The following is a 57506-nucleotide window of genomic DNA, read 5'->3' as shown; positions in this document are numbered from 1 at the left end:
TTCGAAAGCGTGCCGTCCTCGCCGTAGTCGAACACGTCGACGCGGCGGGTGGGCGTGTCGATGTAGTACATCAGCCGGCCGTCAGGGCTCCAGCCGGTGCCGTTGCTGATCGTCACGTCGTCCAGGAGGACGGTGACCTGGCCGTCCCCGGTCACCCGGGACAGCGTGCCGCCGCCGGGCGCCTCGTCGTAACGCATGGTGCCCGCGAGGAGGCTGCCGTCGGGGGCCACGGCGGCGTCGTTGCCGCGGCGGCCCGGGACCGGCTCGCGGTGCAGCCAGCGGAAGGTGTCGTCGGGGTCGAGCAGACCGACGCCGTCCCGCAGGTTCAGCACCAGGCCACCGCCCACGCGCGGCTTGGCCGCGCCCACGTGCTGCTCGGTACGGCGCACGGTGCGGCGGCCGGTGGCCGGGTCGTAGGTGTGCACCCGGGAGTTGAGGATGTCGATCCACAGCAGCCGCCCGGTGGCCGGGTCCCAGGTGGCCCCCTCGCCCAGTTCCGCCTCCGCGCGGACCGCGACGTCGAACGCGAGTGTCATGCCATGCTCCTGTGGCCCAGCCGCTCGGAGAGGTCCGCGGCGCCCTTGACGGCGAGCTGCTCCAGCTCGTCCAGGCGCTCGTCGCTCCAGCGGATCATCGGTACGGAAATGGACAGCGCGGCGACGACCTGCCCGGTGCGGTCGCGCACCGGGGCGGCGACGCAGGACACGTCCGGGTTGGACTCGCGGCTCTCCACGGCCACACCCCGCGTACGGATCTCGGCGAGGGTCTCGCGCAGGACGGCCGGGTCGGTGATGCTGTTCGGGGTCATCGCGGTCAGCTCCGCGCCGTCGGGGAAACGCGCGGCCAGTTCCTGCTCGGGAAGGGAGGCCAGCAGCATCTTGCCGACGGAGGTGCAGTGCGCGGGGAGCCGGCGGCCGGCCGCCGACACCATCCGCACCGCGTGGGTGGAGTCCACCTTGGCGATGTAGATGACGTCGGTGTCCTCCAGGATCGCCACGTGCACGGTCTCGTCGCAGGTCTCGGCGACGGAACGGGCGACCTGCTGCCCCTCGGCGGCCAGGTCCAGGTGCTCGGCGTACCGGGCGCCGAGCTGGTACGGCCGTACGCCCAGCCGGTAGCGGCCGGGCTGGCCGGCGACCGGGACGACGTACTTGCGGGCGGCGAGCGTGGTGACCAGCTCGTGGACGGTGGTGCGCGGCAACTGGAGCTTGCGCACGATGTCGGGGGCGGACAGCGTGCCGTCCCCGTCCAGGAAGAGCTCGAGAATGTCGAGAGCCCGGGTCACGGCTGGCACAAGTCGTCCCACGACCGGCCCCTCCTAGCGTTCGATATACCAACAAACGATCGGCATGACGAACATAGGCTAGCCATCCCCCACCCCAGGGGCAACGCCCCAAAAGGGGCGCGGGGAACGGCGCGACCAGCCACGACGAACCCGCACGGGCCCAACGCCCCGCACCACCCACCCCCTCATGGGCGCGGGGAACCGCGCGACCAGCCCCCGCCCACCCGCACCCGGCGGCGAACCCCCTACTCACCCCCGCCCCCCAACACCCCCCTCAACCGCTGCGCCCGTAACACCAACTCCAACTCGAACCGCCGATCCGGATCGTCCACCGACCCCCCGAACAACTCCCGTATCTGCCGCAACCGGTACCGCACCGTCTGCGGATGCACCCCCAACCGCGCCGCCACCTCCGGCGCCCCGCCGCGCGTCTCCAGCCATGCCAGCAGCGTCTCCGCCAGCCGCCGCCCATGCGCGGGGGCGCAGTGCGCGAGCGGCGCCAGACACCGCAGCGCGAGATCGTCGATCAGCTCCTCCGGCTGCAGCAGCACCAGCGCCTCGGTGTGCTCGGTGCAGTACAGCACCTCCCCGCACGGCAGCAGCCCCCGCTCCATCAGCCGCACCGCCGCCTCCGCCCAGCGCAGCGACTTCGCCGCCTCGGTGACCGGCACGGGCGGCCCGATCGCCCCGGACCAGCCGGCGAGCGCCCGGTGCAGCAGCTCGGGGCGGCCGGCCGCGTCCGGCTCGGGCACGACCATGCGGGGCCGCTCGTGCTCCATGTCGAGCAGTACCCCCTGCCCCACCGCGGGCGCGACGGCCTCGCGCGCGGGCCGCAGCAGCACGCCCGCCACGACCCGGTCGGGCACGGGCCAGCCGATGCGTGCGGCGCGTTCGGCGAGCGCGTCGGCCGGGTCGCCCCGGTGGTGCTCGGCGAGCATCAGGTCCATCAGCCGCCGCTGCAGCCGCAGCCGCTCCCCCGCCTGACGCGCGGCCGCCTCGGCGTACCCGCGTACCGACTGGTCGACCAGCCCGTCCAGGTACTCGTAGCCGGCGTCGACGAGTTCGTACATGGCGGGCGGCGGGATGTCGAGGCGCTGGCCGATCTCGGCGAACCGGCGCCAGGCCATGCGGACGCCCATCCGGTAGGTCGCCTGGAGGGCGTCCAGGGAGCGCCCGTTGAGCCCTTCGCCGCGTCCGAAATCCTGGAAGACGCCGGGCGGCACGGTGGGCCGGCCCACCGAATGGTCGCCGTGGGCGAGGTGCCGGACGAACACCTCGATGGCGCGGCGGATGCCGATGAGGGCCATGGGCTCGCCGGAGTCGTCGAGGACGACCGGTAGATGCGGGTACTCGCGCCGGATCTCGCCCATGATCTCCTCGGCCAGCGCGGGCGCCTCGGCGAGGGCGATCTCGGCGAACCGGCGTACCTGGTGGCGGGGTACGGCGTGCCAGGCGGAGCGGGCGGGCAGGGTGCGGGAGGCCGTCACGGGTCAGCTCCCCTGGTCGGCCTGCTCGTAGGTGATCAGTGGCGTGTTCGGCTGGTCGGGGGCGGCCTCGAGCAGGGCCACGACGCCGTACGCCGTTCCCACGGCGAGGACGGCGGCGAGCGCGACCGTCAGGCAGGCGGCGAGCAGTCTGGACATCGCAGGGTCAGCCTCTCTGTCGGGGAGGGTTCCCCACCCCACGTGACCGACCACCCCTGTCCGTCGTGCCCCAGTCTCGGCACGACATTGACACTCCGTCAAGGGGCGCTTACGGTTCCCAGCTCCAGGGGGTGGGGACTCCCGCACGCGCACTGTCCCGTACGGCGGGGCCCGTCAGCGGCCCGCCGACCGAGCCTCTGGAGTGCCCGGATGCGCCGTTCAGTCTCCCCGTTCTCCCTGGTCCTGCTGGGTCTCGGCACCTTCCTCCTGGTGCTGGCGCCCCTCCTCGCCTGGTACGTGCAGCCACGGGCCGCCGTGAACCCCACCGACATCGACACCACCGCCGTCTACACCGGCCGGGGCAGCGTCTTCGACCTGGAGAAGGCCGAGACGGTGCCGGACCGGCGCATCACCGTCACCCAGCGGGTGCGGGGGAACGTGCGGGAGAGCGAGCGCAGCGGCAAGGCGGTGTGGGACGTCACCACGTCCGTCGACACCGACAGGACGCTGCCGGCCGCCGATCCGCACGACGCGCTGTCGTTCACCCCGCACCGCTGGGTGCTGGACCGGCGTACCACCGAGCCGGTGCAGTGCTGCGGCGCGAAGCCGCGCATCCAGGGCGAGGCGTATCTCAAGTTCCCCTTCGACGTGCGGAAACGCTCCTACCGGTGGTGGGACAACACGCTCGGCGACACGGTCGTGCTGCGTTACCGGGGCACCGAGAAGGTCCTGGGCCACACCGGCTACCGCTTCACCGGGTCGGTGCCGCCCACCCGCACCGGCACCCGGCTGGTGCCCGGCACCCTCGTCGGCCTGCCCGAGGCCGGACAGGTCGCGGCCGAGGAGTGGTACGCCAACCACGGCGTGGAGCTGGTCGTCGACCCGCGCACCGGCCGGGTGCTGTACGCACGGACCGGACCGCGGCAGACGCTGCGCGCCCCGGGCGGGACGAAGGACGCGGCGGTGCTGCTGGACGCCGAGAGGATCGCGTTCACCGAGGAGACCCAGCGGGCCGCCGTGGAGCAGGCGAAGGACGACGGTGCCCGGCTGCGGCTGCTGGGCGAGACCGCGCCGCTCGGCGCGGCGGCCGCGGGCGGCCTGTTCGCCGCGGCCGGTGCCGTTCTCCTGGCGCGGGGCCGGAAGGTGACGGAGCGTCCGGATCCGTTCGCCCCGTCCGCGTGACCCTCACCGAAAGAAGTGACTCCCGAGTAAGAAAAGCCGGAAATTGTCACGCCGGTGAGTAGCCGTGGGGAACGCCTGGGCGAAAACTGTGCCATCCCCACCCGCACACAGACCGTCCACACCCCCCACCCAGGACGTCCCGGGGTCCTCCTCAGGGCCCCGGCTCCGGGGCCGCCGGCCCCGCCCCACCCCCTGCGCACCACCCCGCGTTCCGCCCCACGCCGAGTCACACCGAGACGAGTTGGAGCACCGATGCCCCAGCACGTGCCGTCCTCGCTGCGCGCAGAACTCCCCGGCGCACGGCAGCGAACCCCGGCGCTCCCCCCACATCCGCGCCGGATCGTCTTCCTCGCCCACCGGGACCTGGGCAGCCCGTCCGCCGGCGGCTCCGAGCTGCTGGTCGACCGTCTCGCCGACGGCCTGACCAGACGCGGCCACCAGGTCACCCTGCTGTGCGGAGGGCCCGCGGCCTTCCGCGACTACCGGGTGGTGTCGGCGGGCGGACCGTACGACCACTACCTGCGCGCCCGTTCCGCGTTCGCCCGGCAGGTCGGCGACTGCGACCTGCTGGTCGAGGTCTGCAACGGCATGCCGTACTTCGCGCCGCTGTGGCACCGCGGACCCACCCTGTGCCTGGTCAACCATGTGCACACCGATCTGTGGCCGATGCGGTTCGGCGGCCCGCTGGCGCCCGCCGCGCGGCTCGGCCGGAAGCTGGAGCACTGGGCCCTCGCCGGGGCGCACCGGCACGGCCTGGTCGTCGCGGTGTCCCCGTCCACGGCGCACGCCCTGCGGCGCATCGGCGTACCCCGGGACCGCATCCGTGTGGTGCACAACGGGGTCGCCGAGCCGGGCCCGCGCACCGAACGCTCCCCGGATCCGCTGTTCGTGGCGGTGGGCCGGCTCGTCGAGTACAAGCGGATCGACCTGCTGCTGCGGCTGTGGGAACGGGTCCGGCCGGTCACCGGCGGCACCCTGGTGATCGTCGGCGACGGTCCCGAACGGGAGCGTCTGGAGCGGCTCGCCGGGCCCGGCGTCCGGTTCACCGGGCATGTCTCCGAGGCCGAGAAGCACCGGCTGCTGTGCGCGGCCTGGCTGCTGCTGCACCCCTCCGCCGTGGAGGGCTGGGGCCTCGTCGTCACCGAGGCGGCGGCCCGGGAGACCCCGGCGGTCGCCTTCGACGTGCCCGGACTGCGCGACTCCGTACGGGACGGCGAGACGGGCGTGCTCGCCCGGGGCGAGTCCTCCTTCGCCGCCGCCTGGATCTCCCTCACCCTGGCTCCTGAACGGCGCGCCCACATGGGCAAGGCGGCACGCGACGTCGCCGCCCGCTACCGGTGGGAGCACACCGTGCGCCAGTTCCGGGCGGTCGCCCGGGAGGCCGCACGGTGAGACGTTCCCTCCGACCGGGAGGCACCGGCGCGTTGCCGGGAACCGGCAAGGATCCGTCGCTGCGGCGCTCCCTCGCGCTGTTCCGCGCCTTCCTGCGCGAGCAGGACGACCCGGACGCCTGTTACTCCCTGCTCGCCCGCGACGCCGTCGACCAGGTCGAGGCGTACGACGGGCCGGTGGCCGGGCGGGTCGTCGTGGACATCGGCGGCGGCAGCGGGCACGTCACCCGCGAGTTCCGCGCCCGGGGCGCGCTCGCCTGCCTGTGCGAGCCCGACGCGCGGGAGCTGGGCGAGAAGCCGCCCGAGGGCGCGGTGCTCGCGGACGGCTATCTGCTGCCGCTCGCCGACGGGGCCGCGGACGTCACGTTCTCCTCCAACGTGCTGGAGCACGTGGCCGATCCGCAGACCTTCCTCAGCGAGCTGGTGCGGGTGACCCGTCCGGGCGGGCTGATCTACGTGTCGTTCACCAACTGGCTGTCCCCGTGGGGCGGTCACGAGTGGGCGCCCTGGCACTACCTGGGCGCCGGACGGGCCCGCGCCCGGTACGAGCGCCGCACCGGCCGGCCCGCGAAGCACACCCTCGGCGAGAACCTGTTCGCCGTGCACGTCGGCCCCACCCTGCGCCAGGTGCGCGCCCGCGACGACGTGCGGATCGTCTCCGCGCGCTCCCGCTACTGGCCGTTCCTGACGGAGACCGTGGTGAAGGCGCCCGGCCTCCGCGAGTTCGCCACCTGGAACCTCCTCCTCATCCTCCGGCGGTGTCCCGCATGACGACCACGGTCCAGGCTCCCCCTCCCACCGCCGTCCCGGCCGGACCCGCCGCGTCGGGACCGCCGCGCGGCCCCCGCCCCCGCCGCTGGCTGCTCGGCTTCTGGGCGGCGGTGTTCGTCATGCTCCTGGCCGTCCAGCCGGGGCGGCAGACCTTCGACACGAAGCTCGGCGTCACCGTCGACCCGGGACGGTTCCTCGCCGACCTGGGGCAGCTGTGGCAGAGCCGGGGCTCGTTCGGCGGGATCGCCGACCAGTACACGGGCTACCTGTGGCCGATGCTGCCGTACTACTGGCTGGCCGACCTGGTGCGGCTGCCGGTGTGGCTGGCGGAGCGGCTGTGGATGTCGCTGATCGTGACGGCCGCGTTCTGGGGCGCGCTGCGGCTGGCGGAGCGGCTGCGCGTCGGCAGCGGCGCGTCCCGCCTTCTCGCGGCGACGGCGTACGCGCTGTGGCCGGTGTTCACCGCGGTCGTCGGCTCCACCTCGGCCGCCGCGCTGCCCGGCGCCGTGATGCTGTGGGTGCTGCTGCCGCTGGCCGACCAGCGGTACGCGGCCCGGGTCGCGGCGCTGCGGTCGGCGCTGCTGGTGCCGTTCATGGGCGGCGTCAACGCGGCCTCCACGCTGGCGTCGTTGCTGCCGGTCGGGCTGTATCTGCTGTCCCGCCCGCCGGGTGCGCGGAAGTGGAAGCTGATCGCGTGGTGGGCGCCCGCGGTGGCGGTGGCGACCGCCTGGTGGTGGATCCCCCTGCTGCTCCTCGGCATCCACGGCGAGAACTTCCTCCCGTACATCGAGACCGCGCGCACCACCACCGACACCATGGCCGCGACGGAGGCGCTGCGCGGCGCCGGCAACTGGGTGGCGTACCTGCACTTCGGCGAGCCGTGGCTCCCGGCCGGCTGGGCGGTCGCGTCCTCGGCCGTGGTCATCGTCTGCTCGGCGTGCGCGGCGGGCCTCGGCCTCGCGGGTCTGGCCCGGCGGGACATGCCGGAGCGGCGCTGGCTGGTGCTGACCGTGGTGGCGGCGGTGCTGGTGCTGCTCGCCGGGTACGGCGGCGCGTCCGGCGGGCCTTTCGACTCCACGGTGCGGGACTGGCTGGACGGCCGGCTGTCGCCGTTCCGGAACGTCTACAAGTTCCAGACGGGTCCGGCGCTCGCGCTCGTCCTCGGTCTGGCGCACCTCGCCGGGCGGGGCGTGCCCGGCCGGGGCACGCGACGGCGGCCGGGGACGCGGACGTCGGCGCTGCTCGCGGCGGTGCTGGTGCTGCCGGGGCTGGCCTGGCCGTACGTCAGCGGCAAGGTGCTGGGTCCCGGCTCGTTCCAGGAGATTCCCGCGTACTGGCGGGCGACGGCCGACTGGCTGGAGAGGAACTCGCCGGACGCGCGCGCCCTGGTCGTGCCGGCGACCGCGCACGGCATCCACACCTGGGGATCGACCGTCGACCAGCCGCTGGACGTGGTCGCCGCATCCCCGTGGGCGCAGCGCGACTACGTGCCGTTCGGCACGCCCGGCAACCGGCGGGCCCTGGACGCGGTGGAGCAGGCGCTGCTCACCGGCGGTGAAGTGCCGGGACTCGCCGACTACTTGAGCCGGGCGGGCGTGCACTACGTCGTCGTCCGCAACGACCTCGACCCGGACCAGCTCGGCCAGGTGCCCACGGCGACGGTGGAGCGCGCCCTGGAGCAGTCCGGGTACGAGCGGGTCGAGGGCCTGGGTCCGGTGACGACCGGCGGGGTCATCGCCCCGGACACCCCGCTCCAGGTGGAGGGCCTGTATCCACGGCAGCGCGCGGTGGAGATCTACCGTCCGGCGGGCGCGGGCGTGCCCCGGCCGGGTCAGGCGGAGCTGCTGCCGGTGGCCGACACGGCCGTGGTGTCGGGCGGGCCCGAGTCGCTGCTGCCACCGGCTCGGGAATTACGCGGCCGTCCCGCCGTGCTGACCGGTGACGCGCATCCGGGCCTGGGCGTCCCCGCCGTGCAGGTGACCGGTGACGGGCTGCGCCGCGCGGACACCCGGTTCGGGCTGGTCAACTCCAACACCTCGTACACGTACACGCCCGAGGAGCGGAACGCTCCCGACGCCGCCCAGGATCCGGGCGAACCACCGAGGCAGATCCTCCCGTCGACGGGCGAGGAGCACCAGACGGTGGCCGAACTGCGCGGCGCACGCGAGGTGTCGGCGTCCTCCTACGGCAACTGGCTGTTCCATCTGCCGCAGTACGACCCGGTGCACGCCTTCGACGGCGACCCGGCGACCGGCTGGGCGGAGGGCTCCGAGGGCACCCCGGACGGGCAGTGGCTGCGGATCGCCTTCGACGGCCGCTACGACATGCCGGACTCGATCCGCGTCACCCCGCTCCCCCAGAACGGGGTGCGGGCGGCGCCGACCGAGGTGCGCGTGGAGACGGAGAACGGCTCCGCGACCTCGTTCCTGCGCGTCGACGGCGAACGGGAGCGGATCGACGTGCCGGCAGGGCCGACCCGTTGGACGAAGCTCACGATCACCGACTCGACCGCCCCGCGTCCGGGTGTCACCGGCGCCGGGTTCTCCGAGGTGGAGCTGCCGGGCGTGCGGGTGACACGGCTGCTGCGGCTGCCCGAGGACGGCGAGGACACGGCGGCCCCGGCGCGGGTCGTGTCGCTGCACCGGGCCGCCGACCCCACCGGACTGTCCCTCGCGAGCGGCGAGTCGGGGCTGCGCCGGGTCGTCGACGCCGGCCAGGCCGGGACGTACGCGGTGCGGGCGCGCGCGGTGGCGGTGCCGGGCGAGGCGCTGGACCGGCTGCTGTACGAGGTGGCGCCCGGGCAGCGGCGGCGGATCGTCGCGACGGCGGACTCCACGGCACGGCTCGGCGCGGGTCTGTCCGCGCGGAACCTCACCGACGGGGACCTCACCACCGCGTGGATCGCGGGCGGCGACCCGACCGTACGGCTGAGCTGGCCGGGGAAGCGGCGGATCGGCGAACTGGTGCTGGCGCCCGCGGGCGGGCTGTCGGCGCGGGCGGCCGAGGTGCGGATCACCTCCCCGGCGGGCGCGGTGGTCGCGGGCGTCGACGACAACGGCTGGGTGCGGTTCCCGCCGATGACGACGGACCGCCTGGACATCACGGTCACCCGCACCGCCCCGCTCACCGTGCACAACCCGGCGGTGGGCGAGGACCTGCAGCTCCCGGTGGGCCTGACGGAGGCGTACGTCCCGGCACTCGACGAGTACCGCACCCCCCAGCCGAAGGGCGACCCCGCCTTCTCGCTGGCGTGCGGCAAGGGCCCGGCGCTGACGGTGGACGGCGAGCGGTACGACACGGCCGTGCGCGGCAGCGTCCGGGACCTGGTGGAACGGCGGCCCGTCGAGGTGACGCCGTGCCGCGGCGGACGCACCGTCCCCGGGCTCGACCTCACGGCGGGCCCGCACGAGATCGAGGCGGACGACACGCCCCCGCTCACCACGACCGAGGTGACGCTCACCCTCGGGACCGTGCCGGACCGCGCGTCCGCCGAACGCGACCTGCGCGTACGGGACTGGACGGGCGACCACCGCGAGGTCCTGGTCGGCCCGGGCGCCGCCTCGTACCTGACGACGCACGAGAACCACAACGACGGCTGGAAGGCCACCCTCGACGGCAAGGAACTGACCCCGCTCCGGCTGGACGGGTGGCAGCAGGGGTGGCTGGTCCCGGCGGGCGGGGGCGGCACGCTGAAGCTCGTCTACGAGCCCGCCACGACGTACGACGCCGCACTGATCGCGAGCGGCGCGGGGATCGTGGCCCTGGCGGGCCTGCTGCTGTGGCGTCGCCGTGCGGAGAACCCGGACGCGCCGCAACCGACGGCCCCGGCGCCTGGGATGTGGCTGGGCGCGGTGGCGGTGACGCTGACGGGCGTGGTGATCGCGGGCTGGTGGGCCCTGCTGGTGCCTGCGCTGGCGCTGGTCGCGTGGCGCCGGCGGTCCCTGCTGGCCCCGGTGGCCTTCGCGGCCCTGGCGGGGGCCGGCATCGCGGCGGCGGTGGGCGCGGGCGGTGCGGTGCATGAGGGCGAGGGGGCGTTCGGGCATGTGGCCCAGGTGCTGGCGTTGACGGGGTTGTTCGCGGGGCTGGTGACGTGGGGAGCGGGCCGGGAGCGGGACGATGCGGCGGGCGGCGGGGATCCGGGGCCCGGAGAGGGAGACGCGGAGGCGCCGGCAGGCGGTGAGCGTGGCACCGGGCCGCGCGGCGCCGGTCACCAGCCCGGCGCCCCGGCAGCCACGGCACCGCTGCCCACCCTGGCGAACTCCGCCACCACGACCCGCCCCGCATCCTCACCGCCCCCGGCGGCCCGGGTACGCCCGTTCCTGCCGCCGCTGCCGTCGCGGGACGGCCGGAGAGGGCGGGGGCCGACAGGGCCCGCGCGCCCAGGGGGCGGAGGCCCCACACCCTCCGGCACGGGAGGTCCCGCGTGAGTGCGCACACCTGCCCGGGGGCCGACGGCCCGAGGGGCCTGGACCTCGCAGGTCCGGGCCTCGCAGGCCCCGCGGCTCCCTGGGCCGGCGGCCCCGCCACCCCCGGGGCCGAAGGCCCCACAGCCCCCCGCGCGGGAGGCCCCGCATGACCGCTCCCGCCCGTCAGGGCGTGAACCCCCGCCTCCCCTTCCCCGTCGTCGACGAGATCTCCCGCCACTGTCTCCAGCACCAGGAACCGGAAACCGTGCACATCGAGGTGCACCTCCCCGGCGGCCTGGACCCAGGGCGCCTGCGCAAGGCGTTCGCGGAAGCCCTGCGCCGGCACCCGAGGAGCCTCGTCCGCGAGGCGCCCACCCGCTGGTACCGGCGGCGGTACGAGTGGGAGGTGACCGACGGGCCGGACGGGGAGCCCGTGACCTTCCCGGTGCCGGGCGAGCACGCCCTTCGGGACGCCCGCATTCGCGCACTGCGCGTGGCACCCCCGCTCACCGTGTCACCGCCGGTCCGGCTGGAGGCCGTAGCCACCGCCGAGGGCACCGCCCTCCTCCTCACCGTCCACCACACCGCCATGGACGGCCCCGCCTGCCTGCGCGTCCTCGCCACCGCCGCCGAGCTGTACGGCGGGCGGGACAACGAGCCGGCCGCCCCGCCCGGCCGGCCCCCGGACGCGCCGCCCGTCCCGTCGGACACCCCGTCCCCGTGGGCGCGGCCCGCCCGGGTGGCACGCGGCACGCCCGGTCCGGCGCCCGGGAACGGGCTGATCGTCACGGAGCTGCCGTTGCCACGCCGTCCGCAAGGCGCCCCGTACACGGTGAACGACCAGCTGATGGCTGCCACCGCCCTGACCGTGGCGCAGTGGAACCGGGAGCGGGGCGCCGGCCACGGCCGCCCGCTGCGGATCACCATGCCGGTGGACGACCGCCCCCGGGACACCGGCATGCCGATCGGCAACGGCACCCGCCTGGTGGACGTGGCCTTCGCACCGGAGGAACCAAGCCCGGACGCGGTGCCGGAGCTGCTGCGCCGTACCGCTCTGCGCACCCGCGCCCTGAAGGCCCTCCCCCGCCCCCAGTTGGGGCACGGCGCGGCGCTGCTGACGGCGCCCTGGGCGCCGGTCGTCTGCCGTGCCGCGCTGACCCGGGCGGTGCGGAGGGCGGCGGCACCGTGGACGTCGACCACGCTGCTCAGCAACATCGGCCGCGTCCCGTACCCGCTGGACTTCGGGGAGGACGCGGGCCGGGCGCAAGCCGTGTGGTTCTCGGCGCCCGCCCGGATGCCGCGCGGGCTGACCTTCACCACCGCGTCCACGGCGGGCCGGCTGCATCTGGCCCTGCGCTGGTCGAGCGCCCTGCTCGGGGACGCGGACGGGGCCCATCTGCGCGACCTCTTCGCGCACCACCTGCGGACCACGGAGGCGACCTGAGTGACCACCACCGCATCCCCGCCGCCCGAGCTGCGCGACTTCTACGAGAACCCCGCCGTGCCCGTCGCCTCGGGGCCCTCCCGGAGTCTGCGCCAGGCCCGCGTGCTGGCCCGCGCCCTGGGCCCGGCGGGCGTCTCGGGTCCGCGCACGGTCCTGGACATCGGCTGCGGAGACGGCACCGCGGCCGCCACCTCCGCACCACTGCTGCGCGGCCATCGGCTGGTCGGCGTCGACTGGTCGCAGGACGCCCTCACCCGGGCGCGCACCCGGCTGCCGTACGCGGTGCGCGGTGAACTCGGCGACCACGGCCTGCCGTTCGCGTCGGAGTCGGCGGACGCCGTGCTGTTCAGCGAGGTGCTGGAGCATCTCGTCGACCCGGACGCGGCGCTCGACGAGATCCGCCGCGTGCTGCGGCCCGGCGGTCATCTCATGCTGTCCACACCGAACTTGGCGGCCTGGTACAACCGCGCCCTGCTGCTCGCCGGGGTGCAGCCCGTCTTCTCCGAGGTGAGTTTGCGCGGCATCCACGGCCGGCCGGGCACGGAGGTCGTCGGGCATCTGCGGCTCTACACCGCCCGCGCGCTGCGGGAGTTCGTCGCCGCGTCCGGCTTCACCGTCGTAGGGCTGGAGGGGGCGCCGTTCCACGGGGTGCCGCGGCTGCTGCGGCCGGTGGACCGGCTGGCCTGCGCGGCGCCGTCGCTCGCGTCGATCCTGCTGCTGCACGCGCGGCGGACGTGAGGGGGCGGGGGGACATGTGGTGGGGAGTGGCCGCGGCGCTGCTGGCGAACGTCCTGTACAGCGCGGGGTTCGTGCTGGAGAAGCGGGCGCTGGGCGCGCTGCCCGAGGTGACGGTGCGGCGGCCGGCCCGGCTGCTGCGGCTGGTGCTGGGCAGCCCGCTGTGGATCGGCGGCTCCCTCGCCCTCGCGGCCGGGTTCGCCGCCCAGCTCGCCGTGTACCGCACGCTGCCGATCGCCGCCGCGCAGGGCCTGTTCGTGTCCGGTCTGGTGCTGCTGGTGCTGCTGTCGGCGCGGCTGCTGGGCGAGGAGACCAGCGGCCGGGAGCGGTACGCGCTCGGCGCGATCCTGCTGGCGCTGCTGATGGTGGTGCTGTCACTGCGGGAGAGCGGCGCGGACGCCGACATGGTGGGCCGGGACGCGCCGTACCCGCTGATCCTGCTGGTGTGCGTGCCGGCGCTGGCGGCCGGGGTGTGGCTGTACTCGTCCGCCGAGCGCAACGCCCGCCACCGGCACCGTCTGCCCACCACCGGCGTGGAGTACGGCGTGGCCGTGGGCCTGCTCTACGGGGTCAGCTCGCTCGCCGTGAAGGGCGTGTCCGGTCACCTGACGGCCGGAGGCATCGGCGCGTCCGTCGTCGCCCTGCTCCGCTCCCCGTACCCGTATCTGCTGCTGTTCACCGGGGCGTTCGGGCTGGTGATGTCGCAGGCGGCGCTGCAGCGCTGCCGGGCCTCGCTGATCGTGCCGGTGTGCACGACCGTGACCTGCCTGTTCACAGCGGTGCTCGGCACGCTGTCGTTCGGCGAGGAACTCCCCGACGAGCCGCTGCGCCTCGCGCTGCGCGTGCTCGGCACCGTCCTCGCGGTGACCGTGCTGCTGGCCATGCCCAAGCACGACACCGCGCCCCGATCCCCCGCCACACCGAGGAGTTGACGTCACCGTGAAGCCCGACGACCCGCTGCTGAGGATTCTCGCCTGCCCGCTCGACAAGGGGCCGCTGCGTCTGCTCGCCGCGGACGACGAGGACGGGGAGGCGCTGTACAACCCGCGGCTGCGCCGCCGTTACCCGGTCGTCGACGGCATCCCGCAGCTGCTGCCGTCGTCCGGGGAGCAGGTGCCGGAGGAGGAGCACGAACGGCTGCTGGCGCGGGCGGCCGAGGCCCCGGGGACGGCGCCGTGACGGGGCGGCGCACGCTCGCGGCGCGGGCGGCGTCCGTGCTGCCCGCGCGCGTGGTGGCGGCGACGGCCCGCGCGGTCTACCCCCGCTTCGAGCCGGAACTGGCCCGCCTGGCCGACCTGTGTCCGCCGGGCTGCGACACGGCCGTGGACGTCGGCGCCTGGTACGGCCCGTGGACGCACCGGCTGGCCCGGCACGCCCGCCGCGTGGTCACCCTGGAGCCGGTGCCGCGCCTGGCCCGGCTCCTCGGCGCGACCGCCCCGCCGAACGTACGGGTGATCCGCGCGGCCGCCTCCGACCGGCCCGGCATCGCCCGGCTGTGGCTGCCGGACGACGACGCCGGCGCGCAGGGCGTCTCCTCGCTGGTCCGCCGGGACATCCACGGGCACGCCCTGGACGTCACCTGCGTCGCCCTGGACGACCTGGGCCTGCGCGACGTCGGCTTCCTGAAGATCGACGTGGACGGCAACGAGCCTGCGGTGCTGCGCGGGGCGACCGGCATCCTCGCCCGCGACCGCCCGGCCCTCTTCATCGAACTGGAGTCACGCATCCAGCCGATCGCCCCGGTGGTGACGTATCTGTCCCTGCTGGGCTACGACGGCTGGGTGCTGCCCGCCGGCACCTGGATCCCGCTGTCCCGCTTCCCGCTGGAGGCCCACCAACAGCGCACCGCGTACGTCGCCACGCACGGCCTGCTGCGCCGCATCCTCCCCCACGAGCGGCTGCGCGGCCCCCGTTACGTCAACTCGGTGCTGTTCCTCCCGGACGGCCGCCGCCCGGGAGAGCCTCCGGTAGGCGACGATGGGTCCCGTGCCCACCGGACGACGCCCACCTGAACCGTTCACCCCGTTCCACTTCCAGCTGGTGCTGCTGCGCCGCATGGCCGACCACAACCCCGGCCTGGTGGAGGACGCCCGGCGCGCGCTGGGCGCCTCCCTCGCCGACATGCGGGAGGCCAACCGCCGCTGGCAGGCGATGGTCCGCTCACCGCGCTCCCGCCCGGCGCTGTCCCGGTACCGCTCGGTGCTGGGCGAGCCGGAGTCCCGTACCCGGCGCCGGGTCGGCGACCTGGACTGCGAGGCGTGGCAGTGGCCGCTGCCGCTCTGGCCGGACCTGCGCTTCGAGGTGCTGACCCCGGCGGGCGGGGGCCCGGTGTGGAACGAGTGGCTGGTCCGCGCGCCCGGCGCGCCCGCGCCCGCCCTGCGCACGCTGGAGGACCTCACGCCCTGGTCGTGCACGGTGGACGAGGTGGCCCGCGCGTTCGCCCCGGCCCGCCCGCTGGAGGGCTCGGCGCCCACCCGGTGGGGGCTCGCCTTCACCGCCCCGGACGCGGAGGGCCGGCCTCACGAGGTGGTCGCGGAGTTCACCTGGGGCCTGCTCCAGCGCACGGCCGTCAGCGACGCGCCGCCTCGATGATCCGCTCCACGACCACGGGCAGCGACTCGGGGTGCAGCCACAGGAACAGGTTCGGCTCGACCAGCTCCAGCTCCATCACCCGGGGCCGCCCGTCGTCCCCGGTCACCAGGTCCACCCGCGCGTACAGCAGCTCGGGCGCGCCGGGCACGGCGGCCAACGCAGTTTCCGCGACCGTGAGTTCGTCCGCCGTGGGGTGCCAGTCGGTCAGCCCCGGGTGGGCGGTCTTCCGCTGGTCGTAGGGGGTGCCGGGCGCGAGCACCGGCCCCTTCCTGCTGGCGTGCAGCAGCTTCCCGCCGAAGAACTGCAGCGCCCGCTCCCCGCCGCTGTCGATGGCCCGCACGTACGGCTGCACCATCGCCGTGAACCCGTCGTCGTGCAGGCGCCGCACATGCCGTACGGCCGTGTCGTGCTCGTCCGGGGTGTAGCGGGCCGCGAACCGGGCGCCCGCGCCGGAGGCGGGCTTGACCACGAACTCGATGCCGTCAGGGAGGTCCACGGCGTCCCCGGGCGCCAGGTACCGCGTCTCCACCACGGGCACCCCGGCCGCGGCGAGGTCCGCGAGGTAGCGCTTGTCCGTGTTCCAACGCACCACGTCCGCCGGGTTGGCCAGCCGGGTCAGCGCCCCGCACCGCTCGGCCCACGCGGTGAACTCGGCCGCCCGCCAGCTGTAGTCCCAGGTGGAGCGGATCACGGCGAGGTCGAAGCGGGCCCAGTCGACGCGGTCGTCGTCCCACACCTCGGCGGACGCCTCCGCCCCGGCCTCGTTCAACGCCCGCACCAGCACCGGCAGATCCCGGTCCTCGGCCACGTCGGGCCCGTCCGCACAGGTCACCAGCGCGACACGCACCACGCCGCCTCACCCCTCCCACGACCACCACTTCGGCTCCGCGAGGAGGCTAACAACCACGAGCGGGGCCGCTAGCGGTCGTCCTCCGGGTCCCAGTCCAGCAGCCGCACCTTGGCGACCGTGCGGACGTGGCGGCGCATCGCTGCGGCGGCCTGGCGGGGGCGGCCGTCGGCGATCGCGTCGAGGATCGCCCGGTGCTGGGCGAGGGAACGGTTCGGGCGGCCGGGCTGGCGCAGCGACTCGGTGCGGCTCTCCGCGATCTGCTCCGCGATGGAGCGCATGAACTCCGCGAGCAGGGCGCTGTGCGCGGCCGCCGTCACCGCCGCGTGGAACCGGCGGTCGCCCTCCACGCCCGCGCCGCCCGCCTCGATCTCCTCGGCCATGTGCGCGAGCGCGGACCGCATCGCCGCCAGGTCGTCGTCCGTGCGCCGCTCGGCGGCCAGTTCGGCGAGCTTGGTCTCCAGGGCCTCCCGCGCCTCCAGGACGTCGGGCAGCCGCCGGCGCCGCTCCACCATCCGCTCGACCGGCTCGACGTCCAGGCTGTCCCGTACGAGATAGGTGCCGCCGCCGTGCCGGGCCTCGACCAGCCCCTGCACCTCCAGCACGACGATCGCCTGCTTCACGGAGGCGCGGCTCACGCCGAGCCGCTGGGCCAGGTCACGCTCGGGCGGCAGGCGGTCCCCTGCGCGCAGGCCGCCTTCGGCGACGTACTGGCGCAGCCGGTCCAGCACCTGTTCGTACAGGCGCTGTTTCGCCATCGGGCGCAGGGCGTCGGTCACGGCGGTCCCCCTCTCGCCGGGAGATTAGCACCGGGTCTTCACGAGTGGACGAGTGGCTGAGCCAATTCCTGCGCGACCCCTTGACGCGCCTCCGCGCGGGCCGCACGCTGTGCCACCGAACGGACCACGCCATTCCAGCGCCGAAAGTGGTTCAGCCACTCATCCACTCGGGAGCCCGCATGTCCCCCGAACTCCTGTCCATCCTCGTCCTCGCGGTGGTGTTCGTCATCGCCACCACCCGCTCCGTGAACATGGGGGCGCTCGCCTTCGCCGCCGCCTTCGGGGTCGGCACGCTCGTCGCCGACCTCGACGCGGACGGCGTCTTCGCCGGCTTCCCCGGCGACCTGTTCGTCGTCCTCGTCGGCGTCACCTATCTGTTCGCCCTGGCCCGCGCCAACGGCACCACCGACTGGCTGGTGCACGCGGCCGTGCGAATGGTGCGGGGGCGGGTGGCGCTGATCCCGTGGGTGATGTTCGCCCTGACCGGCGCGCTCACCGCGATCGGCGCGGTCAGCCCGGCCGCGGTCGCGATCGTCGCGCCGATCGCCCTGAGCTTCGCCGCCCGGTACGGCATCAGTCCGCTGCTGATGGGCGCGATGGTGGTGCACGGGGCGCAGGCCGGCGGCTTCTCGCCGATCAGCATCTACGGCTCGATCGTCAACGGCATCGTGGAGCGTGAGAAGCTCCCCGGCAGCGAGATCACGCTGTTCCTCGCCTCCCTGCTGGCGAACCTGGTCATCGCGGCGGTGGTGTTCGCCGTGTGCGGCGGGCCGAAGCTGTGGCGGCAGGGGGCGGTCGCGGAGACGGGCGTCTCGCCGGTGAAGAGGGAGGACGAGCCGGGCCGTACCGCGGTCAGTGGGGGTGGCGGCGGAGGCACCCGTACCGCGCCCGCGTCCACGCTCACCCGTACCGACGCCCCGGCCGCCGCCGTCCCGCTCACCGCCCCGGTGATCGCCACCGTCGTCTGCCTGGTCGCGCTCGTCGTCGCCGTCCTCGGCTTCGACCTGGACGCGGGCCTCACCGCCATCACCCTCGCGGTCGTGCTGAGCACCGTCTGGCCGGACGACAGCCGCCGCGCGGTCACCGAGATCGCCTGGCCGACGGTGCTGCTGATCACCGGTGTCCTCACCTACGTGGGCGTCCTGGACGAGATGGGCACCATCACCTGGGCCGGCGAGGGCGTCGGCGGCATCGGCGTCCCGCTGCTCGCGGCGGTGCTGCTCTGCTACATCGGCGCGATCGTGTCCGCGTTCGCCTCCTCCGTCGGCATCATGGGCGCGCTGATCCCGCTCGCCGTGCCGTTCCTGGCGCAGGGCGAGATCGGCGCCGTGGGCATGGTGGCCGCGCTCGCGGTGTCGGCGACGGTGGTGGACGTCAGCCCCTTCTCCACCAACGGCGCCCTGGTCCTCGCCGCCGCCCCGGACGTCGACCGCGAACGCTTCTTCCGGCAGCTCATGTCCTACGGCGGGATCGTCGTGGCGGCGGTCCCGGCGGTGGTGTGGCTGGTGATGGTGGTACCCGGCTGGGGGTAGGACACCCTGGACCCGGCGGACCTCGACGCACCCCGGCCGCCCATGCGGCGGTCAGCGACGACAGCGACGACAGCGACGACAGCGACGACAGCGACGACAGCGACCCAAGGAGTACGACGCGTGTCCTCTCTCTTCCCGGCCCTCACCGACGGCCCGGCCGGCGGCTCCGCCGACCGTCCCGCGCTGCGCTTCGGCGAGCGCTCACTGACGTACGGGGAACTCGCCGCCGCGGCCGGCGCGGTGGCCGGGGACCTCAAGGGGGTGCGCACGGCCGCCGTGTGGGCCACGCCGGCCCTGGAGACCGCCGTCGCCGTCACCGCCGCGCTGCTCGCCGGGGTGGTCGTGGTGCCGCTCAACCCGAAGTCGGGCGAGCGGGAGCTGGACCACATCCTCGGCGACAGCGCGCCGGACGTGCTCCTCACCGCGCCCGGCGTCCCGCTGCCCGACGCTCCGGCCGCCCTGCCCCGCGTCGACGTGGACCCGGCCCGCGGCGCCGACCCGGGCTCGGCGCCCGACGACCGGGAGCGCGACCCGGAGGACCCGGCCCTGATCGTCTACACGTCCGGCACCACGGGCCCGCCGAAGGGCGCGGTGATCCCCCGCCGTTCGATCGCCTCGACGCTGGACGCGCTCGCCGACGCCTGGCGGTGGACCGACGCGGACGTGCTGGTGCACGGGCTGCCGCTGTTCCACGTGCACGGCCTGGTCCTCGGCACCCTGGGCCCGCTGCGGCGCGGCGGGTCGGTGCGCCATCTGGGCCGGTTCACCACCGAGGGCGTGGCCCGCGAGCTGAACTCCGGCGCGACCATGCTGTTCGGCGTGCCGACGATGTACCACCGCATCGCGGAGGCGCTGCCCTCCGAACCGGACCTCGTACGGGCCCTGTCCGGCGCCCGGCTGCTGGTGTCGGGCTCGGCCGCGCTGCCGGTGCACGACCACGAGCGGATCACGGCGGCGACCGGCGCCCGGGTCGTCGAGCGGTACGGCATGACGGAGACGCTGATGAACACCAGCGTCCGCGTCGACGGCGAGACCCGCCCCGGCTCGGTCGGCGTGCCGCTGCCCGGCGTCGAACTGCGCCTCGTCGAGGAGGACGGCGCCCCGGTGGCGTCGTTCGACGGCGAGACCGTGGGCGAGATCCAGGTGCGCGGGCCGAACCTGTTCACCGAGTACCTCAACCGCCCCGACGCCACGGCGGAGGCGTTCACCGCGGACGGCTGGTTCCGCACCGGCGACATGGCGGTCCGCGACCCGGGCGGCGACGTCCGCATCGTCGGCCGCAAGGCCACCGACCTGATCAAGAGCGGCGGGTACAAGATCGGCGCGGGCGAGATCGAGAACGCGCTGCTGGAGCACCCGGGCGTGAAGGAGGCGGCGGTCACCGGGGAACCGGACGCGGACCTGGGCGAGCGGATCGTGGCATGGGTGGTGCCGGCCGACCCGCAGTCCCCGCCCGGCCTGGCGGAGCTGGCGGACCATGTGGCGGCGCGCCTCGCCCCGCACAAGCGGCCCCGGGTCGTCCGCCACCTCGACGTGCTGCCCCGCAACGACATGGGCAAGATCATGAAGCGGGCGCTGGCCCATGGCTGACCGCCCGTCGGCCCGCGAGGCCCTCGCCCTGGCCACCGACTCGTTCGAGGAACTGCCGTACTCCGCACGGAAGTCCGCGCCGGACGGCCCGCTCGGCTGGCCCGGCTACGACGGGTCCCGCGCCCGCGCCGCCGCACGCACCGGCGAGGACGAGTCGGTGGTCTGCGGGGTCGCGGACGTCGAGGGCACCCGGGCCGTGCTGATCGCGTTCGAGTTCGGCTACCTCGGCGGCTCCCTCGGCGAGGGCACCGGCGACCGCCTGGAGGCGGCGTTCGCGCACGCCATGGCCCACCGGCTGCCGATGGTGTCCCTGGTCGCCACCGGCGGCAGCCGGATGCAGGAGGGCATGCTCGCCCTGACGCAGCTTCAGCGGGTCGCGCGGGCGTCGGCGCGGGCCCGCGAGGCACGCCTGCCCCAGATAGCCGTCCTGAGGGACCCGACCACCGGCGGCGGCTGGGCCACCCTGGGCGCGGGCGCGGACGTGGTGCTCGCCCTGCCCGGAGCGCAGGTCGGCTTCGCCGGCTCCCGGGTCCGCCCGCCGGACGCGGACCCGACGGCGTACACGGCGGAGGCGCAGGTCGCGGCGGGCGCGGTGGACGCGCTGGTCCCGCCGGAGGAGCTGCGCACCACCCTCGGCCGCTGGCTGCGCCTGCTGACCCGCCCCTCCTCCGACCCGGCCCCGCCACCGCACGCGCTGGGCGTCCCGGACCTCCCTTCCACCGGCTGGGACGCGGTCCGCCGCGCCCGCGCACCGCACCGCCCGCGCGCCACGGCGTACCTGGACGCGTACTTCACGTCCCGCGTCCAGCTCTCCGGCGACCGCTGCGGCGGCGCCGACCCGGACGGCATGCTCTGCGGCTTCGGCGACCACCAGGGCCGTACGGTCGCCTACGCGGCCCAGACCGGCACGGCCACCCGCCCCGCCGGCTACCGCACGGCCGCCCGCCTGGTCCGCCTCGCCGACCGCCTGGGCATCCCGGTCCTGACCCTGGTCGACACCCCGGGCGCGGCCAACGACGCGGACGCGGAACGCCAGGGCGCGGGCGCGGCCATCGCCGGCCTCTTCGCCGCCGTCGCCGCCGCCCGCACCCCGCTGACCACCCTGGTCATCGGCGAGGGCGGCTCGGGCGGCGCCCTGGCCCTGGCCGCCCCGGGCAACACCTGGGCCACCCCGGACAGCTACTTCTCGGTGATCGCCCCGGAACTGGCGACGGCGATCCTGAAACGCCCTCCGACGGAGGTGGAACCCACGGCGGACGCCCTGCGGATCAGGCCGCAGGACCTGGTGGAACTGGGGGTGGTGCAGGGGATCGTGGGGCCCGAGGGCGGTGAGGCGGAGGGTTCCTGCTGAGACGTCGGCAAGGGACCTGCAGGGCCGTCAGCCCGCGCCTCTCGCCCACCGCGGACGGTGTCCTGAAGCGCTGTCAGTCCACTCCCGCCGACCTGACGCGATGTGAGCCACGCACCCCCCCACCCCCCATTCAGCGGCCCCTCGCCCGGCCCCCCAGAAAAGGCGCCTTCCCCGCCCTGCGCGCACGATGCGAAGAGGCCCGCCGCCCGGCGGGCGCAGGCCGCGCACTCGGGAGGAACTGCCGTGACCGCCAGTCTGGAGCAGCTGCGCCGCTGCCACTTCGCCGTCGACCTGGGCGCGGCCCGCACCCGGGTGTACGTCAAGGGCGCCGGCCTCGTCGTCGACCAGCCGTCCGTCGCCGCCGTGAACACCCGTACCGGAGCGCTGATCGCGGTCGGGGAGTTCGCGGAGAAGATGACCGGGCGTACCCCCGACTACATCCGCGTCGTCCGGCCGGTGACCGGCGGGACCGTCGTCGACATCGAGATGGCGCAGCGGATGCTGCGTCAGCTCATCGGCGACCGCACCCGCCGTGCCCTGCGCCGCAGGCCCCGGCTGCGCGCGGCCGCCTGCACCCCGCACGACGCCGACCCGCTGGCGCAGCGTGCCGCGATCGAGACGCTGGTCGGGCTCGGGGCCCGCCGGGTGGAGCTGGTGGACACGCTGATCGCGGCGGCCGTCGGCTGCGGGCTGCCGGTGGAGCGGCCCGAGGCGACCATGATCATGGTGTGCGGGGCGGCGGCCACCCAGGTGGCCGTGCTGTCGCTCGGGTCGATCGTGCGGGCCGAGCGCATCCCGGTGGGCGGTGAGGCGGTGGACGCGGCGATCGTGCAGCACCTGCGGCACCAGCACGAGCTGATGCTGCCGAGCCAGTCCGTACGTCCTCTTCAGCTGGCGCTGGAGGGGAACGGGCTGACGCCGGAGGGGCCGAAGGTCACGGAGATCCACGGCCGGGACGTCGCCACCGGCCTCGCGCGCTCGGTGAAGGTGGACACGGCGGCGGTGCGGCGGGCCATCCAGACGCCGCTCACCGCGGTGCTCGACGGCATCGGCAAGGTGCTGCGGGACTGCCCGCCCGATCTGGTCGCCGACCTGGCCGACCGGGGCATCATGATGGTCGGCGGCAGCGCCCTGCTGCCGGGTCTGGACCAGATGCTGCGTCAGGCGACCGGCATGCCGGTGCACATCGCGGAGCAGCCGGAGCTCTGCGCCGTGGAGGGGCTCGGCGCCATGCTGGAGGGCCGTATCGCCCCCCTGGTGCTGGACCCCCTGGGCGCCTGAGGCGCACCTCGCCGCCTCGCCCTCCCCCACTCGGGCCTGTCCGCAGCCGCGCGGACAGGCCCGCGCACGTTACCGGCCGTTCCCGCGGAGCGGTGTGTACCGCGGCCCAGGGTGGGCAGGCGCATCCGCAGCGCAGCAGTACCGTGCGCAGCCTCTCGTGCGGGTGCCGGCGGCGGCCGGGGCCGCCGGGACGGCCCGGCCGGCCACCCACGAGCACCGACAGGGCGGTGACATGACTTCCGCGGCTTCGTTCCCCCCGGGACGGCAGGACACCTTGGTCATCGGCGGTCGCATGGACGCGGACCGGGCGCTGCTCACCCCGCGCGGGGAGCTGGTCCGCGGCTGCGCCCAGATGCTGGCCGAGAAGCTGGCGGAGCTGCCCGCCGGGACGGCGCGGGTCGACCTGGACATGAGCGGTGTGCACTTCATGGACACCGCGGGTCTGGAGTTCCTGGACGTGCTGCGCGAGCACGCGCGCCGGCGGTCCATGCCGGTCACCACGGGCCGCTGGAGCGGCCAGCCGCGCCGCATCCTGGAGCTGGCCGGGCTGGACACCACGGACCCGCTGCGCTCCCCCGCGCCGCGCCCCTCGCCCGCCGGGTCGGCGGTGGCGCTGGAGCGCGAGGAGCGGCTGCACCTGCTCCAGGAGGAGGTCGAGCAGCTGCGGCAGGCGATCGCGTCCCGCCCGGTCATCGACCAGGCGCGGGGCATCCTGATGGCGACGTACGGCTGCTCCTCGGACGAGGCGTGGCACATCCTGCGGGAGGCGTCGCAGCTGTCCAACACGAAGCTGCGGACCGTGGCGGAGTCGCTGACGGCGTGCGCGGAGGCGGAGGGCGCTCCCCCGCCGCCGGAGGTGCGCACGGCGCTGGCCCGCGCCCTCGCCCGGCGCGCCGCGCGGTGACATCGCCGCCGGCGGGGTACTCGTAGTCGCCGTAAGCGGCGGGCCCCGCGACAGGGAGGCGGCACGATGAGCGAGCACACTCCGTCCCAGGCCGAGGGCGACCGGGACGACAGCGAATGGACCACCCCCGACGTGATGCACACCACGCCGTCGCAGGCGGAAGGGGAACGTGACCCGTCGGACGCGCCGACGCCGTCCGACGAGAACGCCGAACGGGGGACGCACGGGGGCGGATGACCCCGGTGCGGGAGGCGGTTCCGGAGAACCGTGAGTGGGTGGTGGGGCGGGTGGGACTCGAACCCACGGCCGACGGATTATGAGTCCGCTGCTCTAACCGGCTGAGCTACCGCCCCATGACGGCGTGTCGCGTACATGTGTGCGCGCCGTCTGCCGCAGCATAGCCGCTCATACGATCTCCTGCTTCGGATGGTCGGCTGCGTACGGCCCTGTTGACCTTGAAGACAGCGCCGCGCCGCGCGCGGTTCCACCGGACATGAAAAAGGACCCCGTAGGGGTCCTCGTTCAGCATGCTCCCCCGACTGGACTCGAACCAGTAACCTGCCGGTTAACAGCCGGCTGCTCTGCCAATTGAGCTACGGAGGACCGAGCTCCCCCGACTGGACTCGAACCAGTAACCTGCCGGTTAACAGCCGGCTGCTCTGCCAATTGAGCTACGGAGGAATGCCTCGTTCTGCATCGAACGCATCCGCCTGGGTATTCGCCAGGGGGCGCGCGCTCGCTGCGACACATACATTAGCGCAAGCAGGGGGGTGCTCCGCCAATCGGTACTCCCCGGCCCGTCGCCGCGCCGGAGACCCACGCAGACTGGAACAACGGGAAGGGTGGCCGCCATGCGATACCGGCTCACGTTCGTCGCCGGAGCCGTCCTGGGTTACGTGCTGGGCACGAAAGCCGGGCGGGAGCGCTACGAGCAGATGAAGAGGACGGCGCTGCAGCTGGCGCAGAACCCCGCGGTGCGCAACACCGCGGAGACCGCGGCCCAGCAGAGCCGTGAGTTCGCCGACAAGGCCTACAACGTGGTGAGCGACAAGGTCGGCGACCGTATGCCCGACTCGGTCGCGCAGCGGGTCCACGCCCTGCGGGAGCGCGCCGCCCACGGGCCGGCCGAGGACGACTGGGGCACGAGCAACACCTGACGGACGCCGCACCTCTCCCCATGCGGCAAAATCGCCGTATGGGGATAGTCGCCGGGCTGGACAGTGCGCCCGATTTCACTCGCATCGTCGTCTGTGACACGGACACCGGGGCCGTGCTCAGGCAGGGGTACGCCCCGCACCCGGTGCAGGGTCCCGACGCCGGCCGCTCCTCGGACGTCGACCCGCAGGCCTGGCTGCTGTCCCTGGGCGAGGCCGCGAGCGGCGGCCTGCTGGAGGGCGTGCAGGCGATCGGGGTGTCCGCGCAGGCGGGCGCCCTGGTCCCGCTGGACGCGCAGGGCAACACGGTCCGCCCGGCGATGACGGGGGGCGACAAGCGCGCGCAGGTCGCGGCGGCCGATCTGGTCGACGCGCTCGGCGGGCGCGAGGCGTGGGCGCAGGCCGTGGGCTGTGTGCCGGGCGCCGCGCAGCCGGTGACGAAGCTGCGCTGGATGGCCCGTACGGAACCGGAGAACGCCGCCCGCACCGCGGTGCTGCTGCAGGCGCACGACTGGCTGGTGTGGCAGCTGCTGGGCCGGCCGGTGCGCCGGACCACGGACCGGGGCGGCGCCTCCGGCACCGGCTACTGGGCGGCGGCGACCGGCGGTTACCGTCCCGACCTGGTGGAGCTGGCGCTCGGGCACCAGGCGATGCTGCCCGAGGTGATCGGCCCGGCCGACGCGGCCGGCACCACCCCCGAGGGGCTGATGATCTCCGCCGGCACGGCGGACACCATGGCGGCGGCGTTCGGACTCGGCATCGGGCTCGGCGACGCGGTGGTGTCGCTGGGCGCGTCCGGCTCGGTGATGGCCGTGCACCCCGAGCCGCTGGTCGACGGGCGCGGCATGATCACGTCGCTGGCCGACGCCACCGGCATGCATCTGCCCGTCGTCACCACGCTGAACGCGGTGCGCGCGCTGCGCGGCACGGCGGAACTGCTGGGGTTGCCGGACCTGGAGAGCCTGTCCGACCTGGCGATGAAGTCGACGCCGGGAGCGCACGGTCTTGTGCTGCTGCCGTACCTGGAGGGCGAGCGCACCCCGAACCTGCCGCACACCGCCGGGACCCTCGCGGGGCTGCGGCGGGAGTCGATGAAGCCGGAGCACCTGGCGCGGGCGGCGTTCGAGGGGATGCTGTGCGGGCTCGCGGACGCGCTGGACGTGCTGCGCGGCCGGGGCGTGGAGGTGCGGCGGGTGTTCCTGCTGGGGCCCGCGGCCGAACTGCCCGCCGTGCAGGCGGCGGCGCCCGCGCTGTTCGGTGCGCAGGTGGTCGTGCCGCAGCCCGCGGACTACGCGGCGACGGGCGCGGCCCGGCAGGCGGCCTGGGCGCTCGGCGTCTCGCAGGGCACGCTCGATCCGCGGACCCCGCCGGTGTGGCCGGGTCCGGTGGCGCAGGTGCTGGACCCGGGCGAGGAGCTGGCGGTGGGTCAGGCGGTGCGCCAGCAGTACGTGGCGGTGCGGGAGCAGACGCACCCGGGGGCGTTCCAGCAGTAGCCAAGGGGTGGCGCGCCGAGGTCCGTAAATGGGTTGAGGTAACGCGGGTGGAGTGTTCGACGATAGGGGCCACGGGCAACCGATCGGCCCCTTCGTCCACTCCGAGAGATGCAGCGTGCTCATACGACTTCTACGTGACCGCCTACGGCCCTACAGACAATCACTCGTTCTTCTGGTGGCCCTGCAGTTCCTGCAGACCTGCGCCACGCTCTACCTGCCCACGCTGAACGCCGACATCATCGACAACGGTGTCGTCCAAGGTGACACGGGTTACATTTTGGGCTACGGCGGACTGATGATCGGCATCTCGCTGGCGCAGGTCGTCTGCAACGTCGGCGCCGTGTACTACGGGGCCCGGACCGCGGCGGCCCTGGGGCGGGACCTGCGCGCCGCGGTGTTCGACCGGGTGCAGTCCTTCTCCGCCCGGGAGGTGGGTCACTTCGGGGCGCCGTCGCTGATCACGCGGACGACGAACGACGTCCAGCAGATCCAGATGCTCACCCTGATGACGTTCACCCTGATGGTGTCGGCGCCGATCATGTGCGTGGGCGGTGTGGTGCTGGCGCTCGGTCTGGACGTGCCGCTGTCCGGGGTGCTGGTCGCGGTGGTGCCGGTGCTGGGCGTCTGCGTGACGCTGATCGTGCGCCGGCTGCGGCCGCTGTTCCGCACCATGCAGGAACGGCTGGACACGGTGAACCGGGTGCTGCGCGAGCAGATCACCGGCAACCGGGTCATCCGCGCGTTCGTGCGCGACGCGTACGAGCAGCGGCGGTTCCAGGGGTCCAACACCGAGCTGACCGATGTGTCGCTGCGCACCGGCAATCTGCTCGCGCTGATGTTCCCGGTGGTCATGACGGTGGTGAACCTGTCGTCGATCGCGGTGGTGTGGTTCGGCGCGCACCGCATCGACAGCGGCGGGATGCAGATCGGCGATCTGACGGCGTTCCTCGCCTATCTGATGCAGATCGTCATGTCCGTGATGATGGCCACGTTCATGTTCATGATGGTGCCGCGCGCCGAGGTGTGCGCCGAGCGCGTCCAGGAGGTGCTGGACACCTCCTCGAGCGTGGTGCCGCCCGGCGCTCCCGTCACCGAGCTGCGCCGGCACGGGCATCTGGAGCTCCGGGGCGCGGGCTTCCGCTACCCGGGCGCCGAGGAGCCGGTGCTGCGGGCGGTCGACCTGGTGGCGCGGCCCGGCGAGGTCACCGCCGTCATCGGCTCCACCGGAAGCGGCAAGTCCACGCTGCTGGGGCTGGTGCCGCGGCTGTTCGACGCGACCGAGGGCGAGGTGCTGGTCGACGGGGTGCCGGTGGCGGACGTCGACCCGGCGCTGCTCGCGCGGACCGTCGGGCTGGTGCCGCAGAAGCCGTACCTGTTCGCGGGCACGGTGGCGACCAATCTGCGCTACGGCAATCCGGACGCCACGGACGAGGAACTGTGGCACGCGCTGGAGGTCGCGCAGGGCAAGGAGTTCGTGGAGCGTCTCGAGGGCGGGCTCGACGCGCCGGTCGCGCAGGGCGGGACCAACGTCTCCGGCGGCCAGCGCCAGCGCCTGGCGATCGCCCGCACACTGGTGCAGCGGCCGGAGATCTACCTCTTCGACGACTCCTTCTCCGCGCTCGACTACGCCACCGACGCGGCCCTGCGCGCGGCGCTCGCGCGGGAGACGGCCGAGGCGACGGTGGTGATCGTCGCCCAGCGGGTGGCGACCATCCGCGACGCCGACCGGATCGTGGTGCTGGACGAGGGGCGCGTCGTCGGCACCGGGCGGCACCACGAGCTGATGGCGGACAACGAGACCTACCGGGAGATCGTGCTCTCCCAGCTGACGGAAGCGGAGGCGGCCTGATGGCGGGGCCAGGGGGCCGGATGACGGCGGGGGTCGCTCCCGGCCAGCGGTCGATCGACTTCAAGGGTTCCGGCAAGCGGCTGCTCGGCCGCTTCGGGCCGGAACGCCTCACCATGTACGGGCTGCTGGCCTGTGTCGTCGTGAGCGTGGGGCTCAGCGTGGTCGGGCCGAAGATACTCGGCCGGGCCACCGACCTGGTGTTCGCGGGCATCGTCGGCCGGGACATGCCGGAGGGCGCCACCAAGGAGCAGGTGCTGGAGTCGATGCGGGAGCGCGGCGACGACCAGGTCGCCGACATGCTCCGCTCCACGGACTTCACACCGGGTCAGGGCATCGACTTCACCGCCGTGGGGCACGTGCTGCTGCTGGCGCTGGCGGTGTTCGGCGCGGCGGGGCTGTTGATGGCGGTGGCGACGCGGCTGGTGAACCGGGCCGTGAACCGCACGATGTTCCGGATGCGCGAGGACGTGCAGACGAAGCTGTCGCGGCTGCCGCTGTCGTACTTCGACAAGCGACAGCGCGGTGAGGTGCTCAGCCGGGCCACCAACGACATCGACAACATCGGGCAGACGCTCCAGCAGTCGATGGGGCAGTTGATCAACTCGCTGCTGACCATCATCGGCGTGCTGGCGATGATGTTCTACGTCTCGTGGATCCTGGCGCTCGTCGCGCTGGTGACGGTGCCGCTGTCGTTCGTCGTCGCCACCCGGGTCGGCAAGCGGTCGCAGCCGCACTTCGTGCAGCAGTGGCGCTCCACGGGCACGCTCAACGCGCACGTCGAGGAGATGTACACCGGGCACGCCCTGGTGAAGGTGTTCGGGCGGCAGGAGGAGTCGGCGCGGAAGTTCGCCGAGGAGAACGAGGCGCTGTACGAGGCCGGGTTCCGGGCGCAGTTCAACAGCGGGGTGATGCAGCCGCTGATGATGTTCGTGTCGAACCTCAACTACGTGCTGGTCGCGGTCGTCGGCGGGCTGCGGGTGGCGTCCGGGTCGCTGTCCATCGGGGACGTGCAGGCGTTCATCCAGTACTCGCGGCAGTTCTCGATGCCGCTGACGCAGGTCGCGTCGATGGCGAACCTGGTGCAGTCGGGCGTCGCCTCCGCGGAGCGGGTCTTCGAGATCCTCGACGCGGAGGAGCAGGAGGCCGACCCGTCGCCCGCCGAGCGCCCGGAGGAGCTGCGCGGGCGGGTGGAGCTGGAGCACGTGTCGTTCCGCTACGACCCGGAGAAGCCGCTGATCGAGGACCTGTCGCTGACGGTCGAGCCGGGCCGCACGGTCGCCATCGTCGGCCCGACCGGCGCCGGCAAGACCACGCTGGTCAACCTGCTGATGCGGTTCTACGAGGTGTCCGGCGGGCGGATCACCCTGGACGGGGTGGACATCGCGCGGATGACGCGGGACGAACTGCGCGCCGGGATCGGCATGGTGCTGCAGGACACCTGGCTGTTCGGCGGCACCATCGCGGAGAACATCGCGTACGGCGCGTCGCGCGAGGTCACCCGGGAGGAGATCGAGGAGGCGGCCAGGGCCGCGCACGCCGACCGGTTCATCCGCACCCTGCCCGACGGGTACGACACCGTCATCGACGACGAGGGCAGCGGGGTCAGCGCGGGCGAGAAGCAGCTCATCACCATCGCGCGGGCATTCCTGTCGGACCCGGTGATCCTGGTGCTGGACGAGGCGACGAGCTCCGTGGACACGCGGACGGAGGTGCTGATCCAGAAGGCGATGGCCCGGCTGGCGCACGGCCGCACGTCGTTCGTCATCGCGCACCGGCTGTCCACGATCCGCGACGCGGACACCATCCTCGTGATGGAGAACGGCGCGATCGTCGAACAGGGCGCGCACGACAAGCTGCTGGCGGCGGACGGGGCGTACGCCCGGCTGTACAAGGCGCAGTTCGCGCAGGCGGTGGCGGAGGTGGACTGAGGGTGAGGGGTGCCGGAGACGTGTCTCCGGGTCTCCGGCACCCCGCCGACTAGTCCAGATAGCCGCGCAGTTGATCGGCGTAGGCGTGGTCGCGGAGCTTGTTGAGGGTCTTGGACTCGATCTGCCGTATCCGCTCGCGGGTCACGCCGAAGAGGCGGCCGATCTCCTCGAGGGTGCGGGGGCGGCCGTCGACCAGTCCGTAGCGCAGCTGTACGACCTTGCGTTCGCGCTCCCCCAGGGTGGACAGCACCGCGTCCAGGTGCTGACGCAGCAGCAGGAACGCCGCCGACTCCACGGGGCTGGCGGCGTCCCCGTCCTCGATGAGGTCGCCGAGGGCGACGTCGTCCTCCTCGCCCACGGGCGCGTGCAGCGACACCGGTTCCTGGGCCAGCCTCAGCACCTCGCCCACCCGCTCGGGCGGCAGGTCCAGATGGGCGGCGACCTCCTGCGGCGTCGGCTCGTAGCCGCGCTCCTGGAGCATCCGCCGCTGCACGCGCACCACGCGGTTGATCAGCTCCACGACGTGCACCGGCACGCGGATGGTGCGGGCCTGGTCGGCGAGGGCGCGGGACATGGCCTGCCGGATCCACCAGGTGGCGTACGTCGAGAACTTGAAGCCGCGCGCGTAGTCGAACTTCTCGACGGCGCGGATCAGGCCGAGGTTGCCCTCCTGCACCAGGTCGAGCATGGTCAGCCCGCGCCCCACGTACCGCTTGGCCACGGACACCACGAGCCGCAGGTTCGCCTCGATCAGCCGGCGCTTGGCCATACGGCCCATGACGACGAGCCGGTCCAGGTCGTGCGCGAGCCGGCTGTCCAGGTCGGGGGTGAGCCGCAGCTTCTCCTCGGCGAACAGCCCGGCCTCCACCCGGCGGGCGAGCTCCACCTCCTCGGCGGCGGTGAGCAGCGGAATGCGTCCGATCTCCCGCAGGTACTGGCGGAACAGGTCGGAGGAAGGACCGCCGGTCTCGGGCCGCACCCGCGGATCGACGGGCGGCTCGGCCGGCTCCACGACGTCCGGCGGCCCGGCCTCGACGGGGTCCTCCGCCTGCGCGGGCGGCTCGGGACCGGTCCCGGGACGCTGTCCGACGCGGGTCTGCGCGGGCATTCCCAGCAGCAGATCCGCGTCCGGCGCTGCGCCGACGACCTCGCTGTCGCTCTGGGTGAGGGTCTGGGTCTGCACGGGGGCGACCTCCAGGATGATCGCTGCCTGGGGGTGGGGCAGCGGTACTTCAGGGGCGGAGTCGACGGCCTCGCCGCTGTCCGTCCCGTACGCGATGAGCGGAACCGCGGGGGTGTGCGACCCGTCACCGACGGGCCGGCCGCGCTCCGAGGACTCAGGCACCGCCCCCCAGTGTGGGGTACGACACATCGTCCCCACGAGGGGCGTGCGATGACTTTTTGCATCCGCCCGGTCACCGCGCGGTCATCCGGAGGGGTCAACCCCCTCGGAGCGGGGCGTGTTCGCAGGAGAAGGGTGCCTAGAGCGCTGCCGCGCCGTGTTCGCGGAGGGCCTGGTCGTACTGCTGGAGGACCCAGAGTTCGTTCTGGACGGCGGCCAGTTCGCTCGGGTCGCCGTGGTTGCCGAGGCGGGTGAGGCGGCTGGTGATGTCGCGGATGCGGCGTTCGACGGCGCGGCGGCGGACCGTGACGAGCTGGGCGCCCGCGTAGGTCTCGTCGGCGTCCTTGACGCCCCGGTGCAGCATGATCGCCTCGACCGCCAGCTCCGTGACCATGGCGCGGACCGTGTCGTCGGGGGCCGCGTCGCGGACGCGGATCAGGTATTCCTGCGGGTCCTGGACGCCGTACTCGGCGCCGCCCGCGTCCAGGATCGCCTGGCGCACGGCCGCGTAGGGCGGGGCGGTGAACTCGTCGACGCCGTACGCGTCGAAGGCCGGCGAGACCAGCTCCGGGCGCTGGAGGGCCAGCTTGAGCAGCTCGCGCTCGGTCGCGAAGACCGGGTTGCGGAGGTTCAGGGCGGGGCCGCGCGGGGCGGCCGGGGCCGCCGCGTACTGCTGGGGGCCGCCGCCTCCTGGACGGCCGCGCTCCGGGGCCGGGCCCTTGCCGCCGCGGTCACGGGCCCAGCGGGCGAGCTGGGCGACCCGCTTGACCACGAACTGCGTGTCCAGGATGCCGAGCATCCCGGCGAGCTGGACGGCGACCTCGTGCTGCGCGCCGCTGTTCTTGATCCGGGCGACGACCGGCGCGGCCTCGTCCAGGGCGGCGGCGCGCCCCGCCGGGGTGTCCAGGTCGTAGCGGCTGACGATCTGGCGCAGCGCGAACTCGAACAGCGGGGTGCGCGGCTCGACCAGGTCGGCGACCGCCTCGTCGCCCTTCGCGAGCCGCAGGTCGCAGGGGTCCATGCCGTCGGGCGCGATGGCGATGTACGTCTCGGCGGCGAACTTCTGGTCGTCCTCGAAGGCGCGCAGGGCCGCCTTCTGCCCGGCCGCGTCGCCGTCGAAGGTGAAGATCACCCGCGCCGAGCCGTTGTCCATCAGCAGACGCCGCAGGATCTTGATGTGGTCGGTGCCGAACGCGGTGCCGCAGGTGGCGATGGCCGTGGTCACGCCCGCGAGGTGGCAGGCCATGACGTCGGTGTAGCCCTCGACGACGACCGCGCGGGAGGACTTCGCGATGTCCTTCTTCGCCAGGTCGATGCCGTAGAGGACCTGCGACTTCCTGTAGATCGCCGTGTCGGGCGTGTTGAGGTACTTCGGGCCGTTGTCCGCCTCGTACAGCTTGCGGGCGCCGAAGCCGACGACGTCCCCGCCGATGTCGCGGATGGGCCACATCAGCCGGCCCCGGAACCGGTCGATCGGGCCGCGGCGGCCCTCCTGGGCGAGCCCGGAGAGCACCAGCTCCTTGTCGCTGAAGCCCTTGCCGCGCAGGAAGCGCGTGAGGTGGTCCCAGCCCTGGGGGCTGTAGCCGACGCCGAAGTGCAGGGCGGCGGCCTGGTCGAATCCGCGCTCGGCGAGGAACACCCGGCCGGTCTCCGCCTCGGGGCTGGTCGCGAGCTGCTCCGCGTACCACTCGGCGGCCAGCTTGTGCGCCTCGACCAGGCGGATCCGCTCACCGCGCTGGTGGGACGGGTTGTACCCGCCCTCCTCGTAGCGCAGGGTGATGCCGGCCTGCCCGGCCAGCCGCTCGACCGCCTCCGAGAAGGTGAGGTGGTCGATCTTCATCACGAACGTGATGGTGTCGCCGCCCTCCTGGCAGCCGAAGCAGTGGAAGAGTCCCTTGCTCGGGCTGACCTGGAAGGACGGCGACTTCTCGTCATGGAACGGACAGAGGCCCTTGAGGTTGCCGCCGCCCGCGTTCCGCAGCTGGAGGTACTCGGACACCACGGCGTCGATCGGGACCGCGTCCCGAACCGCCTTCACGTCCTCGTCGTTGATCCTCCCGGCCACGCGTGAATTCTACGGGTCGCGTCGGACATCTCCGGTCGCCGCAACCCCCTCAAAGGGGGGCGGGGGTGTGACATGTGCGGCTCCGCCGCGTGGGCGCGACCAGCCACAACGCAGCCGCACCCGCGCCGCGACAGCTCCCGGCACCCCCTTAGGCGACAAGCCCCTCAAGCGGCACGTGCGGATCAGCCAATGCCTCCGTGTCCACAACCTCCCGCGACCGGATCAACGCCTGGATCGGACCCGTGACGTCCCACACATTCACATTCATCCCCGCCAGAACACGCCCCTCCCGCACCCAGAACGCGATGAACTCCCGCTTCCCCGCGTCGCCCCGGATGACCACCTGGTCGTAGGACCCGGGCGGCGCCCACCCCGAGTACTCCATGCCCAGGTCGTACTGGTCGGTGAAGAAGTACGGGACGCGGTCGTAGATCTCGTCCCGCCCCAGCATGGACCGTGCCGCCGCAGGCCCGCCGTTCAGCGCGTTCGCCCAGTGCTCCACCCGCAGCCGCGTCCCGAACAGCCCGTGCGGGAAGGACGCGACGTCCCCCGCCGCGTAGATGTCCGGGTCGGACGTCCGCAGACGCTCGTCGACGAGGACGCCCCCGCCGGACGCGGGGTCGGCCAGCTCCAGGCCCGCCGCCTCCGCGAGGGCGGTCCGCGGGGCCGCGCCGATCGCGGCGAGCACGGCGTGCGCCGGGTGCTCCTCGCCGTCGTCGGTGCGGGCGGCGAGGACCATGCCGTCCTGGCCGGTGATCTCGGTGAGCGAGGCGCCGAAGTGGAACCGCACGCCGTGCTCGCTGTGCAGCTCGGCGAAGAGCGCCCCGAGTTCGGGGCCGAGCACCGAGTGCAGCGGGGTCGGCCCCCGGTGGACGACGGTGACCTCGGCGCCGTAGTGCCGGGCGGCCGCCGCGATCTCCAGGCCGATCCAGCCCGCGCCGGCGATCACCAGGTGGCCGTTGTCCCGGCCGAGGGAGGTGAGGACGCCCTTGAGGCGCTCGGAGTGGGCGAGGCGGCGCAGGTGGTGGACGCCGACGAGGTCGGTGCCGGGGATGTCGAGCCGGCGGGGCTCCGCGCCGGTCGCGAGCAGCAGCTTGTCGTAGCGGACGGTGGTGCCGTCCTCGCCGAAGCGGACGGTCTTCGCGGCGCGGTCGAGCGAGGCGGCGGTCGCGCCGAGGTGCAGTTCGACGTCGTGCTGCGCGTACCAGGCGGGCTCGTGCACGAAGACGCTGCCGCGCTCCGACGAGCCGAGGAGGTAGCCCTTGGAGAGCGGCGGGCGCTCGTAGGGGTGGTCGCGTTCGTCGCAGATCAGTATCACGCGGCCGGTGAAGCCCTCCGCTCTCAGCGTCTCGGCCGCCTTGGCGCCGGCCAGGCCGCCTCCCACGATGACGAAAGTCTGATCCGCGTCGACCACGTGAATGCCTCCTTCGAGCGTTGCCACCAGCGAGCCTCCCGCAAGCGGAGGGCTGCGGGAAGGGGGAGTGACCCGATCAGGCCACCTCTCTCACGTCTGCCTCACGTACGGGCCGTGAGCCGGGCGTGCAGCGAGCGGGCGGAGGCGTCCGTCAGGGAGGCGATCTGGTCCACGACGACCCGCTTGCGGGCGCGGTCGTCCGGCGCCCGGTCGAACAGCGTGCGGAACTGCGGGTCCAGTCCCTCGGGCGCGCGGGCGGTCAGCGCCTGAGCCAGCTCCAGCACGACGACGCGCTGGTCGGCGCGGAGCCGCTCCTGCTCGGCGCGCTGCATGACGTACCGGTCGGCGACGGCCTTGAGGACCGCGCACTCCATGCGGGTGGAGCGGGGGACGACCAGCTCGGCCGCGTACCGGGTGAGGCGGCCGCCGCCCCAGGCCTGCCGGGTGGCGCCCTCGGCGGCGAGGCAGAAGCGGCCGATGAGCTGGCTGGTGGCGTCCTTGAGGCGGGCCTGGGCGACGGCGGTGCCGTCGTAGCCGTGCGGCCACCACTCCTGGGCGAGCAGCCGGTCGAGGGCCTCCGCCAGTTCGGCGGGGTCGGTGTCCGCCGGGACGTACCGGCCGACGGCGACCGCGAAGACGGCGTCGCGCTCGGGGTCGGCGTGCAGGCAGTTGGGGTCGATGTGGCCCGCGTGGAGGCCGTCCTCCACGTCGTGGACCGAGTACGCCACGTCGTCGGCCCAGTCCATGACCTGCGCCTCGAAGCAGGTGCGGGTGCCGGGGGCGTCCTTGCGGAGCCACTCGAAGACGGGGCGGTCGTCGTCGTAGACGCCGAACTTCACGGAGGCCGGGTCGGTGGGGTGGGCGCCGCGCGGCCAGGGGTACTTGGTGGCCGCGTCGAGGGTGGCCCGGGTGAGGTTGAGCCCGACGGAGCCGTCGGGGGTGAACCGCTTGGGCTCGATGCGGGTGAGCAGCCGCAGCGACTGGGCGTTGCCCTCGAAGCCGCCGCAGTCGCCGGCGAACTCGTTCAGCGCCTGTTCGCCGTTGTGCCCGAAGGGCGGGTGGCCGAGGTCGTGGGAGAGGCAGGCGGCCTCCACCAGGTCGGGGTCGCAGCCGAGGGCGGCGCCCAGCTCCCGGCCGACCTGGGCGCACTCCAGGGAGTGGGTGAGGCGGGTGCGGGGGCTGGCGTCCCACACCTGGCTCTGCTCGCCGGGGGTGACGACCTGCGTCTTGCCGGCGAGGCGGCGCAGCGCGGCGGAGTGCAGCACGCGGGCCCGGTCGCGCTGGAAGGCGGTGCGGCCGGGCCGCTTGTCGGGCTCGGCGGCCCAGCGCTCGACGGCCGACGGGTCGTACCCGGCGGGCGGGAGGTGGTGCGCGGACGGGTCGGTCGTGCCGGTCGTGATGCCTTCCATGACCCGACAGTAGCCCCGGCCGGTGACATCCCGGACACCGGTGGCCGTGTCAGGCGGTCGCGAGGGCGGCCGGTCCGGTGACCGGGGCGGCGGTCCGCAGTGCCTGGTCGTAGCGGTGGAGGAGGAGGCGGGCCATCGCGGGGTGGGTGCCCAGCGGGTCGGAGACGGTGCCGGGGGCCGCGTCCGCGCACTCGGCGGCGAACCGGCCGGGCGCGGTGAAGCAGGAGGCGACGGCGACCCGGGTACGGCCGCGGGCGGCGAGGGCGCGGACCGCCTCGAGGACGGTGGGCGCGGCTGCGGAGGCGTAGGCGGGGACGACGGGCACGCCGATGCGGGCGGCGAGCAGGGCGGCGATGCGCTCGGTGTCGGCGCGGGAGGCGGGCGCGCGGGACCCGGCGGCGGCCAGCACCACGGCGCCGCGGCGGCGCTCCTCGGCGTCCCGGGGCGGCTGCCAGCCCGCCTCGGTGAGCCGGGCGTGCAGGGCGTCGACGAGCAAGGGGTGCGCGCCGAGCGGGTCGGCGACGCGGGTGGGCAGGGGCGCCTCGGCGGCGGCGTCGGGGATGTCCCGGGTGACGTGGTGGCCGCGGCCGAACAGCAGCGGCACCAGTACGGCCGAGCCGGCGCCGGACGCGGCCAGCTCGTCCAGGGTGTCGGGGAGCAGCGGGGCGTTCAGCTCGATGTGCCCGAGGTGCACGGGCAGACCGGGGCGCAGCGCGCGGACCCGCTCCAGCAGCCGCAGCGCGGTGGCCAGGGCGCGCGGGTCGCGGCTGCCGTGGGCCACCACGACGAGGGTGGGGGGCGGGGCGGCCGGGCGGGGCCGGGCGCCGGGGTGCATCGGGTACGCCGTCATGCAGCGAGCGTGACCGGGCGAGGTTGCCCTGCCGTTGCGCCGGGGTCACGGGTGTTTGCGGGGTGTTCACGCGGGGGCGAGGGGCGGTGTGAGGCGACGGCCGCCGGTGAGGCCGGTCACAGAAGGCGAACCGGAGGTGCCTGCCGCACGTCTACCGAGTCATGGACCGACCCGGGGGAGGCCGTCCCATGCGCCGTATCACCGTCCGCCGTCCACGGCTGCCGCGCACCCGTGCGGGACAGCGGCGGCTGGTGCAGGCCCTGGCGGCGGTGTGCGTACTGGCACTGCTGCCGGCGACCTGGCTGCGGCTGAGCACCGGCGACCGGCTGCGCACCGTCGCCGACGTGCCGCGCACCGAGGTGGCCGTGGTGTTCGGCGCGGGCCTGTGGGACGGGGAGCCGTCGCCGTATCTGGCGCACCGGCTGGACGCGGCGGCGGAGCTGTACCGCGCGGGGCGGATCCGGGTGGTGCTGGTCACCGGCGACAACAGCCGGAAGGACTACGACGAGCCGGACGCGATGCGCGCCTACCTGACCCGGCACGGGGTGCCGGACACGCGGATCGTCAGCGACTACGCGGGCTTCGACACCTGGGACTCCTGCGTCCGCGCCCGGAAGATCTTCGGGGTGGACCGCGCGGTCCTGATCAGCCAGGGCTTCCACATCCGCCGCGCGGTGGCCCTGTGCGAGGCGGCCGGCGTCACGTCGTACGGCGTCGGGGTGGACGATCGCCACGACGTCACCTGGTACTACGGCGGCGCCCGCGAGGTCCTGGCGGCGGGCAAGGCGGCGCTGGACGCGGCGTTCCGGCCGGATCCGCACTTCCTGGGGCCTCGGGAGCCGGGGGTGCGGAGGGCGCTGGCGGACGCGGAGGGGTCCGGCACGCCGGGCTGACAGCTCCCGCGCGCATACCGGAGTATGCTTTTACCCATGGCGGATACGACGCGCATCACGGTGACCCTCCCGACGGAGCAGGTCGCCGAGCTGAAGAAGCTCACCGACAACGTCTCCGGCTATGTCGCCGAAGCCGTGGCTCGTCAGCTGCGGTACCAGTTGCTCGGGGCGGATCTCCTGCGTCATCAGGAGGAGTACGGCGCCTTCACCGAGGAGGAACTGGCAGAGGCCCGCTCCCGGATCTTCGACGACACCGAGGCCGGCGGCTCGGCGAGCGCGGCGTGAGCGGGCACGTCGAGACGGTCGTCCTGGACGCCGAAGGGCTCTCCGCCTGGATCGCGCAGGACCGCAAGATCGCCGCGATGTTCCAGGTGTTCCACTCGGCGGGAGCCGACTTCGTCGTCGGAGCCAACACCATCGTCGAGGTGAGTCACGCACGGGTGAACACCGCCCGGATGCGGTGGGCGCTGTCCCGCGTCAGGGTCGAGCCGGTGACCGAGCAGGCAGCGAGAGCGGCTGCGGAGCTGCTCAAAGCGGCCGGCCTGCACGGGCACAAGTACGCGATCGACGCGACGGTGGCCGAGATGGCGCTGCGCCAGCCGGGCCCCGTGGTCATACTGACCTCCGACATCGACGACATGGCGCGGCTGTGCAGGGACCGTGTCCGGCTCGTCGGCATCTGAGGCAGGCGCGGCGGTGCCTCACCGGGGTCGTCCGGCGGCAGAGAGGTCGTCGTGTCCGGGGTGTAACAGCGGTCGGCGTGGTGCGTAACACCGGCGCCGCAGCCTGGCCGTATGCGAAACACCCTGACGTCCACGCACTGCCCCTACTGCGCGCTGCAGTGCGGCATGAACCTGACGCCGGCCGCCGACGGGCGGAGCGTCGAGGTGAGCGAGCGCGCGGACTTCCCGGTGAACCGGGGGGCGCTGTGCGGGAAGGGGCGGACCTCGCCGGCCGTGCTGTCGTCGGCCGTGCGGCTGACCTCGCCGCTGGTCAGGTCGGCGGCGGGCACGCTGGAGCCGGCCTCCTGGGAGGAGGCGCTGGACCGGATCGCCGAGGGGATCGGCGGCGCCCGCGCGGCCCACGGCTCGGACGCGGTCGGCGTGTTCGGCGGGGGCGGGCTGACGAACGAGAAGGCGTACTCGCTGGGGAAGTTCGCCCGGGTGGTGCTGGGCACCTCGCAGATCGACTACAACGGCCGCTTCTGCATGTCGTCGGCCGCCGCGGCGGGAGGCAGGGCGTTCGGCCTCGACCGCGGGCTGCCGTTCCCGCTGGAGGACATCCCGAGGACCGGATGTGTCATCCTCGTCGGCTCCAACCCTGCCGAGACCATGCCGCCGGCGCTGCGCTACTTCACCGAGCTGAAGGAGAACGGCGGCACCCTGATCGTCGTCGACCCGCGCCGCACGCGCACCGCCGAGCAGGCCGACCTGCATCTGGCGCCGCGCCCCGGCACGGACCTCGCGCTGGCCCTGGGCCTGCTGCACCTGGTCGTCGCCGAGGGCCGCACCGACGAGGAGTACATCCGGGAGCGCACGACCGGCTGGGAGGACACCCGGGCCGCGGCGATGGCGCACTGGCCGGAGTACGTGGAGCGCATCACCGGCGTCTCCGTCCCGCAACTCCGCGAGGCCGTACGGCTGTTCTGCGAGCCGGAGAACGCGATGGTGCTCACCGCGCGCGGCCCGGAGCAGCAGGCCAAGGGCACCGACACGGTGAGCGCCTGGATCAACCTGGCCCTGGCGACCGGCCGGCCCGGCCGCCCGCTGTCCGGGTACGGCTGTCTGACCGGGCAGGGCAACGGACAGGGCGGGCGTGAACACGGCCAGAAGGCCGACCAGTTGCCCGGCTACCGCAAGCTGACCGACCCCGCGGCGCGGGCGCACGTCGCGCAGGTGTGGGGCGTCGACCCCGACAGTCTTCCGGGACCGGGCCGCAGCGCCTACGAACTGCTGGACGCGCTGGGCACGGACATCCGCGCGCTGCTGCTGATGGGCTCCAACCCGGTGGTGTCGGCGCCGCGCGCCGCGCACGTCGAGGCGCGCATCCGCTCGCTGGACTTCCTCGCGGTGTGCGACGTGGTGCTGTCGGAGACGGCCGAACTCGCCCACGTCGTCCTGCCGGTGACGCAGTGGGCGGAGGAGACGGGCACCACCACCAGCCTGGAGGGCCGGGTGCTGCTGCGCCGCCGGGCGATCACCCCGCCGCCGGGCGTGCGCAGCGACCTGGAGGTGCTGCACGGGCTGGCGGCGCGGCTGGGCGGCGAGGGCAGCCCCGAGAAGCGCTTCCCGACCGACCCGGCGGAGGTCTTCGAGGAGCTGCGCCGGGCGAGCGAGGGCGGGCCCGCGGACTACTCGGGGATCACCTACCGGCGGCTCGTCGAGGAGAACGGGGTCTTCTGGCCGTGCCCCGACCAGCGGGAGACTGCCGAGGAGACCGTCCACCCCGGCACCCCCCGCCTCTTCCTCGACCGGTTCGCCACCGAGGACGGCCGGGCGCGGTTCGTGCCGGTGTCGCACCGGGCGGTCGCGGAGGAGCCCGACGAGGAGTACCCGGTGCTGCTCACCACCGGGCGGGTCGTGGCGCAGTACCAGTCCGGCGCGCAGACGCGGCGGGTGGACGAGCTGAACTCCGCCGCGCCCGGCCCGTTCGTGGAGCTGCACCCGCGGCTCGCGCAGCGGATCGGCGCGGCCGAGGGCGAGCCGGTGGCCGTGGTGTCGCGACGCGGCCGGGCGGTGGCGCCGGCCCGGATCACCACGTCGATCCGGGCGGACACGGTGTTCATGCCGTTCCACTGGGCCGGTGAGGGCCGCGCCAACACCCTGACCAACCCCGCCCTCGACCCGACGTCCCGGATGCCGGAGTTCAAGGCGTGCGCGGTACGTCTGGAGGCGGTACGCCCATGAGCGCACCGCCTCCGGAACGAACCCCGGGTCAGCCCACGCCCACCGCGCTCCAGGCGGCCGCGACCGCCTTGTGCTCGGCGCCGCCCTCGCCGTAGAGGTCCGCCGCCGCCTTCAGGGTGGCGGTGCGGGCGCCGGCGTAGTCGGTCGACGAGGTCATGTGGACCGTCAGCGCGCGGTACCAGATCGTGCCGAGCTTGGCGCGGCCGATGCCGGTGACCGTGGAGCCGTCGCAGGTCGGGGAGTTGTGGGCGACGCCGCCCAGGGTCTTCGCGCCGCTGCCCTCGGCGAGCAGGTAGGCGAAGTGGTTGGCGACGCCGGACGAGTAGTGGACGTCGAGGTCCTTGACCGACGCGTCCCAGCAGTCCGCCGACTTGCCGTCCTTGGAGGGACGGTCCATGTAGCGCAGGGCGTCCTTCCCGAAGCCGTCGCGGACGATCTCCTCGCCGATCAGCCAGTCGCCCGGGTCCTGCGCGTTGGCCGCGTGGAACTCCACCAGCGTGCCGAAGATGTCGGAGGTGGCCTCGTTCAGGCCGCCGGACTCGCCGGAGTAGGTCAGCCCGGCCGTCTTCGAGGTGACGCCGTGGGTCATCTCGTGCCCGGCGACGTCCAGGGAGACCAGCGGGCCCATCTGGGTGCCGTCGCCGTCGCCGTAGGTCATGCAGAAGCAGCGGTCGTCCCAGAAGGCGTTGTTGTAGGCGTTGCCGTAGTGGACGCGGTTGTACGAGCCCTTGCCGTCGCCGGCTATGCCCCGGCGGCCGTGCGTGTCCTCGTAGTAGTCCCAGGTGACGTTGGTGCCGTACTGGGCGTCCACGGCGACCGTGGCGCGGTCGGCGGTGGTGCCGGTGCCCCAGTGGTTGTCGGCGTCGGTGACGACGGGGGCGGGGGCGCGGATCACGCAGACGACGAGGACGCACAGGTCGGTGCCGTTGCCCGCGTCGCCGGTGTAGGTGCCGCCGCGGGTGGGGTCCTTCAGCTCGTACCCGGACGCGGTCCGCGTGGTCTCGAGCGGAACCGTGCCGCCGTACAGGGACCTGCCGTCGCCGGAGACGCTCTCCAGGCGGTCCCAGGCGTCGATGCGGGCGCCGGTGTGCGCGTCGGTGAGGACGGTGCGGGCGACCGGGTTGCCGGCGGAGTCCTGGGCGGCGGCGTCGGTGCGCCAGGCGAGGCGGGGGGCGCCGTGCAGGGCGTCGACCACCAGCTGCGGGCGGGCGGTGAGCCGGTTCAGGGTCTCGCCGAGGTGTGCGGCGCGCAGCAGGTTCGCGGCGAGGTCGGCGGCGCGGGGCGCGGCGAGGCGCGGGGAGACGGTGGGCAGGTCGATCACGGCGCGGGTGGCGCGGGTGACGTCGCGGTAGGACCCGTCGGGGGCGAGGTGCAGCACGAAGTCGCCGCCCAGCACGGGGAGTCCGCGGTAGGTGCGGTCGTAGCGGACGTGGCGGCTGCCGTCCGCGTCGACGACGACGTCGCGGACCTTCGTCCTCTGGGCGGCGGTGATGCCGAGGGCGCCGGCCTGCTCGGCCAGGACGGAGGCGGCGGCGTCGATCGCGGCGGCGCGGGTGGGGCGGTCGGCCGCGCCGGCGGTGGTGGGGGTGAGGGCGGCGGCCAGCAGGGCGGCGCCGGTGACGGCGGCCCCCGCGGCGGCGAGACGGGAACGTCGGGCATGCCGTATCGGGCTCAAGCGGTCTCCTGGAACGGGCGCCCCGACGTGGGTGGGGAGCGGGGCGGCGCGGGTGGTGCCCGCGATTCAAGTGGCGCCCCGACTGTCATGTCCATAGCGCGAATGTGGGGGTGTGTGAGGGGAGAGAATCGTTCCCGCAAGGCTCCGGTGGCACTTCCGTGCAGAGGGGCTCCGCCGACTGTCCGCGCAGGTGAAGCGAGTGAACCTCCCCTTCTTCGTCTACGGCACCCTCCGCCCCGGCGAGATCAACCACGACCGCTTCCTGCGCGGCCGCACGGCGCGTGAGGAACCGGCCCTGCTGCGGGGGGCGGTGCTGTACGAGGGGCCCGGCTATCCGTACGCCGTCGAGGGCCCGGAGGGCGAGGTGCGGGGGGAACTGGTCACCGCGCGGCCGGAGGCGTACGCGGAACTGCTGACGCTGCTGGACCGCCTGGAGGAGTACGTGCCGGGCGACCCGCGGAACCTGTACGACCGGGTGGAGCGGCCGGTCGTGCGGGAGGCGGACGGCACGGAGGTCCAGGCGTGGCTGTACGTCGCCGCACCGGCGGTCGCGGCCCGGCTGCGGGCGCGGGGGACGCGGGTGGAGGGCGGGGACTGGCGGGGGTGAGCGCGCCTGCTCCCCGAGCGGGCACCCCCGTGGGCCCTCGCCCGGTCAGCCCTTCGCCGCCCCGCCCGGCCCAATCCGCCCGCACGCCACCCCTCCTCCGCCCGTCGCACTCCTGACCTGCGGAAAGGCGCTCCCGCCCGGGAGGGCCCCGGCTCCCCTGACACCCGTTCAGCCGCCGCCCTGACGCCCCCTCAGGGAGCGGTGCGGGCGCGGGGGCACTTACCTCGGAGGAGCAGGGACGCGGTCGACGGCGGCACATGGGGGTGCCGCGGGCCGGGTCACCTCCGTGAGCTCGAGGGAGCATCGATGCGACGTACCGCCCGGCTGCTGACCGGCACGACCGGCGCCGCACTCGCCGTGGCCACCGCGGGGCTTCTCGCCTCCCCCGCGTACGCCGGGGAGGCCCCCGGCCCGTCGACCTCCGGTCTGCGGATGTACCCGTCGTCCGTCGCCCCGGGCGCGCAGGTCTCGGCGAACACCGCCGCGTGCGGCGAGGAGGGCACGGCGGCGGGCGACGCCTCCGCCGTGGGCGCGGGCCGGTTCACGCTGGCGCCGAGCACGCACGAGGGGGAGGCGATCGGGCAGTTCCAGGTGCCGCCGAGCGCACAGCCGGGGACGTACGAGATCGTCGTCGCGTGCGCCGGGAGCGGGCGCCGGGTGACCGGGGACCTCGTGGTGACGCTGACGCCCGATGCGGAACTGGTGGTCCCGCGAGGAAGCGTGAAGACGGGGGTCGGTGGCGCGCTGGGCACCGACCCCGTGCAGACCGCGGCAGGCGTGACGGCCCTCGCCGTCGCCGCCGCGGGCGGTACCTGGCTCCTGCATCGCCGGGCGAGAGGCGACGGGATCTGACGGGCATCCTCCGCTGCCCGTCCCGCTGGTACCGCAATCCCCTCCCCCTCCGGGTCCGACGCCCCTCGCGGCCCGGAGGGGGCACGGGGCCGACTCGAGGTGAGGTCACCCCATGCGCCGCAGGTTCCGCCGGACCGGGAGTCCGGGCAACGCAGCGATAGCCGCCGTCACGGTGTGCGCCCTGTGCGCGGGGGCCGTGCTGCTGCGGGACGGCAGGGGCGACGCCCCGCCGCAGCCGTCCGCCGCGCAGGCCCACTCGGAACTCGACGCGCACGGCCCGGCGCGGTCCGGGGCGCCCGCGCTGCCGCCGTCGCCGCCCGACCGGGTGCGGATCCCGGCGATCGGCGTGGACGCCCCGCTGACGGGCCTGGGGCTGACCCCGGCGGGCTCCCTGGACGTGCCGCCGGCGGACCGCCCGGACCTGGCCGGCTGGTACGAGGCCGGCGCGACGCCCGGCGAGCGGGGCACGGCGATCGTCGCGGGCCACGTCGACAACGAGGACGGCCCGGCGGTCTTCTACTCCCTCGGCGCCCTGCGCAAGGGCAGCACGATCGAGATCGGCCGGCGTGACGGCACGGTCGCGGTGTTCACGGTGGACGCGGTCGAGGCGTACGACGCCCGCGACTTCCCCGACGACAAGGTCTACGGCGCGTCCGCCCGCCCGGAACTCCGCGTCATCACCTGCGGCGCGGGCTACTCCCCCACGACGGGCTACCGGGGCAACGTGGTGGTCTACGCCCACCTGACGGGCACCCGCTGACCCCTCCGGGAGGCCTTCCCGACCGGGCGCCCCGGCTGCCGGGCGCCCCCGGGATCCCGACGCCCTGACGGCGGGACCGCCCGGCGCGCCTGACGACCCACCTGCCCGGACCCGGCGGGGGCTCCGTGGTCCGGAAGCCCTGTGCTCCGACAGCCGAAGCTCTCCTCGGGTTCGGAGCCCCGGCGGTCCGGGACTCCGGCCGCTCGGGCACTCCATCGGCGCGGCGTCCGCGCAGGTCCTCCGCCCTCGCACCCGGACGCCCTCCCCCGCCGCGAGGCCGGAGGCCTGTCACCAGCCGGCTTCGCCCGCACGGCCCCGCCCGGCCGCGCGCCGCCCGCGCCTCAGCCGGCCGCCCCCTCCGGACAGGTCTCCGCCGCCGGGACCACCAGGAGCACCACCGGGTACGACGTGATCTGCTGGTTCGCCCCCGGCCTGCTGTCGCAGATGCGCCAGGCCTGCGGGTCCACCACCTCGCGGTCCTTGCCCGTGGCGTCCTCGAAGCGGACCTGGGTGCCGTCCATCTGCTCCTGGGCGCGGAGCGCGTTGCCGCCGGTGACATCGGGCATCACGGCGGTGACGGGAGGGGCGACGGTGTCCGTCGCGGGCGGGGAGATCGCCGCCTTCGCGTCGGGCTCGGGCGTTGTGCCGCAGGCGGTGGCGGCCGCGCAGACGGCTGCGGCGGCGAGAGCGGCTCTCAACGGTGCGGTGACCGTGGGTCTGGCGATGGCCGTGCCTCTCCTGAGGTGATCATGGGTCCCGCCCAGTATCCCCACCGGACGCCGGCTCGCACAGGCCTACGCCAGCCACTGCTCGTACGCCATGTTCGCCACCAGTGCGAACACCACCGTCAGCAGGACCACGCGGACGAAGCCGCTGCCGCGCTTCAGGGCGGTGCGGGCGCCCAGCGTGCCGCCGGCGAGGTTGAAGACCGCCATCAGGGCCGCCAGTTGCCACAGCACCGCGCCCTGCCAGGCGAAGGTGGCGAGCGCGCCCGCGTTGGTGCAGCAGTTGACGATCTTCGCGGTGGCGGAGGCGGTGACCAGGTCGAGGTGGAGCAGGGCGGTGAGCGCCAGGACGAGGAACGTGCCGGTGCCGGGACCGATCAGGCCGTCGTAGAAGCCGATGCCCAGGCCGGCCAGGCCGATCGCGGCGAGGATCTGCCGGCGGGTCGCCGGACCCGGCGCGGGCGCGGTGCCGAAGGCCGGCCTCAGGATGACGAAGGCGGCCACCGCGAGCAGCACCACCATGATCACCGGCTTGAGCACCTCCGTGCTCATCCCGGCCGCGAGGAACGCCCCGCCCGACGACCCGGCGAGGGCGGCCAGCCCGATCCGCACCGCGGTCCGCACGTCCACCGGCGCCTTGCGGACGTACGTCACCGCCGCGCCCGTGGTGCCTACGATCGCGACCGCCTTGTTGGTGCCCAGCGCGTGCGCGGCGGGGGTGCCGGCGGGCAGGCCGAGCAGCAGGGCGGGCAGGAGCAGCAGCCCTCCGCCGCCCACCACGGCGTCGATCCAGCCGGCGGCGAGCGCGGCCACGCAGAGCAGGACGACCGTGGTCAGCGATATGTCGGGCATGGCCGCGACCCTATGAAGCGGATAGATGCTGCGTCCATCGAGATGAGCGTTTGTTGAGGTTGACCTCCTCACACCCGCTCCGCAACGGCCTCCGGAAGCCTCACATTCCGCGCCCCCGGCCGCTGAGGGCAGCGTTCCGCGCGGGAAACAGAGGGGATGCCACCGGGTAACACCCGCCCCGCACGCTCATGACATGACCTCGAACGAGCGTGTGGTGGTGATCGGCTCCGGCCTCGCGGGCGTACGTCTCGCCCGGCGGCTCGGCGAGCTGGGCACGCCCGTGACGCTGATCGGCGAGGAGGAGCACCCGCCGTACAACCGGGTGCTGCTCGCCGAGGTGCTCGCCGGGCGCTACCGGCCCGAGGTGATCGCCCTGCCCGCCCCCGCGGAGCTGGTCCGCGCCCGGGTCACCGGCATCGACCGGGACCGGCGGACCGTCGCCTGCGCGGACGGCACGGAGATCGCCTACGGGCGGCTGGTGCTGGCCACCGGCTCCAACCCCGTCCTGCCGCCGCTGCGCGGCCTGTTCACCGAGGACCACGAGCTGCCCCGGGGCGTGCACGCGTTCCGCACCCTGGACGACTGCCTGGGCCTGTCCGCCGAGGTGCGGCCGGGCGTGCGGGCGGTGGTGATCGGCGGCGGTCTGCTCGGCGTGTCCGCGGCCCGCGCGCTGGCCGTGCGCGGCGCGCAGGTGGTGCTCGCCCAGCAGTCCGAGCGGCTCATGGAGCGCCAGCTCGACCCGGCCGCCTCCGCACTGGTCCGACGCCATCTGACCGGGCTCGGCGTGGAGGTGCACACCGAGTGCCGGGTGCGCGACGTGCGCTGCGTCGGCGGCGCGGTCCGCTCGGTGGAGATGGCCGACGGCTACGCCCTGGACGCCGACCTGGTGGTGCTGGCCTGCGGGGTGCATCCGAGGGTGTCCCTCGCGCAGGCCGCGGGCCTCGACGTGGCCAAGGGCGTCGTCGTCGACGACGAGCTGCGCACCTCGGACCCGTACGTCCACGCGGTCGGCGACTGCGTGCGGCACGCCGGCACCGTGTACGGGCTGGCCGCGCCGGCGCTGGAACAGGCCGACGCGCTCGCCGCCCTGCTCGCCGGGGACACCACCGCCCGCTACACGGGCACCCGCTCGCTCACCCGGCTCACCCTGACCGGCCCGGACAGCCCCTTCGACCTGGCCGCGTTCGGCGAGACCGAGGTGCTTCCGGGCGACGACGTGGTGCAGCTCGCCGACGCCACCCGCGGCACGTACCGCAAGGTCGTGGTCCGCGACGACCGCCTGGTCGGCGGGGTGCTGGTCGGCGAACTCGGCACCGTCGGCGCCCTCGCGCGCGCCTGGGAGGGAGCAGAGCCGCTCCCGTCCGACGGCGGGCCCCTGCTCCACCTGCTCACCAACGACGGAGGCTCCTGATGCCCACGGACACCTCGACCATCGTGCTCGTCGGCCACGGCATGGTCGGCCAGCGCTTCCTGGAGGCGCTCGCCGAGCGCGGCCTCACCGCCACGCACCGCGTGGTCGTGCTGTGCGAGGAGCCGCGTCCGGCCTACGACCGCGTGCAGCTCACCTCGTACTTCTCGGGGCGGACGCCCGAGGACCTGTCGCTGACGGACCTGACGTTCATCGAGGACCACGGCATCGAGCTGCACGTCGGCGACCCGGCCGAGCACGTGGACCGCGAGGCGCGCACGGTGACCGCCCGCTCGGGCCTGGTCGTCGGGTACGACGTCCTCGTGCTGGCGACCGGCTCCTACCCGTTCGTGCCGCCGGTGCCGAACAAGGACGCCGAGGGCTGCTTCGTCTACCGCACCATCGAGGACCTGCTCGCCATCGAGGAGTACGCGCGGAGCAGGGCGAAGACCGGCGCGGTGGTCGGCGGCGGCCTGCTCGGCCTGGAGGCAGCCGGCGCGCTCAAGGGCCTCGGACTCACGTCGCACATCGTGGAGTTCGCGCCGCGGCTGATGCCGGTGCAGGTCGACGAGGGCGGCGGCGCGGCGCTGCTGCGCACCATCGAGGACATGGGGCTGAGCGTCCACACGGGCGTCGGCACCCAGGAGATCGTGGTCGACGACTCCGGCGCCGTCACCGGCATGACACTGTCCGACGGCTCCGAACTCGCCACCGACCTGGTGGTGTTCTCCGCCGGTGTCCGCCCCCGCGACCAACTGGCCCGCGACTGCGGTCTGACGGTCGGCGAGCGCGGCGGCATCACCGTCGACGAGCAGTGCCGCACGGTCGCGGACCCGCGGGTGTTCGCGATCGGCGAGTGCGCGCTGGCCTCCGACGGCCGCGTGTACGGCCTGGTCGCGCCCGGTTACGAGCAGGCGGAGACGGCCGCGGCGACCATCGCCGAGGACGAGGCCTCCTTCACCGGCGCGGACCTGTCGACCAAGCTGAAGCTGCTCGGCGTGGACGTGGCGTCCTTCGGCGACGCGCACGGCACCGCCGAGGACTGCCTGGACGTCGTCTACTCCGACTCCCGCGCGGGCCTCTACAAGAAGCTGGTGATCGGCAAGGACGGCACGCTGCTCGGCGGCATCCTGGTCGGCGACGCGGAGGCGTACGGCACGCTGCGGGCGTTCACCGGCTCGGTGCCGCCGGTCGCGCCGGAGTCGCTGGTGCTGCCCGCCGGCGCCGGCGCCCCGGCCGCGCTCGGCCCGTCCGCGCTGCCCGACGACGCGGTCGTCTGCTCCTGCCACAACGTCACCAAGGGCACCATCCGCGGCGCGGTCACCGACCACAGCTGCACCACCGTGCCCGAGGTGAAGAAGTGCACCAAGGCCGGTACCGGCTGCGGCAGTTGCGTCAAGGTGCTGGGCCAGCTCCTGGACGCCGAGCTGGAGGCGAACGGCGTCGAGGTCGACAAGGGCCTGTGCGGCTGCTTCTCCCAGACCCGCGAGGAGCTGTACGAGATCGTCCTCGCCCTGCGCATCGCCTCCCACCGCGAGCTGCTCGACCGCCACGGCCGGGAGGAGGCGCGCGGCGGCGACGGCTGCGAGGTGTGCAAGCCGGCGGTCGGCTCGATCATCGCGTCCCTGGCGCCCGTGATCGGCGCGAGCACCTACGTCCTGGACGGCGAGCAGGCGGCCCTGCAGGACACCAACGACCACTTCCTCGCCAACCTGCAGAGGAACGGCTCGTACTCGGTGGTGCCGCGCATCCCCGGCGGGGAGATCGCACCCGAGAAGCTGATCGTGATCGGTGAGATCGCCCGCGACTTCGGCCTCTACACGAAGATCACCGGCGGCCAGCGGATCGACATGTTCGGCGCCCGCGTGGAGCAGCTGCCGCTGATCTGGGCCCGGCTGGTCGACGCGGGCTTCGAGTCCGGGCACGCGTACGGCAAGTCGCTGCGCACGGTGAAGTCCTGCGTGGGGCAGACCTGGTGCCGGTACGGCGTGCAGGACTCGGTGCGGATGGCGATCGACCTGGAGCTGCGCTACCGGGGGCTCAGGTCGCCGCACAAGCTGAAGTCGGCGGTCTCCGGCTGCCAGCGCGAATGCGCGGAGGCCCAGTCGAAGGACTTCGGCGTCATCGCCACCGCGGCCGGCTGGAACCTGTACGTCGGCGGCAACGGCGGCGCCACCCCGCGCCACGCCGACCTGCTGGCGCAGGACCTCTCCGACGCCGAACTGATCCGTCTGATCGACCGGTTCCTGATGTTCTACATCCGCACCGCCGACCGGCTGGAGCGCACCAGCGTCTGGCTGGACCGGATCCCCGGCGGCCTCGACCACGTGCGGGACGTGGTGGTGCACGACTCGCTCGGCATCTGCGACGAGCTGGAGGCCCTGATGGCCGCCCATGTCGCGCACTACCGCGACGAGTGGGCCGAGACCGTCAACGACCCGGAGAAGCTCGCCCGGTTCGTGTCCTTCGTCAACGCCCCGGACACCCCCGACCCGGTGGTCGCCTTCGTCCCCGAACGCGACCAGATCAAGCCCGACCTGCCCCTGCTGAGCATCGGCCTGCGTCCCGCCGACGACGTCCTGGAAGGAAGCGCACAGCGATGACCCTGGCACTCGAGACGACCACCGGCCTGACCGTTCAACTCCGTCAGGCGGACGACTGGTTCGAGGTCTGCGGCCTCGACCGGCTGGTCCCGGGACGGGGCGTGGCCGCCCTGCTGCCCGACGGCCGGCAGGCCGCCGTCTTCACCGACCGTGCGGGCCGTCTGTACGCGATCGACAACCGTGACCCGTTCACGGGCGCGGCGGTCCTCTCCCGCGGCCTCACCGGCAGCCACAAGGGCCGCCCGTTCGTCGCCTCCCCGCTCCTGAAGCAGCGCTTCGACCTGGAGACGGGCCGCTGTCTCGACGACGACACAGTCCGCGTGGCGACGTACGAGGTCAAGGCGGTCTGAGCGGGGCCGCTGCCGAGCAGTACAGGACCGTGCGACACCCTCGTCCGGGTGTCGCACGGTCCTGTGCTGCGGGAGGCCCTACCAGCGGTGGGCGTCGGCGTACTCGCCGGATTGCGGCCCGACGTCGAGGTCGAACCACTCGGCGTCGGGGGTGACGGAGCCGGCGGGTACGGTCTCGGGCCACCCGGGGCCGGCGAGGGGTGCGGTCCGGGGTTCGGGGGCGTTCCATGCGGCGACGGGGCCTGTGCCCTCCGTCGGCTGCGGACGCTGTCCGAGGTGGCCGTCGGCGGTGCGCGTGCGTGCGGCCAGGTTCTCCAGCCGGCCGCCGGCCTTGGCGGATGCGCCCTGCCCCCCCGGGGCGTGACGCCCGCCGCCGTTTCCGACCGGCGGTCCTTCGCCGTGTTCGGCATCAGCAGTTCCACCCGCAGGCCCGGACCGCGCTGCCGGGCGGTGAACTCCTCGACCTGGTTGCGGCAGGCGTGGTCCAGGTGTGTGACGCCGGTCAGGTCGAGGCGGATGCCGTGTAGCGGAGAGCTACCCTCCGGTCACGTCACGTTCGTATCACAGGACGTTCATATCCCCGACACATCTCGCACGCCCCAGTAGCTTCGTCAGCCTCGTTCCAAGCACACACTTTCGACCGACCTGGGGGGCTCCTCACCATGATCCCGTTCCGTACCTCAGCCGCCGCACTGTTCGCCGCCGTCGCCCTCGCCGCCGTACCGGCCACGGCCGTGGCGCACAACGGCAGCCACCCGTTCGAGAACTGCACCGAGGCGTACGACAACGGGTACAGCAACATCCCCGAGGGCGACGAGCACTACGGCGAGCACCTCGACCGGGACAAGGACGGCATCGGCTGCAACCAGCCGCCGTCGGACTTCGTGCCGCGCGACGAGAGCGACGACGACGCGGGCGCGGGTGCCGGTGACGGCGGTGCGAAGGAGGAGGGCGACGGCGGCACCGACCTCGCCGAGACCGGCGGCAGCGACACCACGCCGTACATCGCGGCGGCCGGCGGGGCCGTCGTGCTGCTCGGCGGCGGCCTGATGATCGCCGCCCGCAAGCGCCGCGAGAACCGCTGACCAACTCCCGAGAGGGGGGCCGGACTTCCGGCCCCCCTCTTTTTCACTCCCGCCGCCGCGACGATCCGCCCCCTCCGGACCACGCCCAGTTCGCGCACCCCTTCTGACCTGGCAAGCGACAGGAAGAACCCCCTCCGTTCGTGGCGTTGAGCCACCGTTTCATCACATCACGTTCACATCACAGGTCGCTCGTGACCCTCCGCAGCACAGCCGCACCGGCAGTAACTTCGTCACGCCACAGCCCGGTCAACGGCACCCGCACTCGGACAGGGGGCATTTGCCATGCACCTGACACGACACACCCTCACGGCCCTCGCCGCCCTCACCCTGGCCGTTCTCCCCGCCACCGCGTCGGCCCACGACGGGGACCACCCGTTCAAGACCTGCGCGGAGGCGTACGACAACGGCTGGGCGAGGATCTCCAGCGGGGACGACCACTACGGTCCCGCGCTGGACCCGGACGGCGACGGCGTCGCCTGCGACGAACCGCCCGCCGGTTTCATCCCGCGCGACGACACCGCGATCGACGACGGGAACGCGACTCCCGTGGCCGGCACCACCCAGGCCGCCACGGGCGACGACTCGGGGCCGGACGACGGCCTCACCACCTACGTGACCATAGGCGTGGCCGCCGTGGTCCTCGCCGGAGGCGCCGTGCTCCTCGCCTCCCGCCTGCGCCGCGACACCTGACCCGCCCCACAGGGCGCGTCGCGCGCGGACGACGGAAGGGGCGGCACCCCCGCACGGATGCCGCCCCTCCTTCGTGATCCGGAGCCGTCGCCGATCGGTGAGGGTGGTCGGGTGACAGACGACGGCCCCGGGGTCCTGCGCGCCCCGAGGGGCTATCGGTGGTCGCTCCCGGCCGAGGTGACGGCCGCGCGGCCGGCCTCCAGACGGGCCACCGGGATGCGGAACGGGGAGCAGGAGACGTAGTCCAGTCCGACCTCGTGGAAGAAGTGGACCGACTCCGGGTCGCCTCCGTGCTCGCCGCAGACGCCGAGCTTCAGGTCCGGGCGGGTCTCCCGGCCGGCCTTCGCCGCGGACTTCACCAGGGAGCCCACGCCGTCCTTGTCGATCGTCTCGAACGGCGACACCCCGAAGATGCCCTTCTCCAGGTAGGCGGTGAAGAAGCTGGCCTCCACGTCGTCCCGGGAGAAGCCCCACACCGTCTGGGTGAGGTCGTTGGTGCCGAAGGAGAAGAACTCGGCGGCCTCCGCGATCTGACCGGCGGTCAGCGCGGCGCGCGGCAGCTCGATCATCGTGCCGATGGCCAGCTTGAGCCGGGTGCCGGTGGCCTCCTCGACCTCCGCGACGACCTTGTCGGCCTCGTCGCGGACGATCTCCAGCTCCTGGACCGTGCCGACCAGCGGGATCATGATCTCCGCGCGCGGGTCGCCCTTGGCGTTCTTCCGCTCGGCCGCGGCCTCCGCGATGGCCCGCACCTGCATGGTGAACAGGCCCGGGATGACGAGGCCGAGGCGGACGCCGCGCAGGCCCAGCATCGGGTTCTGCTCGTGCAGCCGGTGCACGGCCTGGAGCAGCCGCAGCTCGTTCTCGTGCGGCTCCTGCCGGGACTCGGCGAGGGCGACGCGGACCGACAGCTCGGTGATGTCGGGCAGGAACTCGTGCAGCGGCGGGTCGAGCAGGCGGATGGTGACGGGCAGGCCGTCCATCGCCTCGAACAGCTCGACGAAGTCCTTCTTCTGCAGCGGCAGCAGCGCCTTCAGCGACTCCTCGCGCTCCTCCTCCGTGTCGGCCAGGATCAGCCGCTCCACCAGCTCGCGCCGGTCGCCGAGGAACATGTGCTCGGTGCGGCACAGGCCGATGCCCTGGGCGCCGAACCGGCGGGCGCGCAGCGCGTCCTCGGCGTTGTCGGCGTTGGCGCGCACCCGCAGCCGGCGCTTGCGGTCGGCGAAGGCCATCATCCGGTGCACGGCCTCGACCAGCTCGTCGGCGTCGTCGGCGCCCGGGTGCATCCGGCCCTCGAAGTACTCCACGACCGGCGACGGCACGACCGGGACCTCGCCCAGGTACACCTTGCCGCTGGAGCCGTCGATGGAGATGACGTCGCCCTCCTCGACGACGTGCCCGCCGGGCACGGTCATCCGGCGGCGCTTGGTGTCGACCTCCAGCTCCTCGGCGCCGCAGACACAGGTCTTGCCCATGCCACGGGCGACGACGGCCGCGTGGGAGGTCTTGCCGCCGCGGGAGGTGAGGATGCCCTCGGCGGCGATCATGCCGTCCAGGTCGTCGGGGTTGGTCTCGCGGCGGATCAGGATGACCTTCTCGCCCGAGCGGGACCACTTCACGGCGGTGTAGGAGTCGAAGACGGCCTTGCCGACCGCGGCGCCCGGGGAGGCGGCGATACCGCGTCCGACCTGTTCGACCTTGGCGCTCTCGTCGAAGCGCGGGAACATCAGCTGGGCGAGCTGGGCGCCGTTGACGCGGGTGAGCGCCTCGGCCTCGTCGATCAGGCCCTGGTCCACCAGCTGCGTGGCGATGCGGAAGGCCGCGCCCGCGGTGCGCTTGCCGACGCGGGTCTGGAGCATCCACAGCCGGCCGCGCTCGATGGTGAACTCGATGTCGCAGAGATCCTTGTAGTGGTTCTCCAGGGTCTCCATGATCTGCATGAGCTGGTCGTACGACTTCTTGTCGATCTGCTCCAGCTCCGCGAGCGGGACCGTGTTGCGGATGCCCGCGACGACGTCCTCGCCCTGCGCGTTCTGCAGGTAGTCGCCGTAGACGCCCTGGTGCCCCGAGGCGGGGTCGCGGGTGAAGGCGACGCCGGTGCCGGAGTCGGGGCCGAGGTTGCCGAAGACCATGGAACAGACGTTGACGGCCGTGCCCAGGTCGTGCGGGATGCGCTCCTGACGGCGGTAGAGCTTGGCGCGCTCGCCGTTCCAGGAGTCGAAGACCGCCTTGATGGCGAGGTCCATCTGCTCGCGCGGGTCCTGGGGGAAGTCCCGGCCGCACTCGGTCTTGACGATCTTCTTGAACTTGGTGACGAGCTTCTTGAGGTCGGCGGCCTCCAGCTCGGTGTCCACCGTGACCTTCTTGGCCGCCTTGGCCGCCTCCAGCGCGTCCTCGAACAGCTCGCCGTCCACGCCGAGGACGGTCTTGCCGAACATCTGGATGAGGCGCCGGTAGGAGTCCCACGCGAACCGGTCGTCGCCGGCCTGCTTGGCCAGGCCCTGCACGGACTTGTCGGACAGACCGATGTTGAGGACGGTGTCCATCATGCCCGGCATGGAGAACTTGGCGCCGGAGCGGACCGAGACGAGAAGCGGGTCGTCGGCCTGGCCGAGCTTCTTGCCCATCCGCTGCTCGAGCGCCTCGAGGTGCGCACTCACCTCGTCACGCAGTGCCGCGGGTTCCTCGCCGCTGTCCAGGTAGACCTTGCAGGCCTCCGTGGTGATGGTGAAGCCGGGTGGCACGGGGAGACCGAGGTTGGTCATCTCGGCGAGGTTGGCCCCCTTGCCGCCGAGCAGGTCCTTGAGGTCCTTGTTGCCCTCGGTGAAGTCGTAGACGAACTTCACGCTCTCAACGCTCGTGCCCGACTGAGCTACGTGGGGATCTTTGTTTTCCGACACGGGTCTCGACTCCTCGAGGACGCGGTGGCTGCCCTGACGGCGAGGAATGTACCCAGATCGAAGGCGTCTGGGTACGTCTGCTTGCGCGTCGTACGCCTGTCACCGGCTGGACGCCAGCGGATCGAAAGTCAAAGCTTGGCAAGCCATGAAGGCTCGATGTTTTCACTTCTTGAACGCAAGCCGCCTCCCAGAACCGGTCGAGCCGCTCATGTGAGCGTCTTGAGCCACGTTTGATTTCGCCCGATGAACGATCATCGAGTGGCACTGAGTGCCAACCTTTGAGAAGTGCAGCCTCCCACAATCCGCTCATCTGAGCGCAACCCCTATCAGGGGTGGCGAGAATCACGCTGCCACACGACGCCCGGTTCCACCATGCGGACCCAGGGCTGAACGCTCCGGCCCGGCCGCCCGTACGGACTGGAGGCGGATCCGGACCCCCACGCCGGATCCGCCTCCCGCCTCACCGGTTTCGGTACGGAAGGAACCTCCGGGTTGCCCGTCTTCACTCGCGTCATCACGCGCCTGCGCGCCCTCCGTGTTCCCATGCGCCCACGGGACACACGTGTCCTCGCGCGCCTGCGCCACGCACGCGACGCACACCCCTCCGCCGACCGCGCCCTGCGGCTCACGGGCCATGTCCTCGCCGCCGTGCTGGTGCTCAGCGCCCTGCTGATGCCGAACACCGCGCCGGGCCTGCGCCCCGACCGCTTCACCCGCATCCCCGCCGAGGCGATCGTGGGCGCGGTCCTGGTGATCGCCCTGCCCCGCCGCCCCCGCGTCCTCTTCGCCGCGCTCTACGGGACGGGCCTCGGCGTGCTCACCGTGCTCAACCTGCTGGACATCGGCTTCAGCGAGTACCTGGGCCGCGGCTTCAACCTGGTCCTCGACTGGGGCCTGCTGGACGACGCCCTGTCCTACGTGCGGGACTCCATGGGCGGCTTCGCCGCCAACGCCGCCGCCGTCGGCGCGGTGCTGCTCGCCCTGCTCGTGGTGGTCCTCATGGCGCTGGCCACGGTCCGGCTCGGCAACCTGATCGCCCGGCACCGCGCCCGCGCCGGCCAGGGCGCCATGGTCGCCGCCGTCGTGTGGATCACCTGCTCCTCGCTCGGCCTGCAGATCTCGGGACTGCCGGTCGCCTCCGACCGCGCGGCGGACACCCTGCGCGGGCAGACCCAACGGGTGGTGGACACCCTGCGCGACGAGGCGGCCTTCGCCAAGGAGGCCAGGACCGACACCTTCGGCGCCACCCCGCCGCACCTGCTCCTGCCGGACCTGCGCGGCAAGGACGTCGTCATCGCGTTCATCGAGAGCTACGGCCGGGTGGCGATGGAGGACCCGCTGATCGCGCCCGGCGTCACCCGCACCCTCGACACCCGGGGTGCCGCGCTCACCGCCGCCGGCTACCAGGCGCGCAGCGGCTGGCTGACCTCGTCGACGTACGGCGGGAGCAGCTGGCTCGGGCACTCCACGACCCTGTCGGGGCTGTGGATCGACAACCAGCAGCGGTACCGCACCGCCACGAGCAGCGACCGGCTCACCCTGACCGCAGCCTTCCGGAAGTCCGGCGCGTGGGACACCGTCGGCATCATGCCGGGCGTGCAGAAGACCTGGCCGGAGGCGGAGTGGTACGGCCTGGACACGGTGTACGACGCCACCGAACTGGGCTACAAGGGGCCGAAGTTCAGCTGGTCCACGATGCCGGACCAGTACGCCCTGGAGGCGTTCGAGCGTCTGGAGCACGGGAAGAGGCGGAACCGGCCGCTGATGTCGGAGGTCATCCTGACCTCCAGCCACCAGCCGTGGGCGCCGGTCCCGGAGATGATCGACTGGGAGGACCTGGGCGACGGCTCGGTCTTCGACGCGATCGAGGAGGAGGGCCGGGACGCGTCCGAGGTGATGGCCGACTCCAAGGCCTCCCGTGAGGAGTACGGCAAGTCCGTCTCGTACTCGGTGACGGCCCTCA

General features: G+C 73.8%; 48 protein-coding genes and 3 tRNA genes (2 of these 51 only partly in view). 33 read left to right on the top strand and 18 right to left on the bottom strand.

Going from position 1 to position 57506, the window contains the following annotated elements; all coding sequences use genetic code 11:
- The 4 genes from ACQY0Z_RS13290 to ACQY0Z_RS13275 form a co-directional block, all read right to left on the bottom strand.
- Window positions 1–536 carry the 5' portion of an SMP-30/gluconolactonase/LRE family protein gene (locus tag ACQY0Z_RS13290; RefSeq protein ID WP_439812308.1) on the bottom strand. The gene continues 316 nt to the left of window position 1, outside the view, so the window shows 536 of its 852 coding nt (coding positions 1–536); the start codon lies at window positions 534–536; its stop codon lies beyond the left edge, outside the window.
- Window positions 533–1306 (bottom strand): IclR family transcriptional regulator, encoded by a 774-nt coding sequence (locus ACQY0Z_RS13285; RefSeq protein ID WP_189901668.1) that lies wholly within the window; start codon window positions 1304–1306, stop codon window positions 533–535. The genes ACQY0Z_RS13290 and ACQY0Z_RS13285 overlap by 4 nt, the downstream gene beginning before the upstream one ends.
- A 224-nt stretch (window positions 1307–1530) precedes the next feature.
- A complete protein-coding gene (locus tag ACQY0Z_RS13280; protein WP_439812307.1) occupies window positions 1531–2772 on the bottom strand; it encodes a PucR family transcriptional regulator in 1242 nt (413 codons plus the stop codon).
- Between the two features lie 3 nt (window positions 2773–2775).
- Complete coding sequence (locus tag ACQY0Z_RS13275) at window positions 2776–2928, bottom strand: hypothetical protein (RefSeq protein WP_189901672.1); 153 nt, start codon at window positions 2926–2928, stop codon at window positions 2776–2778.
- A gap of 210 nt (window positions 2929–3138) precedes the next feature.
- On the opposite strand from ACQY0Z_RS13275, the gene ACQY0Z_RS13270 reads away from it, so the two are divergent.
- The 10 genes from ACQY0Z_RS13270 (at window position 3139) to ACQY0Z_RS13225 (ending at window position 15449) form a co-directional block, all read left to right on the top strand.
- Window positions 3139–4110, top strand: coding sequence for a DUF3068 domain-containing protein (locus tag ACQY0Z_RS13270; protein ID WP_189901673.1), 972 nt, complete (start codon window positions 3139–3141; stop codon window positions 4108–4110).
- Window positions 4111–4362: 252 nt separating this feature from the next.
- Complete coding sequence (locus tag ACQY0Z_RS13265) at window positions 4363–5502, top strand: glycosyltransferase family 4 protein (RefSeq protein WP_189901679.1); 1140 nt, start codon at window positions 4363–4365, stop codon at window positions 5500–5502.
- Window positions 5499–6272 carry a class I SAM-dependent methyltransferase gene (locus ACQY0Z_RS13260; protein ID WP_439812306.1) on the top strand — a complete coding sequence of 258 codons (774 nt, stop codon included), beginning with the start codon at window positions 5499–5501 and terminating at the stop codon, window positions 6270–6272. Before ACQY0Z_RS13265 ends, ACQY0Z_RS13260 begins: the two co-directional genes overlap by 4 nt.
- Window positions 6269–10699, top strand: a complete 4431-nt coding sequence (locus ACQY0Z_RS13255; RefSeq protein WP_439812305.1) for an alpha-(1->3)-arabinofuranosyltransferase domain-containing protein — start codon at window positions 6269–6271, stop codon at window positions 10697–10699. Before ACQY0Z_RS13260 ends, ACQY0Z_RS13255 begins: the two co-directional genes overlap by 4 nt.
- A gap of 145 nt (window positions 10700–10844) precedes the next feature.
- Window positions 10845–12122 carry a condensation protein gene (locus tag ACQY0Z_RS13250; RefSeq protein ID WP_439812304.1) on the top strand — a complete coding sequence of 426 codons (1278 nt, stop codon included), beginning with the start codon at window positions 10845–10847 and terminating at the stop codon, window positions 12120–12122.
- The gene (locus tag ACQY0Z_RS13245) at window positions 12123–12860 is read left to right on the top strand and encodes a methyltransferase domain-containing protein (protein ID WP_439812303.1); all 738 of its coding nucleotides are present in this window, start codon (window positions 12123–12125) and stop codon (window positions 12858–12860) included.
- A gap of 14 nt (window positions 12861–12874) precedes the next feature.
- Entirely contained in the window at window positions 12875–13789 is a 915-nt protein-coding gene (locus ACQY0Z_RS13240) for a hypothetical protein (protein WP_439812302.1), read from the top strand.
- Between the two features lie 7 nt (window positions 13790–13796).
- Window positions 13797–14036: a Trm112 family protein gene (locus ACQY0Z_RS13235; RefSeq protein WP_189901687.1), complete on the top strand. Its 240-nt coding sequence runs from the start codon at window positions 13797–13799 to the stop codon at window positions 14034–14036.
- Complete coding sequence (locus ACQY0Z_RS13230; RefSeq protein WP_439812301.1) at window positions 14033–14869, top strand: FkbM family methyltransferase; 837 nt, start codon at window positions 14033–14035, stop codon at window positions 14867–14869. Before ACQY0Z_RS13235 ends, ACQY0Z_RS13230 begins: the two co-directional genes overlap by 4 nt.
- The gene (locus ACQY0Z_RS13225; RefSeq protein ID WP_189901688.1) at window positions 14835–15449 is read left to right on the top strand and encodes a hypothetical protein; all 615 of its coding nucleotides are present in this window, start codon (window positions 14835–14837) and stop codon (window positions 15447–15449) included. The genes ACQY0Z_RS13230 and ACQY0Z_RS13225 overlap by 35 nt, the downstream gene beginning before the upstream one ends.
- Here ACQY0Z_RS13225 and ACQY0Z_RS13220 read toward each other — a convergent pair.
- Entirely contained in the window at window positions 15427–16299 is an 873-nt protein-coding gene (locus ACQY0Z_RS13220; RefSeq protein WP_189901690.1) for an ATP-grasp domain-containing protein, read from the bottom strand. The genes ACQY0Z_RS13225 and ACQY0Z_RS13220 overlap by 23 nt on opposite strands.
- Window positions 16300–16367: 68 nt before the next feature.
- Window positions 16368–17075, bottom strand: coding sequence for a FadR/GntR family transcriptional regulator (locus ACQY0Z_RS13215; protein WP_189901692.1), 708 nt, complete (start codon window positions 17073–17075; stop codon window positions 16368–16370).
- Window positions 17076–17254: 179 nt separating this feature from the next.
- Between ACQY0Z_RS13215 and ACQY0Z_RS13210 the strand changes: the two genes are divergently transcribed.
- From ACQY0Z_RS13210 to ACQY0Z_RS13185, 6 genes are all read left to right on the top strand, one after another.
- Window positions 17255–18607, top strand: a complete 1353-nt coding sequence (locus ACQY0Z_RS13210; RefSeq protein WP_189901694.1) for an SLC13 family permease — start codon at window positions 17255–17257, stop codon at window positions 18605–18607.
- A gap of 120 nt (window positions 18608–18727) precedes the next feature.
- Window positions 18728–20197, top strand: coding sequence for an acyl-CoA synthetase (locus ACQY0Z_RS13205; RefSeq protein WP_189901696.1), 1470 nt, complete (start codon window positions 18728–18730; stop codon window positions 20195–20197).
- Complete coding sequence (locus ACQY0Z_RS13200) at window positions 20190–21548, top strand: carboxyl transferase domain-containing protein (RefSeq protein WP_439812300.1); 1359 nt, start codon at window positions 20190–20192, stop codon at window positions 21546–21548. The genes ACQY0Z_RS13205 and ACQY0Z_RS13200 overlap by 8 nt, the downstream gene beginning before the upstream one ends.
- A 243-nt stretch (window positions 21549–21791) precedes the next feature.
- Entirely contained in the window at window positions 21792–22829 is a 1038-nt protein-coding gene (locus ACQY0Z_RS13195; protein WP_189901700.1) for a rod shape-determining protein, read from the top strand.
- Window positions 22830–23061: 232 nt separating this feature from the next.
- A complete protein-coding gene (locus ACQY0Z_RS13190; RefSeq protein ID WP_189901702.1) occupies window positions 23062–23733 on the top strand; it encodes an ANTAR domain-containing protein in 672 nt (223 codons plus the stop codon).
- A gap of 66 nt (window positions 23734–23799) precedes the next feature.
- Window positions 23800–23970, top strand: coding sequence for a hypothetical protein (locus ACQY0Z_RS13185; protein ID WP_189901704.1), 171 nt, complete (start codon window positions 23800–23802; stop codon window positions 23968–23970).
- A gap of 39 nt (window positions 23971–24009) precedes the next feature.
- Here ACQY0Z_RS13185 and ACQY0Z_RS13180 read toward each other — a convergent pair.
- The 3 genes from ACQY0Z_RS13180 to ACQY0Z_RS13170 form a co-directional block, all read right to left on the bottom strand.
- Window positions 24010–24086 (bottom strand) — tRNA-Ile (locus tag ACQY0Z_RS13180).
- 177 nt (window positions 24087–24263) lie between these two features.
- A tRNA-Asn gene (locus ACQY0Z_RS13175) sits at window positions 24264–24336 on the bottom strand.
- A gap of 5 nt (window positions 24337–24341) precedes the next feature.
- A tRNA-Asn gene (locus ACQY0Z_RS13170) sits at window positions 24342–24414 on the bottom strand.
- A gap of 170 nt (window positions 24415–24584) precedes the next feature.
- Between ACQY0Z_RS13170 and ACQY0Z_RS13165 the strand changes: the two genes are divergently transcribed.
- The 4 genes from ACQY0Z_RS13165 to ACQY0Z_RS13150 all read left to right on the top strand — a co-directional run bounded on the left by ACQY0Z_RS13165 (window position 24585) and on the right by ACQY0Z_RS13150 (window position 30157).
- Window positions 24585–24890 (top strand): YtxH domain-containing protein, encoded by a 306-nt coding sequence (locus tag ACQY0Z_RS13165; RefSeq protein ID WP_347226052.1) that lies wholly within the window; start codon window positions 24585–24587, stop codon window positions 24888–24890.
- A 38-nt stretch (window positions 24891–24928) separates the two neighbouring features.
- Window positions 24929–26380, top strand: coding sequence for a xylulokinase (locus ACQY0Z_RS13160; protein ID WP_189901708.1), 1452 nt, complete (start codon window positions 24929–24931; stop codon window positions 26378–26380).
- Between the two features lie 115 nt (window positions 26381–26495).
- On the top strand, window positions 26496–28229 hold the full coding sequence (locus tag ACQY0Z_RS13155; protein ID WP_189901709.1) for an ABC transporter transmembrane domain-containing protein: 1734 nt from the start codon (window positions 26496–26498) through the stop codon (window positions 28227–28229).
- Window positions 28229–30157, top strand: coding sequence for an ABC transporter ATP-binding protein (locus ACQY0Z_RS13150; protein ID WP_254587927.1), 1929 nt, complete (start codon window positions 28229–28231; stop codon window positions 30155–30157). The genes ACQY0Z_RS13155 and ACQY0Z_RS13150 overlap by 1 nt, the downstream gene beginning before the upstream one ends.
- A gap of 49 nt (window positions 30158–30206) precedes the next feature.
- Here the strand turns inward: ACQY0Z_RS13150 and ACQY0Z_RS13145 are convergent, their stop codons facing one another.
- The 5 genes from ACQY0Z_RS13145 to ACQY0Z_RS13125 all read right to left on the bottom strand — a co-directional run bounded on the left by ACQY0Z_RS13145 (window position 30207) and on the right by ACQY0Z_RS13125 (window position 37237).
- The gene (locus ACQY0Z_RS13145; RefSeq protein WP_254587928.1) at window positions 30207–31502 is read right to left on the bottom strand and encodes an RNA polymerase sigma factor; all 1296 of its coding nucleotides are present in this window, start codon (window positions 31500–31502) and stop codon (window positions 30207–30209) included.
- Between the two features lie 136 nt (window positions 31503–31638).
- Entirely contained in the window at window positions 31639–33564 is a 1926-nt protein-coding gene (dnaG, locus tag ACQY0Z_RS13140; protein WP_347226055.1) for a DNA primase, read from the bottom strand.
- Window positions 33565–33712: 148 nt separating this feature from the next.
- On the bottom strand, window positions 33713–34978 hold the full coding sequence (locus tag ACQY0Z_RS13135; protein ID WP_439812299.1) for an NAD(P)/FAD-dependent oxidoreductase: 1266 nt from the start codon (window positions 34976–34978) through the stop codon (window positions 33713–33715).
- 101 nt (window positions 34979–35079) lie between these two features.
- The gene (locus ACQY0Z_RS13130) at window positions 35080–36387 is read right to left on the bottom strand and encodes a deoxyguanosinetriphosphate triphosphohydrolase (RefSeq protein WP_189901718.1); all 1308 of its coding nucleotides are present in this window, start codon (window positions 36385–36387) and stop codon (window positions 35080–35082) included.
- Window positions 36388–36436: 49 nt separating this feature from the next.
- Window positions 36437–37237 (bottom strand): sirohydrochlorin chelatase, encoded by an 801-nt coding sequence (locus ACQY0Z_RS13125; RefSeq protein WP_439812298.1) that lies wholly within the window; start codon window positions 37235–37237, stop codon window positions 36437–36439.
- A gap of 188 nt (window positions 37238–37425) precedes the next feature.
- Here ACQY0Z_RS13125 and ACQY0Z_RS13120 point away from each other — a divergent pair, with 188 nt between their 5' ends.
- From ACQY0Z_RS13120 to ACQY0Z_RS13105, 4 genes are all read left to right on the top strand, one after another.
- A complete protein-coding gene (locus ACQY0Z_RS13120) occupies window positions 37426–38130 on the top strand; it encodes a SanA/YdcF family protein (RefSeq protein ID WP_254588587.1) in 705 nt (234 codons plus the stop codon).
- A gap of 36 nt (window positions 38131–38166) precedes the next feature.
- Window positions 38167–38415: a hypothetical protein gene (locus tag ACQY0Z_RS13115; RefSeq protein WP_019523206.1), complete on the top strand. Its 249-nt coding sequence runs from the start codon at window positions 38167–38169 to the stop codon at window positions 38413–38415.
- Window positions 38412–38813 carry a hypothetical protein gene (locus tag ACQY0Z_RS13110; RefSeq protein WP_028961267.1) on the top strand — a complete coding sequence of 134 codons (402 nt, stop codon included), beginning with the start codon at window positions 38412–38414 and terminating at the stop codon, window positions 38811–38813. Before ACQY0Z_RS13115 ends, ACQY0Z_RS13110 begins: the two co-directional genes overlap by 4 nt.
- Before the next feature lie 111 nt (window positions 38814–38924).
- Window positions 38925–41036 (top strand): molybdopterin oxidoreductase family protein, encoded by a 2112-nt coding sequence (locus ACQY0Z_RS13105; protein ID WP_439812297.1) that lies wholly within the window; start codon window positions 38925–38927, stop codon window positions 41034–41036.
- Between the two features lie 28 nt (window positions 41037–41064).
- Here ACQY0Z_RS13105 and ACQY0Z_RS13100 read toward each other — a convergent pair whose 3' ends face one another.
- Window positions 41065–42711, bottom strand: a complete 1647-nt coding sequence (locus tag ACQY0Z_RS13100) for a M4 family metallopeptidase (protein WP_189901726.1) — start codon at window positions 42709–42711, stop codon at window positions 41065–41067.
- A gap of 199 nt (window positions 42712–42910) precedes the next feature.
- On the opposite strand from ACQY0Z_RS13100, the gene ACQY0Z_RS13095 reads away from it, so the two are divergent.
- The 3 genes from ACQY0Z_RS13095 (at window position 42911) to ACQY0Z_RS13085 (ending at window position 44930) form a co-directional block, all read left to right on the top strand.
- Window positions 42911–43318: a gamma-glutamylcyclotransferase family protein gene (locus tag ACQY0Z_RS13095; protein ID WP_189901728.1), complete on the top strand. Its 408-nt coding sequence runs from the start codon at window positions 42911–42913 to the stop codon at window positions 43316–43318.
- 306 nt (window positions 43319–43624) lie between these two features.
- Complete coding sequence (locus ACQY0Z_RS13090; RefSeq protein WP_189901730.1) at window positions 43625–44170, top strand: hypothetical protein; 546 nt, start codon at window positions 43625–43627, stop codon at window positions 44168–44170.
- Between the two features lie 112 nt (window positions 44171–44282).
- Window positions 44283–44930 (top strand): class F sortase, encoded by a 648-nt coding sequence (locus tag ACQY0Z_RS13085; protein ID WP_189901732.1) that lies wholly within the window; start codon window positions 44283–44285, stop codon window positions 44928–44930.
- Between the two features lie 341 nt (window positions 44931–45271).
- Here the strand turns inward: ACQY0Z_RS13085 and ACQY0Z_RS13080 are convergent, their stop codons facing one another.
- The gene (locus ACQY0Z_RS13080) at window positions 45272–45628 is read right to left on the bottom strand and encodes a hypothetical protein (protein ID WP_254586207.1); all 357 of its coding nucleotides are present in this window, start codon (window positions 45626–45628) and stop codon (window positions 45272–45274) included.
- Between the two features lie 96 nt (window positions 45629–45724).
- Window positions 45725–46507 (bottom strand): sulfite exporter TauE/SafE family protein, encoded by a 783-nt coding sequence (locus tag ACQY0Z_RS13075; protein ID WP_189901736.1) that lies wholly within the window; start codon window positions 46505–46507, stop codon window positions 45725–45727.
- A 193-nt stretch (window positions 46508–46700) separates the two neighbouring features.
- On the opposite strand from ACQY0Z_RS13075, the gene ACQY0Z_RS13070 reads away from it, so the two are divergent.
- The 5 genes from ACQY0Z_RS13070 (at window position 46701) to ACQY0Z_RS13050 (ending at window position 52643) form a co-directional block, all read left to right on the top strand.
- Window positions 46701–47918 carry an NAD(P)/FAD-dependent oxidoreductase gene (locus ACQY0Z_RS13070; RefSeq protein WP_381726390.1) on the top strand — a complete coding sequence of 406 codons (1218 nt, stop codon included), beginning with the start codon at window positions 46701–46703 and terminating at the stop codon, window positions 47916–47918.
- A complete protein-coding gene (gene nirB, locus ACQY0Z_RS13065) occupies window positions 47918–50518 on the top strand; it encodes a nitrite reductase large subunit NirB (protein ID WP_439812296.1) in 2601 nt (866 codons plus the stop codon). The genes ACQY0Z_RS13070 and nirB overlap by 1 nt, the downstream gene beginning before the upstream one ends.
- The gene (nirD, locus tag ACQY0Z_RS13060; protein WP_439812295.1) at window positions 50515–50868 is read left to right on the top strand and encodes a nitrite reductase small subunit NirD; all 354 of its coding nucleotides are present in this window, start codon (window positions 50515–50517) and stop codon (window positions 50866–50868) included. Before nirB ends, nirD begins: the two co-directional genes overlap by 4 nt.
- A gap of 662 nt (window positions 50869–51530) precedes the next feature.
- On the top strand, window positions 51531–51953 hold the full coding sequence (locus ACQY0Z_RS13055; RefSeq protein WP_439812294.1) for an LAETG motif-containing sortase-dependent surface protein: 423 nt from the start codon (window positions 51531–51533) through the stop codon (window positions 51951–51953).
- Window positions 51954–52235: 282 nt separating this feature from the next.
- Window positions 52236–52643, top strand: coding sequence for an excalibur calcium-binding domain-containing protein (locus ACQY0Z_RS13050; protein WP_189901746.1), 408 nt, complete (start codon window positions 52236–52238; stop codon window positions 52641–52643).
- Window positions 52644–52795: 152 nt separating this feature from the next.
- On the opposite strand, the gene ppdK is transcribed toward ACQY0Z_RS13050, so the two are convergent.
- Window positions 52796–55543, bottom strand: a complete 2748-nt coding sequence (gene ppdK / locus ACQY0Z_RS13045; protein ID WP_189901748.1) for a pyruvate, phosphate dikinase — start codon at window positions 55541–55543, stop codon at window positions 52796–52798.
- A 543-nt stretch (window positions 55544–56086) separates the two neighbouring features.
- On the opposite strand from ppdK, the gene ACQY0Z_RS13040 reads away from it, so the two are divergent.
- Window positions 56087–57506, top strand: the 5' portion of a protein-coding gene (locus ACQY0Z_RS13040) for a CDP-alcohol phosphatidyltransferase (RefSeq protein ID WP_254586213.1). Its footprint extends 272 nt past the window's final position; 1420 of the gene's 1692 nt are visible here — the first part of the coding sequence; it begins with the start codon at window positions 56087–56089; its stop codon lies off the right edge, out of view.

The sequence above is a fragment of the Streptomyces sp. P9-2 genome (assembly GCF_051903975.1).
Classification (GTDB): Bacteria; Actinomycetota; Actinomycetes; order Streptomycetales; family Streptomycetaceae; genus Streptomyces; species Streptomyces cellulosae.
The sequence above is the reverse complement of the archived record's forward strand: the minus strand, read 5'-3'. Positions and strand labels throughout refer to the sequence as shown.

Excerpts from the sequence above, each read along its gene's own strand:
- ACQY0Z_RS13275 (WP_189901672.1), bottom strand. The coding sequence starts at position 2,928 with ATGTCCAGACTGCTCGCCGCCTGCCTGACGGTCGCGCTCGCCGCCGTC.
- ACQY0Z_RS13270 (WP_189901673.1), top strand. The coding sequence starts at position 3,139 with ATGCGCCGTTCAGTCTCCCCGTTCTCCCTGGTCCTGCTGGGTCTCGGC.
- ACQY0Z_RS13265 (WP_189901679.1), top strand. The coding sequence starts at position 4,363 with ATGCCCCAGCACGTGCCGTCCTCGCTGCGCGCAGAACTCCCCGGCGCA.
- ACQY0Z_RS13255 (WP_439812305.1), top strand. The coding sequence starts at position 6,269 with ATGACGACCACGGTCCAGGCTCCCCCTCCCACCGCCGTCCCGGCCGGA.
- ACQY0Z_RS13250 (WP_439812304.1), top strand. The coding sequence starts at position 10,845 with ATGACCGCTCCCGCCCGTCAGGGCGTGAACCCCCGCCTCCCCTTCCCC.
- ACQY0Z_RS13240 (WP_439812302.1), top strand. The coding sequence starts at position 12,875 with ATGTGGTGGGGAGTGGCCGCGGCGCTGCTGGCGAACGTCCTGTACAGC.
- ACQY0Z_RS13225 (WP_189901688.1), top strand. The coding sequence starts at position 14,835 with ATGGGTCCCGTGCCCACCGGACGACGCCCACCTGAACCGTTCACCCCG.
- ACQY0Z_RS13210 (WP_189901694.1), top strand. The coding sequence starts at position 17,255 with ATGTCCCCCGAACTCCTGTCCATCCTCGTCCTCGCGGTGGTGTTCGTC.
- ACQY0Z_RS13200 (WP_439812300.1), top strand. The coding sequence starts at position 20,190 with ATGGCTGACCGCCCGTCGGCCCGCGAGGCCCTCGCCCTGGCCACCGAC.
- ACQY0Z_RS13190 (WP_189901702.1), top strand. The coding sequence starts at position 23,062 with ATGACTTCCGCGGCTTCGTTCCCCCCGGGACGGCAGGACACCTTGGTC.
- ACQY0Z_RS13185 (WP_189901704.1), top strand. The coding sequence starts at position 23,800 with ATGAGCGAGCACACTCCGTCCCAGGCCGAGGGCGACCGGGACGACAGC.
- ACQY0Z_RS13165 (WP_347226052.1), top strand. The coding sequence starts at position 24,585 with ATGCGATACCGGCTCACGTTCGTCGCCGGAGCCGTCCTGGGTTACGTG.
- ACQY0Z_RS13160 (WP_189901708.1), top strand. The coding sequence starts at position 24,929 with ATGGGGATAGTCGCCGGGCTGGACAGTGCGCCCGATTTCACTCGCATC.
- ACQY0Z_RS13150 (WP_254587927.1), top strand. The coding sequence starts at position 28,229 with ATGGCGGGGCCAGGGGGCCGGATGACGGCGGGGGTCGCTCCCGGCCAG.
- ACQY0Z_RS13130 (WP_189901718.1), bottom strand. The coding sequence starts at position 36,387 with ATGGAAGGCATCACGACCGGCACGACCGACCCGTCCGCGCACCACCTC.
- ACQY0Z_RS13125 (WP_439812298.1), bottom strand. The coding sequence starts at position 37,237 with ATGACGGCGTACCCGATGCACCCCGGCGCCCGGCCCCGCCCGGCCGCC.
- ACQY0Z_RS13120 (WP_254588587.1), top strand. The coding sequence starts at position 37,426 with ATGCGCCGTATCACCGTCCGCCGTCCACGGCTGCCGCGCACCCGTGCG.
- ACQY0Z_RS13115 (WP_019523206.1), top strand. The coding sequence starts at position 38,167 with ATGGCGGATACGACGCGCATCACGGTGACCCTCCCGACGGAGCAGGTC.
- ACQY0Z_RS13105 (WP_439812297.1), top strand. The coding sequence starts at position 38,925 with ATGCGAAACACCCTGACGTCCACGCACTGCCCCTACTGCGCGCTGCAG.
- ACQY0Z_RS13090 (WP_189901730.1), top strand. The coding sequence starts at position 43,625 with ATGCGACGTACCGCCCGGCTGCTGACCGGCACGACCGGCGCCGCACTC.
- ACQY0Z_RS13085 (WP_189901732.1), top strand. The coding sequence starts at position 44,283 with ATGCGCCGCAGGTTCCGCCGGACCGGGAGTCCGGGCAACGCAGCGATA.
- ACQY0Z_RS13075 (WP_189901736.1), bottom strand. The coding sequence starts at position 46,507 with ATGCCCGACATATCGCTGACCACGGTCGTCCTGCTCTGCGTGGCCGCG.
- ACQY0Z_RS13070 (WP_381726390.1), top strand. The coding sequence starts at position 46,701 with ATGACCTCGAACGAGCGTGTGGTGGTGATCGGCTCCGGCCTCGCGGGC.
- nirB (WP_439812296.1), top strand. The coding sequence starts at position 47,918 with ATGCCCACGGACACCTCGACCATCGTGCTCGTCGGCCACGGCATGGTC.
- nirD (WP_439812295.1), top strand. The coding sequence starts at position 50,515 with ATGACCCTGGCACTCGAGACGACCACCGGCCTGACCGTTCAACTCCGT.
- ACQY0Z_RS13055 (WP_439812294.1), top strand. The coding sequence starts at position 51,531 with ATGATCCCGTTCCGTACCTCAGCCGCCGCACTGTTCGCCGCCGTCGCC.
- ACQY0Z_RS13050 (WP_189901746.1), top strand. The coding sequence starts at position 52,236 with ATGCACCTGACACGACACACCCTCACGGCCCTCGCCGCCCTCACCCTG.